The following is a 56,738-nucleotide window of genomic DNA, read 5'->3' on the forward strand; positions in this document are numbered from 1 at the left end:
AAAATGGAAGGAACGAATAACAAGATCAAGCTGATCAAACGTCGGGGATATGGATACAGAAATATCCAGCGTTTTGCATTACGGGTTCGGTTAGAAACGACTAACATACTTTAATGGCAGGTGCAAGTACATCTTTTGGTGATGAACCAAAAAAAAACGGTCAATACATTTCGTAATTTTTTCACTTTAAAGAAAAAACAGGCGCATAAAAGCACCTGTTTACTTTCCTGGCAATGTGCCGATTTCGTATAAAAAAATTGCTAAACATAACACGCCGATCAGACTTGGGATCCATATTTTCATTTTTATCTTTTTCTTAGAAAAGCCGTAGCGTTTTTCTATTTTATGCAAAAAAACAAATCCAAAGACAACGATAAAAATTTTAATGGCACTTTGTACAATTGTTATATCCACATACGTTTCGATAAAGTAATCTATCATTCTTCCAAAGATGAGAGCGAAAATAAGAAAAATGAAAAAGCTAAAGCTCATTGACAATTCACCTTTGATTTACTCATTCGTTTCTTGCAGTTGTTCGTTGAGGCGTTCGAAAAATAAGTCGGCTTCGCGTTCTTCTTCTTGTTCATCCCATTGCGGCAAAGGCGGAAGTTCGTCTAACGTCTTTAAGCCAAAGTAGTCTAAAAACTCTTTTGTTGTCCCATATAAAATCGGGCGACCTGTTCCTTCCGCTCGACCTACTTCTTTAATTAACGCTTTTCCTAATAGTGTTTGAAGCGGTTTATCGCTTTTGACGCCGCGAATTTGTTCAATTTCTGCCCGCGTGATCGGTTGGCGATAGGCGATGATCGCTAACGTTTCAAGCGCTGCTTGTGACAACGATGACGTTGTTGGCGACTCAACGAGCTTTTGTAAATATGGCGCGCATTGTTTTTTCGTCACAAGCTGAAGCGTTCCTGCCATTTCAACAACAGTAATACCGCGCTCTGTTGTTTCGTACATACGTTTCAACTGTTGCACGAGTTCATAGACACGCTCTTCTTGTATATCAAGCACATCCGCCATTTGTTTATACGTCAATCCTTCTTCACCCGCCGCAAACAGTAACGCTTCCATAATGGCCAATTCATTCATATGCATCACCTTTTTCGTCGAATGTATAAATCAGCAAAATTGTTTTCTTGCTCGACAATAATTTCGTCTCGTTTCATTAGTTCAAGCAAAGCTAAAAACGTCACGACAATTTGCTCGCGATCGTCATACGGAAATAAATCATAAAAGTTCGTTCGCTCTCCGTTTTTTAATATTTGTAAAATTTCTTCCATTCGTCTTCCGATTGGAATTTCTTGACGCGCCACTTTCGTATGAAGCGGCTTTTGTAATTTTTTGCGCCGCAACAATTTGGCAAGCGCTCCAAGCATATCATACAAATCTACATCAAGCGCAAGTGGAGCACCATTCGCCGCATAAGCGGTTAAATCGCTCGGCGGTTTCGTAAATAAAAGCGCTCGCTCTTCTTCCCGCTCGCGCAACTGCTTCGCTGCTTCTTTAAACTTTTTATACTCGATTAACTGTTGCATTAATTGTTCGCGCGGATCTTCTTCGATAAATAATTCTTGATCCTCTAGCGTTTCTTCGTGTTTTGGCAACAACATTTTACTTTTCATTTCAATGAGCGTTGCTGCCATCACTAAATATTCACTCGCTACATCGAGCTGCAATTGTTTCATCGCATGAATGTAAGCCATATATTGCTCCGTAATTTGCGCAACAGGAATATCATAAATATCAATTTCATATCGATGAATTAAATGCAACAATAAATCAAGTGGCCCTTCAAATTGATCTAATTTTACATGATAATGCACATTGATCCCACCTTTTTTCACAACTAATAGTATAATACACGTAAGCATATGAAAAAAGGGGGCTTTCACTTGTATCCAAAGGCATATATCGAATATTTACTTCACTTCCATGCCACGCGCGACTATTTCGAATGTCATGAAGTGCTAGAAGAGCATTGGAAACAAACAAAGGAACATATATGGATCGGTCTCATTCAGCTTGCCGTTGGCATGTACCATTATCGCCGAGGAAATATCGCTGGTGCAAAACGAATGTTCACGAAAGCCATGCGTGCATGTCAAAAAGAAAAACAAGCATACGAAGCACTTGGCATACATGTCGAGCAACTTGTATCTCTGCTTCATACGTACGTGAAGCGAATAGATGATGGACAACCGTATGAAAGTATTTGTCTTCCAATTCACGATATTTCTTTGTTGCACATATGTCAACAACAATGCGATGTAAAAGGGGTTGTATGGGGAGAAAAAAGCGATATGTCAAACGAATATATTATTCATAAACATAAGTTGCGCGACCGAAGCGATGTCGTTGCTGAGCGTGAACGGCAAAAGCAAAAAAGACAGGGACGTTGATCCCTGTCATTGTTCACATTTATCCAAAAATGGAGCGGTCATGTCATTGGCGCATAACGACTTATTTGGATACAATTCTTTTAACGCTTTCACCATTTGCTTTCCAATACCTTGATGGCGATGGGATGGATTGACGCTAATATGTTGCACTTCAACCGCATGTTCGCGCACAATTACGCCGATAATGCCAATAAAATCTTCTTCTTGCTTCCATAAAAACAGCTGCCAATCGTCGTTTGTTTCATAGTTTTTCATCGTTTGTTGAAGCTGTTTTAAGTCTTTTTCATTTGGCATAAACGACAAAAGACCCATCGCAATTTTCTCATAGTTTTTTCGATAGCGAACTAGCATATGAATCCCTCATTATCGACAAGACTTATTGTTTACTCGCTATTGCTATTATAAACGGTCTTGCCGCTTTTTTAAACATTTTTTAAGAAAATGTGCGCATGACATTCGCCATTTCAATGGCGCTGAGCGCTGCCTCCCAACCTTTATTTCCTGCTTTCGTCCCAGCGCGCTCAATCGCTTGTTCAATCGTATCTGTCGTCAACACTCCAAAAATGACCGGAACGCCTGAAGAAAGAGCGGCGTGCGATGTTCCTTTCGCTACTTCATTACATACGTAATCGTAATGGCTCGTCGCTCCGCGAATGACGGCACCAAGTGTAATGACAGCGTCGTATTTTTTCGACTCCGCCATTTTTTTCGCGACAAGCGGAATTTCAAATGCCCCTGGTACCCATGCGACATCAATATGTTGTTCCTCTACTCCGTGACGTTTTAATCCGTCCAGTGCCCCGCTAAGCAATTTACTTGTAATAAATTCATTAAATCTCGCAACAACAATGCCAATCTTTAATCCTGTGCCAACTAAATTTCCTTCATATACGTTCATGTTTTTCTCCTCCTTTAAAAGTGCAACATATGTCCTAGTTTTTCGTATTTTGTGCGCAAATAGCGCTCATTATGGCGCTTCGCTGGCATTTGCAACGGCACGCGCTCAATGACTTCTAATCCGTACCCTTTCAATCCGGTAATTTTACGCGGATTGTTCGTCAATAAGCGCATTTTTGTCACACCTAAATCTTTTAAAATTTGCGCACCGATTCCATAATCGCGCAAGTCTGGCGCAAAACCTAATTTTTCGTTCGCTTCAACCGTATCGTATCCTTGTTCCTGCAACTTATAAGCGCGCAATTTGTTTAACAAGCCGATGCCGCGTCCTTCTTGACGCATATATAGCAATACTCCCCGCCCTTCTTCTTCAATTTGCGCTAAAGCAGCATGAAGTTGCGGACCGCAATCGCAACGGTGAGAGCCGAATACATCACCTGTCAAACATTCGGAATGAACGCGCACGAGCACAGGTTCATCTGGAATGATTTCACCTTTAACGATGGCGATATGTTCTTTTCCGTCTAACGTATTGGAATATCCGATCACTTTAAATTCGCCAAAATCGGTTGGTAACGTAATTTCCACTTCGCGTTTGACAAGCTTTTCTTTTCGATTGCGATAGGCGATTAAATCTTTAATCGTAATCATTTTCATATCGAATTGTTCCGCAATTTTCTTTAAATCCGGCACGCGCGCCATCGTTCCATCATCCTTTATAATTTCACAAATGACACCTGCTGGCTTTGCTCCACAAAGACGGGCTAAATCGACAGCTGCTTCCGTATGCCCCGCGCGGCGCAATACCCCGCCTTTTTTCGCAACAAGCGGAAAAATATGACCTGGTCGTTTAAAATCGCTTGCTTTTGCTTCTGGATTCAGCATCTCTTGAATGGTCAGCGAGCGTTCAAATGCGCTAATGCCTGTCGTCGTTGCTTTATGGTCAATGCTGACAGTAAAAGCTGTTCCGTGCGCATCTGTATTATGGTTAACCATTGGCGCTAAATCGAGCCGATCAGCTAATTCTTCGGTAATCGGCACGCAAACGAGACCGCGCCCGTGCGTAATCATGAAGTTAATGACTTCCGGCGTTGCTTTTTCTGCAAGCGCTACAAAATCCCCTTCATTTTCACGATCTTCGTCATCGCAAACGATAATAATTTTCCCTTGCATTAAATCGTAAATCGCTTCTTCAATTGTATGGAACATCAGCGCTCACTCCTTATATCCGTGCTCTTGCAAAAATTGCATCGTCAATCCTTCACGTTTCCCGCTAACGAACTGTTCAACATATTTACTAATCAAGTCACATTCAATATTGACAATATCGCCAACTTTTTTGGCACCTAAAATCGTCGCTTCACGCGTATGCGGAATGAGCGAAATCGTAAACGTTCGATCTGTTAAACCGAAAATCGTTAAACTTGTGCCGTCAACAGCTACAGAACCTTTTAAAATCATATATTTGCGCAAATGGCTCGGCACTTCGATGTCATAGTACACAGCGTTTGCGACAGGCTGTTTACGAACGATGCGTCCAACACCATCTACGTGTCCCGAAACGAAATGTCCGCCAAAGCGACCGTTCGCAGCCATCGCCCGCTCTAAATTGACTTTCGCTCCTACCACAAGCGTTCGAAGCGACGTCGCTCGCACTGTTTCAGGCATCACATCGACAGTAAAAAAGCGATTAGTAAACGATGTGACTGTTAAACAAACGCCGTTGACGGCAATGCTGTCACCGAGCTGTACGTCTTGTAGCACTTTTTTTGCCTCGATCGTCAAAACGATCGCTTCCCCTGTTTGTTTCATTTGTTGAATCGTTCCGATTTCTTCAATAATCCCTGTAAACATCGCGATCATCCTTTAGCAACGATTTTTATGTCTGGTCCGATCCTTTCGACATGTTTCACTTGTAAACGGAGCGCATCTATCATTCGTCCAAATCCTTCTCCACCGATGGCAGAAGAAGCTTCATTCCCCCCAATCAACATCGGTGCGATATACGCAATCACTTGTTGAACGGAACGAGAACGTAAAAAACTACCGTGCACTTGCGCTCCACCTTCAACAAATATGGACATGACGTTTCGCTTGCCGAGCTCAAGTAAAAGAGACGGAACATCAATTTTATTTTCATTCATGCGAATCATTTGTACATCAGCCTGTTCATACGGCTTCATTTGTTCTTCAGTGACGTGATGTCCGACGACGATCCATGTCGGAGCCATCTTGTCTGTCACAACGTTCGCATGAAGCGGTGTGCGCAAATGTGTATCAAGCACAACACGAATCGGTTGTTTTCCTTCATGACCGAAACGAACAGTTAAGCTCGGATCGTCGGCTAAAATCGTGCCGACACCGACAACGATCGCATCATGCATTCGTCGCTCGCGATGCACATCACGCCGCGCTTCTTCCGACGTAATCCACTTGCTTTCCCCTGTTCTTGTTGCAATTTTCCCATCTAAACTCATCGCATACTTTAACGTGACATAAGGCATTTTCGTTGAAATATAATGAAAAAACATTTCGTTTAACGCATCCGCTTCTTCTTTCAATACGCCGACGGTAACATCGATGCCCGCTCTCTTCAATTTTTCAATGCCTTTTCCCGCAACAAGCGGATTCGGGTCCGTCGTCGCAACGACGACGCGCTTTACCTTTTTTTCAATTAATAAATCGGCACAAGGAGGGGTTCTACCGTAATGACTACACGGCTCAAGCGTCACATAAACCGTCGCTCCTTCCGCTTTCTCCCCTGCCATGCGCAACGCATGTACTTCCGCATGCGGTTCCCCTGCTTTCAAGTGCGCCCCAAAGCCGACAATTTCACCATGTTTTACAACAACTGCACCAACAAGCGGGTTTGGCGACGTTTGTCCACGTGCTGATTCCGCCAATTGCAACGCCAAGCGCATATATCGTTCGTCCATATCGCACCACCTTTCCAGTATGAATAAAAAAACCCTAGGAACGACGTCCTAGGGCAAGATGTATGTAAAGATCGCCTTTTTTGCATAGCAAAAATAACCCATCGCCAAGCTTATTTTTTCCAATAAGTGACGTGAGTTTTTGGCAATCCTTCTCCCATCCAGACTATACTGTCGGCTCCGGAATTGCACCGGATCATGCCTTAACGGCTCGCGGGCTAAGAAACATCCGTTTCATTACCGCCGGTCGGGAATTTCACCCTGCCCCGAAGGATGCGCGTATTCCATTTTTATTCATTATATCACAATAAAACGAAATGTCTATGACTTTGCAATAAACAACCAATACATTGCTCCCCAAACGAAACTAACGAGTAAAAGGATGAAAAATAACGCCCAGTTTTTTTTCATCTCTTCATCCTTCCTTTAACTTTATTGTTCGTCCCACACCTTCACTTCTTTCATGACATCTCCATTTTTCATCGCCTTTACAACGTCCATGCCATCGGTGACTTGACCGAATACGGTATGCACACCATCTAAATGCGGCTGTGGTTCATGGCAAATAAAAAATTGGCAACTTCCTGTATCACGACCTCGATGGGCCATCGATATCGCACCTTCGATATGTTTATGTGGATTGTTGTCTGTTTCGCACGGAATGGTATAACCTGCATCGCCTGTTCCATTTCCAATCGGACAGCCACCTTGGCTTACAAATCGCTTAATGACACGATGAAACGTCAACCCGTTATAAAATCCTTCATTCGCTAGTTTTTCAAAATTGGCGACTGTTGTTGGCGCTTCATTCGGGAATAGTTCAAATTGCACCTTTCCACCATTCTCCATTAAAATATATCCTTTTTTCTTCATGAAACTTTTCCACCTTTCTATCGTAAAAACAAGTGTAGCTTCATTTTACTACATTTCGCTTCTATGTTCACGCAAATGTTTGTACAATAGTACAGAAAGAGATTGAAGGAGGTTGTCAAATGAAAAAGTGGTTTACGATATTTATTTTACTGTTGTTTATGATTCCGTCAGTTAGTTTTGCTGATGCGATTGAAGGAGACGTCATTATTACGCTCGGAGAAAATTTAACAGAGCAGCAAAAGCAACAAATATTAAAAGAAATGAATGTACCGGAAAACGCTGAAATCATTACGGTCACAAATGCAGAAGAACATAAATATCTCGGCGACATTATTCCGAAAGGACAAATCGGAACGAAAGCCATTTCGTCATCAAAAATTACGATTGGAGCACCAGGTTCAGGTCTGCAAGTCGAAACAAATAACATTAACTGGGTAACAAAAGAAATGTATATGAACGCGCTCATTACTGCAGGAGTGAAAGATGCAGTCATTTACATTACCGCACCGTTTCCTGTATCCGGAACAGCTGCGCTAACAGGGTTAATGAAAGCGTACGAACTTTCATCGAATGAAACGATCCCTGATGAAGTGAAAAAAGTAGCGAACGAAGAAATGGTGAAAACGGCACAGCTTGGCGAATCAATCGGAAACGATCAAGCGGTCGCGCTGCTCGCAAAAATTAAAGAAGAAATAGCGAAAAATCCGCCAAAAACAGATGCGGATATGCGTGCACTCATTGAGCGGATCGCTCAAGAACTTGGCATTACGCTAACAGAAGACGAAATAAACAGCTTGCTTTCTTTGTTTAATAAAATGAAAAACGTGAACATCGACTGGAATCAAGTAAACGAACAGCTTGCTCAAGCGAAAGACAAGCTATCTGCTTTTTTACAAACGGAAGAAGGGCGCACGTTTATTCAACGCATCGTCGATCTTTTGCGTGAAATATGGAATGCCCTTCGCGGAGCGTTTGGAGCGTAACGCCTACTTATGTGTGAACGAGCAATAACCGAGGTAACGACCTCGGTTATTTTTTTACTTTCGTTTTCAGCGGCAAGTCGAGTCGAATTAAATCTTCATACGTTTCGCGTTTCACGACAAGCTCTGCTTCACCATCTTCAACAAATACGACCGCTGGACGCGGAATGCGATTGTAATTATTTGCCATTGCATAACCGTAAGCACCGGTACAAAAAACAGCTAAATAATCGCCCGGTTGCGCTTTCGGAAGCGGCAAGTCCCAGATAAGCATGTCCCCTGACTCACAACATTTCCCAGCGATCGCTACCACTTCTTCACAATGTTCATGCATGCGGTTAGCCAACACCGCTTCGTATTTTGCCTCATATAGCGCAGGACGAATATTGTCGCTCATTCCACCATCTACGGCAACATATTGACGAACGTTTGGCACTTCTTTACGAGAACCGATCGTATAAATCGTTGTCCCTGCATCTCCAACAAGCGAGCGACCTGGTTCAATCCAAATTTCAGGAAACGGTAGATCAAATGCTACGACATTTCGTTTCACTTCTTCAATAATTTGCTCCACATATTGTTCCGGTGCAAGCGGATCATCTTCTTTCGTGTAACGAATGCCAAAACCGCCGCCAAGATTGACGACTTGTGCAGTAAAACGGTACGTATCACGCCATGTAGCAAGTTTCTCAAATAGCTTTTTCGCTGCGAGGACAAAACCTGTCGCATCAAAAATTTGTGAACCGATATGACAATGAATGCCCAGCACATGAAGATGGGAAGAAGCGAGCGCACGCTGTAATGCTTCATCCGCTTGTCCATTATGCAAATCAAATCCAAATTTCGAATCTTCTTGACCTGTTAAGATGTAGTCGTGTGTATGTGCCTCAATGCCTGGTGTGACACGTAATAAAATAGGCATCGTATATTCATGCGCACAGCAAAGCTGTTGCAGTAGCTGTAGCTCATAAAAATTATCGACGACGACACAACCGATTTTCGCTTCAATGGCCATTTGTAATTCTTCTTCACTTTTATTGTTGCCGTGAAAATGAATACGTTCGACCGGAAATCCAGCAGCTAATGCGGTGTACAGCTCCCCACCGGAAACGACATCGAGAGATAATCCTTCTTGTTCCATCAATTGCACGATTGCAATTGTCGAAAACGCTTTGCTTGCATACGCGACTTGCGCACGTACACGATGTTTATCAAACATTCGCTTAAACGCTCGCGCACGCTCACGAATGAGAGCAACATCATAAACGTAAAGCGGGGTTCCGTATAGGCGAGCTAAGTCAATAGTATCGACACCGCCAATTTCTAAATGTCCCCGATCATTTATTCGCATCGTTCCGTGCATAATTATACATCCTCCTGATGATTCCGAAATAATTAAAGAAAACGTACCATAAATTTTGGTACGTTTCAACCTTTTTATGTCGGTTGTTTTTGTTTATTTTGCGGATGTACGATGCTTGGGCGAATCGATGAACCAGCTACAGATCGCCGCACGATAATTTGCATAAACGCCCCCGGATCAAATGGAATAAACGGCCATAAATATGGGGTATTTAATGAACGAATGTTGGCAAGGAAAAGTAAAAAGACCGTGACGCCAATCATAAATCCAGGGACACCAAACAACGCAATGACAACTAAAAATAAAAGACGAAAAATTTTATTGGCAATGCTTAATTCATAGCTCGGGGTCGCAAAAGAACCGATCGCAGCGATAGATACATATAAAATCACTTCTGGCACAAATAGCCCAACGTCAATGGCAATTTGTCCAATTAATGCAGCTGCAATTAAGCCCATTGCCGTAGACAGCGGTGTTGGAGTATGGATGGCAGCCATCCGTAAAAACTCAATACCAATATCAGCAATAAGAAGCTGCACAAAAATAGGGATATTTGTTTTTTCATTTGGCCCGATATACGCCAACTTTTCCGGTAGTAACGATGGGTCAAGCACAAACAAAAACCAAAGCGGGAGTAAAAAAAGCGAGGCAAAAATGCCTAAAAATCGCACCCAGCGGACGAACGTTCCTACTGCTGGAGATTGTCGATATTCTTCTGCATGTTGAACGTGATGGAAATACGTTGTTGGCGTAATAATGACGCTTGGTGACGTATCGACCATAATGATCACGTGCCCTTCTAATAAATGTGTGGCAGCGACATCTGGTCGCTCTGTATACCGAACGAGCGGATACGGATTGTATCCTTGTTTCACTAAAAATTCTTCAATCGTTTTATCCGCCATCGTTAACCCATCAATTTGAATTTCGTTTAATTCTTTTTTAATAAGCTCGACAAGTCCTGGGTCGGCTACGTCTTGAATATATGCAATACAAATGTCTGTTTTTGAACGTTCGCCCACTTGCATCATTTCAAAGCGAAGCCGTTCATCTCGAATGCGTCTACGCGTGAGCGCCGTATTGACGACAATATTTTCAACATAGCCATCACGCGCCCCTCGCACCACTTTTTCGGTATCTGGTTCTTCGGGTGAACGCCCTGGATAACTGCGCACATCGACAGCGAACGCTTTCGTTTCTCCGTCAATAAACAATAAAATTAAACCGGTTAACAAAAAATCAACCGCTTCATCTAAACTTTTCACTGGATTCACTTGTTGGTGAACGAGACGGTTTTCGATAATTTCAGGCAGCTTAGCTGATTGCCGCTCGCGATCATTGACTTGGACAAGCATTTCGAGCAGTTCAATAATATATTGTGTATCACAAAGACCGTTACAATAATATAAGTGAACATCTGTTTTTAAAATGTTCAATTTACGGACGCCTAAATCGAAGCTCGTTCCGACTCCGATCGCATCTTTGAAAAACTGTTCGTTTTCATTCAACTTCGGAGAAATCGGTGTGTAACTTTCTGTTTTCATCGCGTTTGCTCCTTTCGAGAATATATTCAATCGCTTTGCGCGTAATCGGGCAACCGTTGCGAATATCATCACGACGTCTCATTTTTCCGATATCGCCAATTCCAACAACAATTGGGATATTTAATTCATCTAAACAATATACCGTATCTCCATTTACTCGACCGAATTCCCACTCAGCAATTCCTTCTTTATCGACACCGTATGATGTGAAGCTTCCATCATAATCAATGCAAATATTTACTTTTGTCCATTCTTGATTGTTCGTATCAGACGCAACCGCTATCGCTCCAAGCACATCGATTTGCTCATGCGTCGCGACATAACGAAGCGCTTGTTCACCTGCCCCTTCGCCGATAATGCCACTATCATCAAACATGACAAAAACAGGATCATACGGCGTCTGCAAAATAAGTTCAACAAGCTGCTTCCCTGTTAGCCACGATGGGTTGCCTTGCGATTGGCTAATACAGCGCGCACCAAATTGTTTCGCTAACCATTCAAGCGCACGTCGCACATGCTCATCTCCATCTGTCACTAAAATAACTTTCCTTTTTTTCATTCGATCCTTCCTCTCGGCTTACAAACAATAGCGGTCATCCAGGCGACGAAGATTGGAAAAGAAAGAAAAAAAACGACATTTGTAAAGTCCCCCGTTTTTACCGCTTGTATACAAGAAGCTCCAAGATGAACAAGTGTCGTTTCTACCCCTGCATGCGCAAATGACTGAATGGGACGGTATACACCGATCGATTCGGTCACCATACCGATAAATACAAATATCGTCATAACGCGAATAAACGACCACTTCCTTAGCAACAACTGTCCGATTAGCGCCAATGTGCCACCGATGACAAATGCATACACGTACGTTTCCATCTTTACGTCACCGCTTCAATGGCAATCGCATGAGCGATCGCTGGAATCGTTTGATTTTGTTTCACCATCGTACTATTAAATAAAGCTCCCGTCGCAACAACGAGCATTGTCTTTATTTTTTTCTCCCTCATCTGTTCAAGAAAATAACTGTACATGACAACAGCACAACACGCACACCCGCTTCCCCCCGCAAACGCTTGCTGTTCTGCATCGTAAATGAGCACGCCGCAATCGTTATATCGCTCGCTTATATTCATGTTGGCATCATGACATAACGACTTGAGTTCGCTGCTTCCGACTTTTCCTAAATCTCCTGTAACGATCACATCATACGCTTCCGGTGAAAGTCCGCAGTCTGCAAAATGTTGCCTTATTGTTGCAAATGCGGCCGGTGCCATTGCTCGTCCCATGTCGAGCGGATCCGTTATACCGCTATCGATTACTCTTCCAATTGTTGCTGTGCGCATGCGAAAGGGGGAACGGATCGTACTTAATAGTGCGGCCGCTCCGCCAGTCACAGTCCACGATGCACTTTCTCCTTTTTGGACGCCAATTGTCGTCGGAAAGCGAAACTGACGTTCAGCTGCTCCGTAGTGGCTGCTCGTTGCCACTAATACACGACGGGCAAACGCCCCGTCAATAAACGTAGCGGCAACAAGCATCGCTTCCGTAATCGTTGAACAAGCACTAAATACCCCTAAAAAGGGCACATCTAGTTCTCTTGCAACATAATTGGCGGTGACTGTTTGATTGAGTAAATCCCCCGCAATAAACAAATCAACGTCTTCTGTTTGTACGTCTCCGTTTGTTAAACAAATCGTAATCGCTTCTTTCATCAACCGCCGTTCTGCGAGCTCCCAACTTTGTTCATCGCAATATAAATCGTCATAAGCTCGATGAAATGATGAGCCGAGTGGACCTTCACGCTCTTTCGGACCGACAACCGTGCCGACCGATTCGATATAAATGTCAGTATCAAATACAATCGTTTGTTCCCCTACTTTTTTCATGTAATCCCCCCTTTATAAAAACAATGATGCAACATATGATGCTACAACTAACGTCACAATGATGCTCCCGCCAACAGAAAGCATATGTTCTGCCGCTCCTTCATTGCGATATTCGAGCGCACTTGCGCTCCATATGTTTGCTAAACTCATCATCGGCACAATCATTCCCGCACCTGCAAACTGTGTGAACTGGCGATACAATCGAGTAGGTGTCCATATCGCTGCACATACGATCAACGTCCCGTTCATCCAACGAATGGCTTCCGCCTCATTCATATGAAACCATATGCTGTACATATCGATGAGCGCTTGTCCAACGACCGCAATAAACCCTCCGAACAAAAATGCTTTTCCCATCTGTCTCCCCCTATCGATCAACAAAATATATCCAATGAAAAAGAGAGCCTGCTACTTTGCCAAATACCATCGCCATTAATAACACGACAATTTGTTCATCAATGCCGAGTCGTTTCGCTAAAATCGGAAATACGTTTAATACTTCCGTTAAGGCCGCAGCAAGCATGCCGACAAATACACCGCTAAGCAATCCGATGACGCTTGCCAAAATAGGTGGAAAAGAAAAAAGAGGATCGCGCAAGCTCACCCAACTGCTTACGACCGCACCGAGTACAACGCCCCATTCATACGTCGCGATCCATTTCATCGTTTTTGTGAGCTGCGTCAAGCGCGGAATGACACCAAGAACGGTTAAAAACGCCACAAAACCAGAACCGACAGCTAATCCTCCCGCCAATCCGACAAATGCTACAATTAGCTCACGAATCATCGTCCATTCGCCTCATCGCTTCTTTATTTTCATGCATAATGACATATTGATCGAGCGACTGTTGGTATTGAAACATTTCGACTTCAAGTGGGCTCGGCTCTTCATTAATTCGCTTTTTAAAAAAATGATTGAAAAATAAAATCATCCCGAGACCTAATCCGAGGGAATACGGAATTTGAAACCATAACGGTTTGTCTACTTCTTTTCCTGTGATTACCCGATACAGCCGTTGTTGTACTTGTTGCATGCTCACATCTTCGTGAAAATTCATAATTGCAAGCCCCGATCCGATAAATAAAAGAAGCCAAACGATTGGAACATATAAATAGCCCCATCGTTTTTTTTCATAAACGACTTCAACGATCGTTTGTGACGGTCCGAGCGACTGAATATCATCATGCGGCGCAACGGCCATTAATGCTTTCATCACATGCATGACATCAATAATAACAATGTTTCGATCTTTTTTTTGCACGGTATAAATCGGGGTTTGCACAATATCGTCCATTCGTTTCTTTGCGACGACTTGTGCAACATCTCCTACTCGAACCGTTGCATTTGGCTGCACTTGCACACGATGACGCATTTTCAAAAAAATCGTTTCTTTCATGCTCACACCTTGCTTCCATCATTGTATTTGTAGTATGAGATATGACCTTCCTCCGTATGCATAAAAAGCCCGAACGGACTTATTCATCCATTCGGGCTTTCATTTGTTGCAATATTTTTTTTTCTAAACGAGATACTTGCACTTGAGAGATGCCTAATCTAGCTGCCACTTCTGATTGTGTTTGATCTTTATAATAACGCAAATAAACGATGAGTCGCTCGCGTTCATCTAATTCTTCCATCGCTTTTTTCAACGCAATTTTATCAAACCAAACATCTTGTTCGTCTGCAATTTGATCAAGCAACGTAATCGGGTCGCCATCGTTTTCGTACACCGTTTCATGAATAGATGCGGGCGAACGAATCGCTTCTTGCGCTAATACAACGTCCTCAGGTGAAATTTGCAAAAATTGAGCAATTTCATTTACCGTCGGGACGCGACCGTTTCGCTTCGATAATTCATCTTTTGCCTTGCGAATTTTATTCCCGATTTCTTTTAATGAACGGCTCACTTTCACGGATCCGTCATCGCGAATGAAGCGTTGAATTTCTCCAAGAATCATCGGTACTGCATACGTTGAAAATTTGACGTCATACGATAAATCAAACTTATCGACGGATTTCATTAAACCGATACAACCGATTTGAAACAAATCTTCTGGCTCATATCCTCGGTTTAAAAACCGTTGCACAACCGACCAGACAAGCCGCATATTTTTTTCGATAATCTCATCGCGCGCTTGCTGATCCCCTTGCTGGCTCCTCCGAATCAACTCTTTGATTTCATGGTCTTTGACAGCTTGTACCTCGACATCCATAGGCACGTCTCCCTTAATTGCATAGCGCTTTGCTTTTCGTTAAATGCTTAATCAACTCCACAGTCGTTCCTTCATTCACTTTTGAGTAAATGTTTACTTCATCCATAAAGTTTTCCATAATCGTAAATCCCATACCGGAACGCTCGAGCTCTGGCTTCGTCGTAAATAACGGCTGACGCGCTTCTTCCACGTTTTCAATCCCTTTTCCATGATCGCGAATCGTTAAATGGACCGTATGCCCTTCAATGATGACAGAAATATAGACGACGCCGCTTGGATCATTTTCATAGCCATGAATAATCGCATTCGTTACAGCTTCGGATACGACCGTTTTAATTTCCGTGAGCTCATCGAGCGTTGGATCGAGTTGCGCAACAAACGCAGCAACTGTCACACGGGCGAATGATTCATTTTGGCTGAGGGCGGAAAATTGAAGATGCATTTCATTTCTCATTTACGCCACCCCCAACGTTTGTAATGCATACTGCTCATTGACTTCTAACCGAATAATTTTAAACAGCCCTGACATATCAAACAAACGCTTAATTGACGGAGAAACGGAGCAGACGACCATCTCTCCACCCATGCGTTGAATTTGCTTATATCTTCCTAAAATGACACCTAATCCTGAACTATCCATAAACGTTAGCTCATTTAAGTTTAAAACGATCGCTTTTATTCGCTCTCGCTCTAATACATCCGTCATCTCTGCGCGCAACTGTTCGGCTGTATGATGGTCTAGTTCGCCAGCTAATCGAACAAGTAATACGTGTTGTTTCACTTCCAACTGAATCGATAAACTCACTATCGTTTCCTCCTTATCCGTTTAGGTTAAGGAAGAATTCGATTTGTTTATGTGTCAATCCTTCTTACTGACAAAACTAGTCGTCATTCGTCTCATTTCGTCAAGATGTGCGTGAGAAGGAACGAAACATTCGTTTAAACAATTCCCACATATTTGCTTCTCCTACTTGCTCTTTTGCCACTAAAGGACTTTTCGCGATCACCGCTCCATCTTTTTTTATAACGAGCGTACCGAGCACGTCCCCTTTTTTCACAGGGGCTTTCACTTTCTCATTTAACTTCCATTTCGTTTGTACCGCTTCAGATTTTTCTCCTTTTTTCAATAGGACAGAAATCGGCTCAGATGTCACGGCGGCGACCACCTTTTTCTTTCCTTTGCTAACAGGGAGCATGGCAATTGTCTCGCCTTTTTTATAAAGCGGCTTCGTTTCGTAATGACTAAATGCATAATCTAACATTTTCGTAATTTGTGCATTTCGTGCTTTTGGCGTTGGCGCCCCAAACACGACAGCGATGACGCGCATGTTGCCTTTTTTCGCCGTTGCCGTTAAACAATATTTTGCTTCGTTCGTGTAACCTGTTTTTAATCCATCGACGCCCGGATAAAATTTCACAAGCCGATTTGTATTGACAAGCCAAAATTTTTTGTCCGTATTTTCTCGTAAATAATCTTCGTACATACCTGTGTATTTTGTAATTAAATCATATTTCAATAGCTCCTTTGCCATCATCGCCATATCATATGCAGTACTATAATGATTTTTCGCTGGTAAACCTGTCGTATTTTCAAACGCAGTATGCTTTAAACCAAGCTGTTTCGCTTTTTCGTTCATCATATGAACGAATGCTTCCTCTGATCCCGCAATTCGTTCCGCTAACGCAACGGACGCATCATTGCCCGATCCAATGGCGACACCTTTTAATAAATCGTCAACCGTCATTTCTTCTCCTGGTTCAAGAAAAATTTGCGAACCGCCCATCGATGCAGCATATTCACTCGCACGCACCCGTTCATCTAACTTCAACTTTCCTTGATCAATCGCTTCCATAACGAGAAGCATCGTCATAATTTTTGTCATGCTCGCAGGTGGAAGCGGCTCATGGGCATTTTTTTCATACAAAATAGCCCCAGTATCGCGTTCAATTAAAATAGCAGATCGCGCTTCAGTCGCTAATTCCACTTTCGGTTGTTCCGCATGCACGGATACGATCGGAATAAATAATAACGCGATGGCAAGCACATAAAAAAATCGCTTCATCTCCAACCCTCCATTTCTTTATACTTGCCATCCTTTCCATTTTTTATTTTTTATATACATAAAAAACCTGAAGGAACGAGTCCTTCAGGTTACGAAATTTTATCATAAATTAATGTTGGAGCTTGGACAGGTGTCGTAGAAATGCGAATGTTTTCATATAGTTTTTGTTTCACATCATCAATTTGTTCACGGTTGCTGTAAATCGTAACGAGTGATTCACCTTTTTTCACCGCATCGCCAACTTTTTTACGAAGCACTAAACCGACGGCTAAATCAATTGTTGATTCTTTCGTCGCACGGCCTGCACCGAGCCACATCGCTGCCGTTCCAACCGCATCCGCCACAATTTCTGATACGTATCCATCTTCTTTCGCTTCAAGTTCAATGACATATTTGGCTTGCGGCAATTTGCTTGGGTCATCAACGACAGATGCATCGCCACCTTGTGCAGCTAAAAACGTTTTGAATGTTTGAAGTGCTGAGCCATCTTTCATTGCTTTCTCTAACATATGACGAGCTTCTTCGAGCGAAGATGCTTTTTCCGCTAAATATACCATATGGCTTCCAAGTACTAAGCAAAGCTCTTGTAAGTCTTCTGGACCTTCACCTTTTAACGTATCGATCGCTTCTTTCACTTCAAGCGCATTTCCGATCGCATAGCCGAGCGGTTGACTCATATCAGAAATAATTGCCATTGTTTTACGTCCAACGCGGTTGCCGATATCAACCATCGCTTTTGCTAACGCTTTAGCGTCGTTTAAATCTTTCATAAACGCGCCTGCACCTGTTTTTACGTCAAGTACGATCGCATCTGCACCTGCTGCAATTTTTTTGCTCATAATCGATGAAGCAATTAACGGGATGCTGTTCACCGTTGCTGTTACATCGCGAAGCGCATACAATTTTTTATCGGCTGGCGTTAAATTACCCGACTGACCGACAACAGCAATTTTATTTTTATTGACAAGTTCAATAAATTCGTCGTTGTTAATTTCAACATGAAATCCTGGCACAGATTCTAATTTATCGATCGTTCCGCCTGTGTGACCAAGACCACGGCCAGACATTTTTGCAACCGGAACGCCGACAGATGCAACAAGTGGACCTAAAACGAGCGTCGTCGTATCGCCTACACCACCTGTTGAATGTTTATCGACTTTAATACCTTCGATTTTTGAAAGATCAATCGTATCACCGGAATGCACCATCGCCATCGTTAATTCGGCTGTTTCTTCTTCGTTCATGCCGCGGAAAAAAATCGCCATCGCTAATGCGCTCATTTGATAGTCTGGAATGTCACCTTTTGTATAACCTTCAATGATAAAATGAATTTCTTCTTTCGTTAATGCGTGGCCGTCACGTTTTTTCTCAATTAAATCGACCATTCTCATCGTCATTCACCTTCTCGTTTATTTTTTCGCCATGTTGCGCACGATTGCTTTTACAAATCGTAAAAAGTCCGCTTTTACTTTTTCTGTCGTTTCGATCACTTCATCGTGTGTCAGTGGCTGATCTAAAATACCTGCAGCCATATTGGAAATGCAAGAAATTCCTAATACTTCCATGTTCGCATGGCGAGCGACAATGACTTCTGGTACGGTCGACATGCCGACCGCATCGCCACCCATGACGCGAATCATGCGGATTTCTGCTGGTGTTTCGTATGCTGGACCTGTATTGGCGACATATACCCCTTCGCGCACACGCAATCCAATTTCATTCGCCACATCTTTCGCGAGTTGACGAAGTCTTTTGCTATATGCTTCCGACATGTCTGGGAAGCGCACACCAAGTGCAGCATCATTCGGACCGATAAGCGGATTGCCGCCCATGTTGTTAATATGGTCTGAAATAATCATTAAATCGCCCGGTTCAAACGATTCATTCACACCACCTGCTGCATTTGTGACAATAAGCTGTTCCACACCGAGCGCTTTCATCACGCGTACAGGAAACGTCACTTTATCGAAACTGTATCCTTCATAATAATGGAAACGACCTTGCATAACGACAACTGTCGCTCCTTCTAATTGACCGTATACGAGCTGACCTGCATGTCCTTCGACCGTCGATACAGGGAAATTCGGAATGTCGCTGTATGGAATTTTGATCGCTTGTTCAATTTCATCTGCCAACACACCTAAACCGGAACCGAGGATGAGACCGATTTGTGGCGGGGTTGGAAACTTTTCTTTTAAAAATTGTGCCGCTTGTTCAATTGCTGCTCGATTCATTTTGTCACGCTCCTTATTTCAACTCATGTAAAAAGCTCGTTCCGTATTTCGGCATATTTACACGGAAGTTTTCTGCAATTGTTGCTCCAACATCTGCAAACGTTTCACGCAACGGCAGTTGTTTACCTCCGTTCATGCTCGGACTATAAACGAGAAGGGGAACATATTCGCGCGTATGGTCGGTTCCATGATGAACCGGGTCATTTCCATGGTCTGCCGTAATAATTAATAAATCGTCTTCTTTTAAACGTTCAAACACTTCTGGTAAACGGGCATCAAACTCTTCTAACGCATCTCCGTATCCTTTTGGGTCACGACGATGACCGTATAATGCATCGAAATCAACAAGATTCACAAAGCTGAGCCCTGTAAAGTCCATTTGTAACGTATCGACTAATTTGTCCATTCCGTCCATATTTGATTTTGTGCGCAACGTTTGTGTCACACCTTCGTTATCGTAAATATCAGCAATTTTACCGATGGCGATCACGTCGTAACCTGCATCTTGTAATTCATTCATTACCGTACGACCAAACGGTTTTAACGCATAATCGTGACGATTCGCTGTCCGTTGGAAGCTTCCTGTCTTCCCGATGAATGGACGAGCAATGACGCGACCGACCATATATTTTTCATCAAGCGTCAATTCACGTGCAATTTTACAAATACGATACAATTCTTCTAACGGAATGATTTCTTCATGTGCTGCGATTTGTAACACTGAGTCGGCTGACGTATATACAATAAGCGCACCTGTTTCCATATGTTCAGGGCCGAGCTCATCAATAATTGCTGTGCCACTCGCTGGTTTATTCCCGATCACTTTTCTTCCTGTTCGTTTTTCTAATTCATCAATCAGCTCTTTTGGAAATCCGTCAGGAAATACTTGAAACGGCGTATCAATGCGAAGCCCCATCAACTCCCAATGTCCCGTCATCGTATCTTTTCCCGCGGACGCTTCTTGCATTTTCGTAAAATATGCTAGCGGCTTTTCGGCTTTTGGAATGCCTTGAATTTCACGAATATTGCTTAACCCTAGCTTCGCCATGTTCGGCATGTTCAAGCCGCCGCGATGTTCGGCAATATGTCCAAGCGTATCGGCACCTTTGTCGTTATATTTTTCCGCATCTGGCGCTTCGCCGATGCCAACAGAGTCCATCACAATTAAAAATACACGTTTATATGTAGGCTTCACCGTTTTACCTCCCCAATCGTTTCATTCGCTTCATAGCATGCCCACTATGAAACAAAATCACGCATCGTTCATATTTGTCAGAAGTCTGACAACTAAATTATAAAACGTTTTCATAATGAATTGCAATAAAAAAACTGTGACAAATCATCGTCACAGTCATGCCCGAGGATGAAACTGCTTGTACACATCTTTTAATCGCGTTTTCGTTACGTGCGTATAAATTTGCGTTGTAGAAATATCGGCATGTCCGAGCATTTCTTGTACGGCGCGTAAATCCGCCCCATTTTCTAATAAATGCGTCGCAAACGAATGGCGCAACGTATGTGGCGTTAACGTTTTTTGAATATTTGCTTCTTGAGCAAGCCGTTTTAAAATTTTCCAACATCCTTGTCTTGTTAAGCGCTCGCCGTGATGGTTTAAAAACAGTGCGTCTGTCGTCCCTTTTTTTCTTCGTAACAGCTCTGGTCGACCTTGCTCTATATACCGTTTTAACGCGTCTGTCGCCATTTTTCCAATCGGAACGATCCGTTCTTTCCGTCCCTTTCCGTAACAACGAATGAATCCCATCGTTAAATGAACATCAGATACGTTTAATTGAATGAGCTCGCTTACACGAATACCTGTCGCATATAACAATTCTAACATCGCCTTATCGCGAATGCTAAACGGTGTATTTTCCTTTGGCGCTTCTAATAATGCCTCGACTTCTGCCATCGACAACACGTTTGGCAATGTTCTTGGCAGTTGCGGCGTTTCAATATGAACGGTTGGATCTTGATCAACGGCTTTTTCACGCAGTAAAAATTGATGAAACGATCGAACAGATGCTAGATGACGGGCAATCGTTTTCGCCGAGCTTCCTTTTTCTTTTAAAAACTTTAAAAATTGCATAATATGAAAACGGGTTACATCATTCCAACGACACAGTTGTTCGACTTTCTGTAAATATTGAACATATTTTTTTAAGTCGCGCTCATATGACACGATCGTGTTATGAGCTAAATTTCGTTCAACAATTAAATAGTGAATAAAATCTTTTACTTGATCTTCCACACGCACTCTACTCCCCGTTTTGATAAAAAAACAATAGTCGATCGATCCAATATGTTTCTTGTTGCTCCGTCGTTGATACTTTCACAGCTGATCCCATCGGCTCATCGTAGCGACGATAATAGTTATATTCCTCGCTCATCCATACAATACTATAATAAAATAAAATCGTACATCCCGTAAATAAAAGAAACACTTTTAACACGTCCAACATTCTTCTCATGGCACACCTCCGTCAACTGTCATATAGTAAGAGGATATGCCCATTTGACCGCATTTTATACACAAATAAAAAACCTTTTCATAGACGAAAAGGTTTTACTACTCCTCATGCTTATCTTGACAACGATGGCAAATGCCGTGAAATGTTAAACGGTGGTCTTTAATTTTAAAATTCCAATCCCGTTCTACAATCGCTTCAACATCTTCTAATAAATCTTCTTGAATTTCATCGACCGCTCCACATTCAATACACACTAAATGATGATGAAAATGCGCCGCACCTTCTTTGCGAAGATCGTAGCGGGAAACGCCATCCCCGAAGTTAATTTTATCGACAATTTTCAATTCTGTTAATAACTCCAACGTGCGATATACTGTAGCTAACCCAATCTCAGGCGCTTTTTCTTTCACGAGGAGGTACACATCTTCCGCGCTTAAATGATCTTCTTCATGTTCAAGCAACACACGTACTGTTGCTTCACGTTGCGGCGTTAATTTATAACTTGCGGCATGCAATTGTTTTTTAATTCGTTCAAGGCGACCTTCCATTGTTATTCCCTCCCTCGTTACTCATTCTCATTATAACAAAAGAAAGGAACGTGTCAAAATAAAATGATTATAAACTGATAAATAAAATGATTATTAAATAATAATTATTTCTCTATTAATTCAACAACTTCTTTCATAAGTAGTGGGGATACGTATGCTTCAAGTGAAGATGCTAACGCTAAAACGATACTAAACGACAACATAATAAACGTATAACGAAGCATGGCGCGAAAAATCGATTCGGACGTTCGTTTCACAAACTGATGACGAATCATTTTTAATGAAAACGAAATAGATACAGCTGCCATCATAATAAAAATGGGAACGAGAATAATATTTTGTGGGACGACAGATACGAAAGCTAGCAAAAATCCGTTCCACCCCATTTGATTGACTAGAAAGCCAACGGTAAAACCGACCACAAGTCCTTTTAAAAACAATAAAATTAAAATAAGTGGCAATCCAATGAGTGACATTGCTAAAATCCACATCAACCCAATATATTTTAAATTTTGTAAAAAACTTTCTTTCCACACATCATGTGCACTCGCCATATTTCCTGAAGAAACTTGTCCAAAAAAATTCGTTAAATAATAATATAAATCTTCTTTTTGACTAAAGCTTAAACTATTGACAACAATCGCACCAAAAATAATGCCCATCACAAAAAGAACGACGGTAAATACATATGTCGTGTAATGCTCTTGCACGTGTTGCCCCCATGCTGTCATCCATGATCGCTTTCTCATCGCTCCATCCCCCTACACGTTCTGTTACTACATTGTATGGGAAAAGGAGCTCAATATGACAAAAAGCGGTCACACAGACCGCTTTTGCGCATGCAATTGCCAATATAAAAGGGCATAAATCGTTTTTGCATCGTAAATTTGCTTTTCTTCGACCATGTTTAGTGCTTCTTCTAACGTGACTTCGAGCACATCGACAAACTCGTCATCATCAAGCATTTGTTTTTCGCTTTTTTTCGTTAACCCTTTCGCAAGAAATATATGCACTAATTCATCTGCAAACCCGGGTGATGTGTAAAAAGAGTGAAGCGGCTCCATGTTCTCGCATACGTATCCTGTTTCTTCCTCGAGTTCACGTTTCGCTGTTTCAAGCGGTGCTTCCCCTTTTTCGAGCTTTCCTGCTGGAATTTCAACAAGTACTCGCTCTAACGCTTTCCGATATTGACGAACAAGCACGATTTTATTTTCTTCTGTAATCGCAAGTACCGCAACTGCTCCAGGATGTTTTACAATTTCCCGCTTGCTCGTTTCTCCATTTGGCAACAACACATCCTCAACATACACATCAATCACTTTTCCTGAAAAAATGCGTTGCTTACTGATCGTTTTTTCATATAAATGATCCATTGTTCCACCACCATTTTATCGTTTCATATTGATTGTACTACATATAGAAAGACAAAGAGAAAACTTATTCGGTATAATGAGAAAAAAGGAGTGGGAAAATGAAGAAACGAAAGCTCGGACATTCGAACTTATATGTGAGTGAAATTGGGTTTGGTTGCATGTCGCTTGGTACATTGGAAAGTGATGCGATTCGCATCATTCACGAAGCGATAGATCAAGGGGTAAACTACTTCGATACAGCCGATTTGTATGATCGTGGGCTAAATGAAGAAATCGTTGGAAAGGCGCTAAAAGGAAAACGCCACAATGTCATCGTCGCAACGAAAGTAGGCAATCGTTGGACAGAACAAGGAGACGGTTGGACATGGGATCCGTCAAAAGCATACATAAAAGAAGCGGTGAAGCATAGCTTGCGACGGCTACAAACCGATTATATTGATGTATATCAACTACATGGTGGGACAATTGATGATCCGATCGATGAAACAATTGAGGCGTTTGAAGAGTTGCAACAAGAAGGCGTTATTCGTTATTACGGCATCTCCTCTATGCGTCCAAATGTCATTCGCGAATACATCAAACGATCGCGCATCGTTTCTATTATGATGCCGTATAGTTTACTTGATCGCCGTGCTGAAGAATGGTTTCCGCTTTTGAAGCAACATCACGTTAGCGTCATTGCTCGCGGACCGCTAGCGAAAGGATTATTAACTGAACGCCCCATTGAGCGAGCCAGCGACGAAACAAAACAAAACGGCTATGTCGATTATTCATTCGATGAATTAGTTGCACTTATTCCAAAACTAAAAGCCGTTGCACCAAATGAAACGCTAACGACGATTGCTCTTCGCTTTTGTTTAGCTCATGATGCGGTTGCAACGGTCATTCCAGGCGCAAGCCGATTATCGCAACTAATCGAAAACGTCGCTGCTCAATCAGTAACATTGAGCGATGAACAAATTACTATGTTAAAACAACTTACAAAGCAAACGATGTTTACTAATCATCGGTAACCGAGGGTGTTCGCCCTCGGTTATTTAAATTTTCGCCAATCTAAGTCACTTTCTTCTAACCATTCGGCAAACGTTTTATTTTTTTCACGTTTACGAGCTTCTTCCTTGCGCTTTGCTTCCTCTTCTTCTTTTCGTTTTTGTTCTTCTTCTTGCAGTTGCTTTTGTTTTTTCTTTAACTGTTCGATCAGTTGCTCATTTAATCGATCTTTCAGCATAAACATCCCCTTCTTTTTTCAAACTAATAAAGAACAAACGTAAAGGAGTGAACTGTCATGTCAAAAAATAAAAGCCAAAAAGGAAAGCCGACAGCCGATACCGTTCGTCCTGTGATTGCCAAAGAGGAATTAGAAAAAGCGATTCATCCAACAAAGCGTCAAAACTCTCCGCAATAAGAAGGGGGCATTTTGCCCTCCTTACAAAATATCTGTAATACGCGGCATATGTTGTTCAATCCAGGCAAGCGCTTCATCTAACTGAACGAACGATTGTGTTTCAAATGTCATTTCATCTTGCAGTAACCAAACGTCACGTTCATCATTTGAAAATCCTACAACAGACCAATGAAGCAAGCTATACGGATGGTTATTGTACAAAAACGACACCCACGTTTTTTCTTTTGCTATTTTTCGAAGACGGTTTACTTGATCATTCACAACTATCACTCTTTCTATGTCATTTACATATACACCATCATTTTAACTCAATATCGGAAAATAAGAAAAGAGCATTCCAAAACGTAGGTTGCGTCTTTTATAAAAACAAGATAGTATATACGATATAAGGTATACAAGGAGGTGGAATATATGGCGAAAGTGCAAATTAAAGTGATGGATAACGGTTCATTTCGTGTAACCGGAGATGTTGAATTAGTTGATATGGAAGGAAACAAGTTTGAAACGAAAGAAACATTTTCTCTCTGTCGTTGCGGGCTCTCACAAAATATGCCATTTTGTGATGCAGCTCATAAAGGAAAATTTGAATCAGTTGTTCGCGCACCGAAAAACGAATAAGCCCGGCTTTTATTCCGGGCTCGTCTTTTCAACGCTCCATAAGCGACATGCGCGCATTTAAAATTTGATTCGGGCTTTTTAATTGAAAACATCCTGCCCCATCAACAACATCAATCGTCATTTGTTCATCGAAGAAAATGAGCCGATGCTTCTCCATCCAAATCGGCATATCGTTTGTTTCAATCTCCACATCATGTTCGTCTAATTGATCGACAAGCAGTAACGTAGGTACTCCGTTTACGGCACATCCGCAATCATCTGTATCGTATGTCAGCTTGACGTGCTTGTTTCCACGAACACGACGAAGTTGTTCGATCGCTCGTTCCGTTATCGTAATTTTCACCATTTACACCTCGCTTACTTTTTTAAAAATGCCCGTTTTCCCATTTTTTCGACGATCGATGGAAATAATTGATACAATCGACTTCCTATATGCATCCAAAGCGGCAAATTCACTTCGCGCGTCGGAGTAAGCATCACATCAACGATGCGCTTTGCGACAAATTCAGGCCGAAGCATCCATCGCTTTACGTTTTTTACATATTCTCCAGACGTATCAGCAACGGTAAAAAAGTTTGTTTCGATCGGTCCAGGATTGACAGCCGTCACATAAATGCCATACATCGATGCTTCCATCCGCAAACTATTTGTAAAACCGAGTACCGCATGTTTTGTGGCAGCATATACGCTTGACTTTGGTGTCGCAATTTTTCCTGCTTGTGATGCGATGTTAATAATATGACCGGATCGTTTTTTCATCATATGTGTGTACACTTTTTTTGTACATGCGATCAGTCCGAGCACGTTGACATTAAACATTTGTTTCACTTCCGAGAGATCGATATGCTCGACATATCGAAATACACCGAACCCAGCATTATTAACGAGAATATCGATATCGACAGACGCAAGCAAGCGATCGAATACAGCGTCTACTTCTTTTTCGTTACTAACATCTAACTGTTCATATAAGCAAGAGATGCCGTACGTTTGTTCAATATGTTGCGCAATTTGCGCCAACTTTTCTTTTGAGCGAGCGAGCAATATCGGTATTCCTCCACGCTTAGCTACTTCGTATGCAATTTGTTCGCCAATGCCGCTCGACGCTCCTGTAATAACGACGTATTTCCCTTTCAGCTTCATCATCTCACCACTTCGTATATATATATTTGATCGTCTTTTTCTTTTTTCACTGCCCCAATTGCCTCTAAATAATCAAGCTGACCAATCGTTTCCGACATCGTCAATAAAAATTCCCGTTCATATACGGTTGGAAAAAGCGCTCGGCATACGTCAAATGCCGTCATTGGTTTTTCGCTCAACAATTGCCATACGTGTTGGGCACGCTCTTTTTGTTTTTCAAGCCGCTTTGCGATAAGCGGTGCGACATCCGTCACATCTTCTCCGTGTCCTGTAACAATTGTTGTAATGTCGTAATTCAATAATTTTTTCAATGAATCGTTATATTGCAAAAGTGGTTTTGGACGCTCTTGTTCCCCGATCGCAGGCGGTTCTAACAACGGATTCGATGAAATCGTTGCTAGTAAATGATCCCCCCCGATCATCAGACCGTCCGCTTCCCGATATAAAACAATATGACTTTGTGCGTGTCCCGGTGTTTCAATGACCGTCCAACCTTCAATCATATCCCCTTCTTTTACTTCTTGGGTGAGCGAGCGCTCGCACGAAAAACGGAGAGAACGCCGAAAGTTCCCAAGTTTCGCTATGCCTTCTTCACCGATGCCACACTCGATTAAAAATTGCTCGAAATATTGCTGATGCCACGCAAAAAAAGCAGCATCTTTCGCAATCCAAGGTGCAGCTTTGCGATGGCCGATAACGGGAAGCGACGGCGGTAAATAATCGAGTAAACCGACGTGATCTGGATGGTGATGTGTAATGATGACTTGCTCAATATCCTCCGGTTCATAACCGAGTTCGCGTAATTCACGAACGAAGACACGCCATGCTTCTTCCGTTTTCACCCCAGCATCAATAAGCGTTAAACGGTCTCCTTTGACAATATACATATTCACATCGCCAACGGCAAATGGCGTTGGGACGACAATGCGATGCAACTGTTCCATTTTTCCGACTCCTTCATTATATCATCATAACTTTTCGTTTCGTCTGTTTATCAGTTTACACTTATTTTTTTCGTTTGTCATTTGTTTTTATTTATTTATTAAAAAATTCAGAAAATAAAAACGTGTAACCTATTGACAACAAGCTTGTTTTTCATGCATAATTGCAAACAAATCATATATGTGTAAAGCGATGAATAGGGCCAGTACATGATAAACGGTAACAAGAGAGTGAAACCCATCGGCTGAAAGGTTTCATTACCCTCTTTATCATGGAACCTACCCTATGAGCAGTTAGGCAAACCTAACCGTCTTGCCGACGATACCGGCATAAGAGGTGGGCACATTGTGCCAACAAAGGTGGTACCGCGGAAATAAAGACCTTTCCGTCCTTTATCGGACGAAAGGTCTTTTTATTTTGGAGACGAGGAGGAGAATAGATGAGTAAAGAAATAACGGTGACGTTTCTCGGTGCAGGGTCGATGGCAGAAGCGCTTATTTCGGGGGTCACACAAACGTTATATAAGCCAGAGCAAATGATCGTAACGAATCGGGCGCGCATGGAACGGCTGACATATATGAAACAAACATACGGAGTAAGAATCGAAACAAATAAAGAAAAAGCAGTGAAAGAAGCTCATATCGTTATTTTGGCGATGAAACCAAAAGACGTGGCGGAAAGTCTTATGCCAATCGCGCACGCTTTTTGCGAACAACAGCTTATTATTTCATTGCTTGCAGGAGTGACGACGGATACAATTACATCGCTCATCGGGAAAAAAATCCCTGTTATTCGCGCCATGCCAAATACATCGGCAGCAATCGGACAATCCGCCACAGCGCTAGCACAAGGTGCCTATGCAACGGATAAACATATCCACATGGCAAAAGAGCTATTTGAAACGGTCGGGATCGTCACAATTGTTGATGAAAAGCATTTACATGCAGTGACAGGATTATCAGGTAGCGGACCAGCTTACGTTTATTATTTAGTTGAAGCGATGGAAAAAGCAGCCGATGAAATCGGGCTTGATCGCGATATTGCGAAAGAGCTTATTTTACAGACGATTATCGGTGCTGCCCATATGTTAAAAGCAACAAACAAACATCCGTCTGTTTTGCGCAAAGAAGTCACAAGCCCAGGCGGAACGACAGAAGCAGGCATCGGCGTGCTTGAGCGCTATCGCTATCAAGAAGCGATGATTGCTTGCATTAAGCGGGCGACGGAACGATCAAAAGAACTTGGTGAAGCACTACTTTCTTCTGTTCAATAGTGCAAGTTGTTTTTCTTTTCCAAATACCCATGGTATCATTTGTTATGAAACATACTATGGGAGGGAGTAGACATGTTATTTTCACCATATACGATTCGAGATGTTACCTTGAAAAACCGCATTGTGATGTCGCCGATGTGCATGTATGCATGCGATCGTGAAGACGGAACAGTTCACAACTGGCATCTTATTCATTATGCAACGCGCGCTGTCGGGCAAGTCGGACTTATTATTGTTGAAGCGACAGCAGTAACAAAACAAGGAAGAATTTCAGCTCGCGATTTAGGCATTTGGGATGACGACCATATCGATGGATTGCGTACACTTACTTCGCTCGTTCATGAACAAGGCGCCAAAATCGGCATTCAGCTTGCTCATGCGGGACGAAAAGCGACGGTTGCTGGAGAAATCTTCGCTCCATCCCCTATTCCGTTCGATGACACGATGCGTACGCCAAAAGAGATGACGAAAATCGATATTGAAGAAACGATTCATGCGTTTCAACAAGGTGCGCGTCGCGCCAAGGAAGCTAGATTTGATGTCATCGAAATTCACGCCGCGCACGGCTATCTCATTAACGAGTTTTTATCACCGCTCACAAACAAACGAACAGATGAATACGGTGGAGAAAACCGTTACCGCTTTTTAAGTGAAGTGATTGAAGCGGTAAAAGAAGTATGGGACGGACCGTTGTTTGTCCGCATTTCTGCTTCTGACTACCATCCGGACGGCTTAAAGGTAAACGACTACATCGAATATGCAAAACGAATGAAAGCACAAGGTGTTGATTTGATCGATGTGAGCTCTGGCGCTGTCGTTCCAGCAAAAATTCAAGTATATCCAGGCTATCAAGTGCCGTTTGCTGAAACAATTCGCCGTGAAGCAGACGTCGCCACTGGTGCTGTCGGACTCATTACGTCTGGCTTACAAGCGGAAGAAATTTTACGCAACGGCCGCGCCGATTTGATTTTTATCGGTCGCGAGCTTCTTCGCAACCCATATTGGCCAAAAACAGCGGCAAACGAACTTGGTATATCGCTTGAAGCGCCAAAGCCGTATATCAGAGGATGGTAAAACACGACAAAGGATGTCCAATGCAGTGGACATCCTTTTATATGTCAAAATAATAGTGGGCGTGAAGTTGACAACCCGGATTAAACGCAGCATCGCAATGTGGACACCGATAATCACTCATCATATATTGTTCAATTGTCAGTTCCGTTTGACAAACGCCACATAAGACAGCTTTTTCATGAAAACGTTCTTTCGGCCATACCGCATGGTTGCCACAACCATGTTCTTCATGACAGTGCACGCACGGGAAATACGTTTGACAACAAAAAAACTTTATAGCGATAACATCGCGTTCACTATGATAATGGGCACATCTCGTTTGTTTGTCGATGACATTTCCTTTGACTTCGATCATCACTCATCATTCCCTTTTCTTATAATCGGAAATGACGAAAAATCAAAGGCAAGCGCGACATTCGGAAAAATTGTTTTTGCCTCTTCTACAAGCTGATCACACATGTTTCCTTGATAACGAGAGCTAATATGTGTCAAAATGAGTTGCTTCACTTCCGCTCGTTTCGCTACTTCCGCTGCTTGCAACGTCGTTGAATGATAGTAATCGTGCGCTAAATGGGCTTCCTCTGCGCTAAATGTCGCCTCATGGACAAGCACGTCCGCTCGTTTTGCTAGTTCAACACTTGCCTCACAATAACGCGTATCTCCCATAATCGCAACAATGCGTCCTTTTTTCGGTGGGGCTACAAAGTTTCGTCCATCAATGACAGTTCCATCATCTAATGTGACAAGCTCCCCTCGCTTAATTTGTTGATAAATCGGACCAGGCTTCACACCAAGTGCGCGCAACTCGTCAACGAGCAATGTACCCGGTAAATCTTTTTCGACAATTCGAAAACCGTACGAAGGCAAACCGTGATCAAGCAATTTTGCTGTAACAATAAACTGTTCGTCTTGAAATACGACACCTTCTGTAAACTCCTCAATATGTAGCTCATATTTGAGTCGCGTGCCGCTGACCGTTAATGCGGTTTCGATAAACGAACGAATACCTGCTGGACCGTAAACAAAAAGTGGTGTTTCTCCCCCTTGAAACGAACGGCTACCAAGCAGTCCAGGTAAACCAAAAATGTGGTCTCCATGTAAGTGCGTAATAAAAATACGTTCAATGCGTCGCGGGCGAATAGACGTATGTAAAATTTGATGTTGCGTTGCTTCTCCACAATCGAATAACCATGTCGCCCCTCTTTCTTCTAACAACTGGAGGGCAATGGCTGATACGTTTCTACCTTTTGATGGGACACCAGAGCCTGTCCCTAAAAACAATAACTCCACGCTACAAACTCCTCTCTGTTCTTTAATCAGATAAAACATTTGCGTTTACCACAATAAACCTCTAAAATTACATTATCATGAACCTTTCAAAAAATGAATAAAAGTGAGGTATATGGTCCGTGAATGACGTACAACCAAAAGCGACGATTGTAATTTTTGGCGCGACTGGCGACTTAGCAAAACGTAAACTATTCCCGTCTATTTATAAACTTTATCAAAAAGGAAAGCTTGATGAACAGTTTGCGGTTGTTGGTGTCGCCCGTCGCCCCCATACAGATGAATCGTTTCGTCATTACGTAAAAGAAACGATTGAAGAGGCAACAAAACAAGAATTAATGGATGATCCATTTATTTCTCATTTTTACTACCACTCATTAGACGCAACAAATACGCAATCATACGAACAATTAAATGAATTATTAACGCGTGTGGAAGAGCAATTTCATATTCCGGGCAACCGCATTTTTTACTTAGCGATGGCTCCTGAGTTTTTCGGAACGATTACATCGCATTTAAAATCAGAAGGACTGACAGCAACAAACGGCTGGACGCGATTAGTCATTGAAAAACCGTTCGGACATGATTTGCAAAGCGCACAAAAATTAAATGAAGAAATTCGACAATCGTTTTCCGAGGAACAAATTTTCCGAATTGACCATTATCTCGGCAAAGAAATGGTGCAAAACATTGAAGTTATTCGCTTTGCAAACGCCATTTTTGAACCGCTTTGGAACAACCGTTTCATTGCTAATATTCAAATTACATCAAGCGAAACACTCGGTGTAGAAGACCGTGGGCGCTACTACGACCACTCTGGTGCGCTTCGCGATATGGTGCAAAACCATATGCTGCAAATGGTCGCGCTTTTGGCGATGGAACCACCAATTAAGTTGACGACAGACGATATTCGCAGCGAAAAAGTGAAAGTGTTACGGGCGCTTCGTCCGATGACGCACGATGACGTCGAGACATATTTCGTGCGTGGGCAATACGGACGCGGCATCGTGCGCGGGCAACAAGTCGTCGGATATCGTGAAGAACATAACGTCGATCCAAACTCCAATACAGAAACATTTGTTGCAGGGAAATTAATGATCGACAACTTCCGCTGGGCAGGTGTGCCATTTTACATACGAACAGGAAAACGAATGACGGAAAAATCGACGAAAATCGTTGTACAATTTAAAGATGTGCCGATGAACTTATATTATCGCACAAGCGAACACGTTCATCCGAACTTGCTCGTCATCCATATTCAGCCCGATGAAGGCATTACCCTTCATTTAAACGCGAAAAAAAGCGGCGAAAGCATGAAAACGACGCCGATTAAGCTCGATTACTGCAACAATTGCATCGACGGCATTAATACGCCAGAAGCGTATGAGAAATTGTTATATGACTGCATGCGCGGCGATGCGACAAACTTTACGCATTGGGATGAAGTCGCTGCCTCATGGAGCTTCATCGACCCGATTTCTGAAGTATGGGAAAATACGAAAGCAGTTGACTTTCCGAACTACGAAGCTGGCTCGATGGGACCGAAAAAGGCAGATGAACTATTGCAAAAAGACGGCTTTCACTGGTGGTCGCTAAACGGAACAATGTAAAGGAGGAAATAAACATGAAAATGTACGATGTCACCGCTCCAATTTTTGAGGGAATGCCTGTGTATAAAAATAAGCCGGAAAAACAACCGAAACTAATGACCATCACGAACGATTACGTCACTGAATCGCGCATCGATATGGATGTGCATACAGGCACGCACATTGATGCGCCGCTCCATATGGTAAAAAACGGAGAAACGTTCGAAACGATTCCGCTTGAAAAACTTGTCGGCTACTGCAAAGTATTGGACGTCACACATGTAAACGATCGCATTACAAAAGAAGATCTCATTCATTTTGATATTCAAGAAAACGATTTTATTTTATTTAAAACAAAAAACTCATTTGACGACGCTTTTAACTTTGAATTTATTTACGTTGCTGAAGATGCGGCAACATATTTAGCCGAAAAACGCATTCGCGGCGTCGGCATTGATGCGCTCGGCGTCGAACGCAACCAAGCGGGACACCCAACACATAAAACGTTGTTCGGTCACGGCATTATCGTCATCGAAGGACTTCGGCTAAAAGACGTTCCAGCAGGAGAATATTGGATGGTCGCTGCTCCCCTCAAACTCGTCGGTACCGACGCCGCTCCAGCGCGTGTATTGTTGTTTGAACAATAAACAATCCCCCTCGTGGTGAGGGGGATTGTTTATTGTTCAAAGTGTTGAAAAAGTGAGGCGTCAAGAAAATAGACACGTAAAATCGAGAAAAACTTTAACACCCTACTACCGCACTTCGTTTGGTGGCCTCTTGAGAAGGAGAACGGTTTGGTAAACCCTTCCCCTCCTCAAGAGGAAAGATGTCCCTTATATCGTGACTTTGTGGAGAGAAGAGTTCACTGCTTTTTGCCTTGCTGATACATCTTCTCATATGCCATCGGAGACATGTACTCGTTAGCGGAATGAATTCGCTCGGCATGATAAAAACACTCAATATATTCAAAAATCCGATGTTTGGTCTCTTCCCTTGTTGCAAAGGTCTCGTGAAAAATCAGTTCCTTTTTGATGATGCTGTGAAACGATTCCGCACATGCGTTATCATAGCAGTTTCCTTTTCGACTCATGCTGGTTTGCATTCCGTACTGTCGTAAGATGATTTGATACTCGTTCGATGCATATTGGCTCCCTTGATCCGAATGGTGAATCAGACCTGATTGAGGCTTTCTCTCGTCGATGGCTCGGTTTAAGCTTTGATCACTAACTCTTTTGTCATTCGCTCGGAAAGACACCAGCCAACGATTTTACGAGAAAACAAATCCATGACCGAAGCTAAATACAGCCAGCCTTCTTTCGTCCAAATATACGTGATATCCGCCACCCATACTTGATTCGGCTCATCTGCTTCAAACTGCTGATTCAATAAGTTAGGATACACAGGCAAATGATGCTTCGAGTTTGTGGTTGCCTTATATTTTTTCTTACCCGTGGTGCTAGTTGAGCGCTAGCGCTCAACTAGCTCGAGTGTTACAAGCGAATACACCAACAATATGCCATCTAGTGCCACTTCAAACCCTGAAATCGAATTCGCACGAATTTCTGTCATACGATACTGGTCAACGAGGACGGAGAACACCGTTTCGATCACTTTACGTTTTTGTTTGAGCCATTTCTCCCATGATTCAGATGGGCGGTGTTTCTGATTTTTGCGAGATGGAGTCCAAAAAGCGATTTGGTACTCTTCATACAACTTTTTTTGCCATTCGCTACTGATGAATCCTTTGTCACCCAAGTTATAGGGATGAGGAATTTGAGTCATGACGGTTTCAGCTGCGGTTCGATCGTGACAGGACGCCCCCGTTACCACGTATCCCATAGGTAGTCCTTGGTCTGTCACTTGAAGATGAAACTTAAACCCATAGTACCACTGCTTTTTCGACGCACAAAGCCCGATGTCGGCGATCCCTTGGAATCGTTTGACACGGTACATTCTTGCGGCATGGCACAAATCGATTGGCATGCTATCTACTACCGCATAGGCATGGTGTTGACCACGTTTCGCTCGTTCATGACGAATCCATTTGACTGCAAAGCGCAGCGCTCGGCAACGGCGATTGTATCGAGAACGTTAGAGAAAATGTCCATCCGTGAACAAGTTCCCAGTAACAAAGCGATGCCACGCACGTTCGGAAGAGAAGCCAAGCAACTTTCCTAAAAGATGAATGGCCATGATCACCGCGTCTTCTTGTTTCACTAAATGACGATTGCGACGTTGAAGATAGCATTGAATTTGTGACAGCTGGGCAGAAACAAAAAAGAAAATGGCTACGTATTGTTTTTGAATTTTCGCTTTGTCTGTTGTAAAGTGAAAGTGCTCTTGCATGAGGATTCTCCTTTCGAATGTTTGGTCGCACTTTCATTCTACAGGAGATCCACAAGCAAGGGTTATTTTTTTGCTTACTCGATTTTATCTAGCACCACAGGTTTTTTCTTTGTTTTTGAACGAATATCACCATCTTTCATGATTCTGGCGACCGTTTTTTGAGATACCTTAACCCCTTGTTTCTGAAGGATTTTTGTGATTTTTGGACTGCCATACGTTTCTCTTGACTCGATATGAATCTTTTTGATTTGCTTTTTCAATGCTTCCTGTCTTTTCTTTTGTTGACTTTCTGGTCGTTTGACCCATGCATAGTATCCACTTCTTGAAACGCCTAAGACTTCACACATCTTCGCCACGCGAAACTCCTTTCTATGCGTATGAATAAATGCATAAATGACTTCTGGTTTTTGGCGAAGATGCTCATGGCCTTTTTTAAGATCGCGTTTTCCTCCTCCAGATCCCGAATACGTTTTTGAAGTTCACGCTTTTCACGATCTTCTGGCTTGAGGTTCCCACTCCCGACAAAGCTATGCTCAGCATCTTTTTTATAATCTGCTACCCATTTATGAAGCGTTTTTGGCGAAATATCGAGTTGTCTTGCGGTTTGAGCGACCGCTTTTCTTTCCTCAACCACTAATTTTACTGCATGTATTTTGAATTCTTTATCAAAACGTCTTGTCATTATAGACACTCCCTATGATTGATGGATTTACTATACATTTCTCTATTCGTTGTGTCTATAATCTAGACTAACATCACTTCTCCAAACATCGTCTACATCCGTATCCCTCGTTTATCTTTGAGCGCGTATCGTTTTTTATCTCGTTTTTCCGCCAATGTGCGGTCGATATCCTCCAACACCTGTTGAAGCAGTTGACCATATTCTTTTTGCATATGCCGAAACAATAACTGTTCAATGTCTTTCCATGTGACTCCATCTGTGATATAATCCTGCATGGGCTCCACTCCTTTCTTTGGTTATTTTTTCGCACTTACTACCTTACAGGAGGAGAGCCCATTTTTCATCTATTTTGCTTACATATCGGACAGGTTCCTGATTATACCAAATCAGGAACCTGTCTTTTTTTCTCCCACAAACATTTTACTCATACCTGAAATGTGCTGGATTGACGGGTAAGCTTTTTAAGCATCGGGCATAGGAATAAACTAGGTGCCACGACCAATGCCATTCCGAGAAATGGGAATCCAGGTGAATACAAGTACAAGTATCCACTGACAAGTGTTAAAACCCCAGTGGTTAAACTCATGGCAAGTGATGCGTAGAGTCCATGAGCTGAAGGAATTTTGTCCTTACTAATATATTGATTAACAAAAGTCATGAATGCAAAGTGCGTGAGACCAAATGTTAAAGCGTGCAACGGTTGAGAAAACACAAAAACCAGTAGATTCTCAAAAAAATAGACACTTGACCAACGGATAATTGATGCAATCCCGGCCAATAGAAACATAGTCGCTACATCGAACTTAGTGAATACTCGATTTGAAATGTAAAAGAACCCGATTTCAGCTAAGACAGCCAAAACAAAGATTCCACCAATATAAACACTATTGATTCCTATGTGTTTAAGATAAATAACTCCGTAATTATAGTAGGTAGCATGGGAACCTTGTAAAACCATACTCAGGAGTAAACATATTAAAAATGATTTTGATTTCAGTAATTCAAAGGAACCTCCTGACCGTTGAGAAAGCTTAACTCTTAAGCTTGATGGAGATCGAATTAATGATAGGATTAAAATGAATAGATTACCGAGTAAAAACAAATAGATAATATTGTTCGCATTTTTTGAGGCTACCCATCCTGTTAACACTGATGAGAGAATAAAACCGAACGATCCCCATAATCTGCATTTTCCATAGTCAATCCCATTTTCTTCTTTTGATAGAATGGAGGCCTTTGTCTCGTTGATAGGTAACAACATGGGATAGATGAGGCTGAAAAAGACCATTACTAACATAAGCCCTGCCAAATTATTAAAAGGCAAAAAACATACTAGGATGATTAGAGATAAAAAAGCGACTATAAGCGAAACGTGTGATAACCAATACCTTTTGCACAAGGCAGGAAAAATGTACGAAGTTGAAAAAGCTCTTACTAGTAATCCGATGGATATCACGATCCCTGCTTGTTGAGCAGTTAACCCTTTTGTAATCAGCCAAACGGTCCAGTACGGTAAGAAAATCCCCCAGGTGAAGAAAAATACAAAAAAGTTTGTGGATAACCATGTTTGTTTCATAACACTTCCCCTTATGTCAATACATTTTTTTTCGTTTTCTGAATGGTTTCAATAAGTTGTAGGGACAGTTCAAAAGCCTTTCTTTCTGAATCCGGATGATAGTTATCGGAGAAGGGATTAGCGAACCCGTGCTGTCCTTTAAACAACTCGACTTTTATCCCTGATTTACAGGATAATTGCTCGACGAGCCAGTTAACATTAAATGACTTTTCGTGCTCAGAAAACAGTAATAGTACGGGTAGTTTTGGGAATAAATTGAGATAGTCTCTAATCCGTGATCCATAGTAACCTATGGCCGCATCTCCTATGCCATAATGTTCGCAACATAACCAAGCTACGGTTGCACCGACGCTATACCCCCAGAACACAATGGTTTTGTATCGAGACTTTAAGGAATCTACTAAATTTAAAACTTGTTTTTTCGCTTTTCCAAATCCAATTTCATTTTTGAAATATTGGTAAGCATCTGCCTCATCATCATAATGAAAATGATCTCGATTTAATAAATTGGGGCAGTATACGTCATACCCTTTAGCGGCAACCATTTGAGCTACGTGTTTCATATGATCGTTAATCCCATAGATTTCATGTATCAGGATGACAGCAACATCAGAATAATTACAGTGTTTTAACATGATATGACAAACTCCTTATCCTTATAATTAAAGATAGAGGGGGTGTCGCGCTCCCCCTCAGTATAGGAAGTTAGTATTTGATCGGCATTGTAACAATACCATGAAAGGTAGGGTTAGGCGTCCATTCAGGTCTTTCAAGATTATATAAAGGTGTAATGTGAGAAAAACGTTGAATAACTTCTTTTAAAATTTCGGCGATTTCTACGCGAGCAAATGCTGCAGCAATGCATGCATGATAACCACCACCAAAACCAATATGCTGTTTACCTGTCCGATTGATATCAAATTTTTCTGGATTTTCAAAAACGCGTTCATCACGACCAGCGGAACCGAGGAAGAAATAGACCGAATCTCCTTCACGAATAAGTTGGTTATGAATAGTAATATCTTGGGCAGCGTGTCTTGTTATGTATTGAATTGGTCCTTCAAGTCGCATAGTCTCATCCAAGACCTTAGGAATTAGAGACAGATCTTTTTTGAGTTCATCAAATACTTTTGGATGTTTGAACAATAGATGCAACGTATTACTTAACATGAACTGCGGAATTTTATGTCCACCAAAAATTAGATGAATGGTTTGTGCGATAAGTTCATCGTCACATAATTCTCCTTCCTCACTCGGATTATCTGAGATTAAACGGCTTAACAAATCGTTGCGTTTTTTGATGCGTCTTTCAGCAATTGCTTCTGAAAGAAACATGTACATTTCTTTCATACTTTTTTTGGTTTGATCGCTGATATCTTTGTCAGGGACGTGGGAAACAACAAAGTTTTGCATAAATTGAGCAATGTCATCTGACCAACGGATAAAACGTTCAACCTCTTCACCTGGAATACCAAGCATTTTACAAAGTACCAACGCCGGAATTGGATGAGCAACTTCAGAAACGAAGTCAAACTCGTTCGAATGTTTTTCAACCACTTGATCTAAAACTGATGTTACAATTTTCTTGATTTCAGGAGTGATAGCCTCAATCTCTTCTTTCCAAAAGGCACGGTTCATGTATTTTCTTAAACGTGTATGGATTGGACGGTCGTTATAAATCATCCATGTGGATATAATGTCGATGATCTCCTTAAAGTGCTTGTCTTCGCCTTCAGGGAGATTTTTCATTTTGTGCCAAATTAGTGGGCTAGTGATAAAGGTGTCTCCCTGCAAATATTTTGTGATGTCATCATATCTTGTTATAAACCACGAACGCATTTCTTCATTCCAATAAACTGGAGCATTATCTCTTAATCTCTTGTAATAGTTGTAACGATTATGCAAATAATCATCACTGTAAACACTAAATTGTTCTATATACATCCAAATTGACATTTTAACCTCTGATTTACGCAGTACACCCGATGCGACGCAACACCTCATCCGGGTGTTGTAGAACGTACTGTTCAAAACGAGTAATGGAGTGGGCAATGTCGTTTTGATCCTTGTGAAAAACGTTGGCAATCACTTCATCTTTCAACCACTTCCACAGCCGTTCAATCGGGTTCAACTGTGGGGAATACGGTGGCAAAAAGATGAAATGAAAAGCATCGCCTTCCTCGCCATCAAGAAAGGCTTTCACCATCTTGGCATGATGAATGCGTGCGTTGTCCAACACAAGCACGAGGAATCGGTCCGTATATTTCTCTTTCAATCGGCGCAAAAAGTCGAGGAACGTTTCGGCATTGGCGGATGATGCACGATGAAATACAACATCGCCTTGTTGAACATCGACGGCGCCAAAAATAGAAACGTGGGCGTGGTGACCGTAGCTTGGCACTTGTTTTTGATTTCCTACTTCTGCCCATGTCGTACGAAGCGCTTGATACGCACGAACATGTGTTTCGTCCACATAAAACATAGTGACGTTCTCGGTGATTAGTTTTTTTTTATAAATTCGAGTTCCTTTTGAAAAGCAGCTTGATGTTCTGGATTCCCTTTCACAAGCTTATACGTCGGACGTGTCCATGACAAGCGAAGACGATGCAATAACTTACGAATGCCTTCACGTGACATCGAAACGCCATAGGTATGTTGGATGTAAGATTGTAAAATACGCGTGTTCCATGATGAAGCAATGCCCCAGCCAGCATCCACAGGTGTAGTAGTTAACACGAGTTGTCTGATTTCTTGTTGTTGTTCTTCCGTCAGAAATGGCACACGACCAGGCGGCAACCGACGATCGAGTAAATGATCGAGCCCTCCTTCATTAAACCGTGCAACGTAGAGGGCAACAGATTGACGGCACAGATTGACCATTTTGGCCACATCTTTGCCAAGATGACCTTCCATGACGAGACGAACAGCGGTCACCCGAACGCGAAGCGAAGCATCTTTGATTTTCCGTTCTTGTTTCCGAAGTGTTCGAGGCGTCCAACCGTGATCATTTGTGATTTTCAGACGTTTCATGTCCTTTCCGCTCCTTTTACACATGAGTATTTAGGAGCAGTATAGCCATGAAAAAAGGTGTTCATACAGAAGTCATGGTTTTAAGGTGCATGTATATAGCTGTCTCATGTTAGTGTCTGAACCTCTGTTTTTGTGGTTATCAAAAAATAGAAAATTAAATATTCTTTTAATATAATCATCTATTCTGATTTCAAATTTGAGGTTTATATCATTTTTCAGAAAACATATCTTTGTAATTTGGATTAATATTGCTAGTTTCAAGCTGCTATGTAATGGTAATTGTATTTTGCTGTAGTAAGGCTTTGCTGGATTTATATAAAATTCTAAGGAATCAATAAATTCAATAACAATTTTATTTAATGCATATCTTTCCCTAGATATTTGGCCAGATAAAAAATCTTCCAAGAAATTATCTTTGATTTCATTGAAAAGACAATTGATTATTCTCTCTAAATTATCAATATTCTTATGATTAGGGTTAGATGTTATACCTTCTAATATTAACGAAAGTATAGTATTTGAGTTTAAAATATTAGCAAATTGATTTCTACTAAAGAAACCCACCATGTCTTTTATATCGTAGATGGCATTAGAGATATCATCTGCGAGTTCAATTATATATTCTTCAATAACAGGTTGATTGTAAGTCTGGAGAATTTTATTTACAAAAATAGATGACTCCTGATAATATCCCTTAATTAAATTCGCTTCTTCTTCCCTTTTAAGAGGTATTACATTTTTATGTTTAAGAAGCGCGGCTACAGTTCTTAATGTAACATTATGAGATTCTTCAGTTACAATTCTTATTGTTTGAGCATTGGATTCAAATCCCCCAAAGCATTTCATTATATTATCAAGACTTCTTTCGGCACTATGACCAAAAGGAAGATGTCCTATATCATGCGCAAAGGTTGCCGCATGAATAAGATTTAAATCAATAGTTGGTAAATCATTTTTTAACAAATGATTGTTTACTCTTTCAGTAATTATTTCTGCGATTTCGTTGACTTCCAAAGAATGAATCAATCTATTCCGTAAATTATGGTTATGAGGAAATGGAATAAGTTGTGTTTTAGTATGTAAAATACGAAAGTATAGTGATCTTATATACATCCAAATTGACATTTTAACCTCTGATTTACGCAGTACACCCGATGCGACGCAACACCTCATCCGGGTGTTGTAGAACGTACTGTTCAAAGCGAGTAATGGATTGGGCAATATCGTTTTGATCCTTGTGAAAAACGTTGGCAATCACTTCATCTTTCAACCACTTCCACAGCCGTTCAATCGGGTTCAACTGTGGGGAATACGGTGGCAAAAAGATGAAATGAAAAGCATCGCCTTCCTCACCATCAAGAAAGGCTTGCACCATCTTGGCATGATGAATGCGTGCGTTGTCCAACACAAGCACGAGGAATCGGTCCGTATATTTCTCTTTCAATCGGCGCAAAAATTCGAGGAACGTTTCGGCATTGGCGGATGATGCGCGATGAAATACAACATCGCCTTGTTGAACATCGACGGCGCCAAAAATGGAAACGTGGGCGTGGTGACCATAGCTTGGCACTTGTTTTTGATTCCCTACTTCTGCCCATGTCGTACGAAGCGCTTGATACGCACGAACATGCGTTTCGTCCACATAAAACATAGTGACGTTCTCGGTGATTAGTTTTTTTTTATAAATTCGAGTTCTTTTTGAAAAGCAGCTTGATGTTCTGGATTCCCTTTCACAAGCTTATAAGTCGGACGTGTCCATGACAAGCGAAGACGATGCAATAACTTACGAATGCCTTCACGTGACATCGAAACGCCATAGGTATGTTGGATGTAAGATTGTAAAATACGCGTGTTCCATGATGAAGCAATGCCCCAGCCAGCATCCACAGGTGTAGTAGTTAACACGAGTTGTCTGATTTCTTGTTGTTGTTCTTCCGTCAGAAATGGCACGCGACCAGGCGGCAACCGACGATCGAGTAGATGATCGAGCCCTCCTTCATTAAAACGTGCAACGTAGAGGGCAACAGATTGACGGCACAGATTGACCATTTTGGCCACATCTTTGCCAAGATGACCTTCCATGACGAGACGAACAGCGGTCACCCGAACGCGAAGCGAAGCATCTTTGATTTTCCGTTCTTGTTTCCGAAGTGTTCGAGGCGTCCAACCGTGATCATTTGTGATTTTCAGACGTTTCATGTCCTTTCCGCTCCTTTTACACATGAGTATTTAGGAGCAGTATAGCCATGAAAAAAGGTGTTCATACAGAAGTCATGGTTTTAAGGTGCATGTATATAGTATTCGTTGGTAATCGCATCTAAACTCTGAAATCGAAATCTTTTCTTGTTCTGGTGAAAATCTGCTTTTGTCATATTTTTTATACATTAACCTCTCCCACTCTACAAAAATAGTTTTCTGAATAAATAGTAAAAACCCAAGAGGATAGGTTTCTATTAATGTTTCACGAGTGAAAACCTATCCTCTTGGGTTGATGTCTTCGATACTATATGTACAACTTATAAATAGGTATATGAATCCCGTCCATATCCCTTCATCTTTCTTAATTACTGAATAAAATGGACTTAGATTCACTTTCACTCGTAGTCCAGCAATTTAAGGTTGCCGGGTAGAAACTCTCAGACCATATTTCTGAGGATATACGAGCAAGTTTTTATTAAAATATTCATTTTTATTAATAATTATATAGATTGTAAAAATTTATGTCAACAAAAAATGGAATTATAACCCGTGGTACTATACACATCCAAATTGACACCTTAACCTCTGGTTCATGTAGTACACTCGGAGGCTTGTCACCTCTTCGTTTTGTTTGAGGCGTTGTGAATGTTATTACCTCAATCATGCTTCAAATAATAAGGGTTGCAAGCTTTTTTATCATTCATTGAGTAAAATCAACAAAAAATCGAGGGACGTCTTTAAAATTTTGGTTCATCACCAAATTTTGTGATTTAGTGACAAAAAAGAGAAAGCACTGACGAGATCCTGGCAATAATGTTAGTGGTGAAATCAACATTAAGGAGGTCTCGTAAGTGCTTTCGATATCACTAGGATTGCCAGAATTGAAAGTGATTAAACAAGAACTTCATTCCTATGGTTATGCGATTCATGTAGAGAAAACAGCGACACGGGAACACTGCCCTCATTGTGGGTTTGCCCCTTCCTCTGTCCACGACAGACGGACAAGAAAAGCACAGGATTTGGCGATTTTCCATCAACCCGTGTACTTATTCGTAAAGGTAAAGCGCTATCGGTGCTCGAATTGTTCCCAAGTGTTTTCCGCCTCTTTGGAATCGATTCAACCCAATCAACACTACACTAATCGATTTGGTGAGTACTTGTATGAACTTTGTGAAGGCTCCGCCATTCAAGAGGTTAGCCGAAAGCACCGCATCCCATATACGACATTGGAGCGCATCTATTACTCCATCGCATCAAAAAAAGCAAAAGAGCGTCAAACAGCGATAGAAGCATCTTCTCAAGAAGAGATGGTGCTTAGCTTAGATGAGATCGCGGTAAAAAAGGGACATCAGTATGAAACCGTATGGATGGATGCCAAAGCTGGATCAGTCATGGGAATGCATGCCGATCGCCAATGTGACTCCGCCATCCACTTGTTGAGCCAAAATGTCCTGTCGAAAGAAAGGGTTCAAACGGTGATTCTGGACATGTGGGAACCTTATCATAAGGCGGTTCGCGCCCTGTTTCCATCTGCTTCGGTTGTCATCGATAAGTACCATGTGGTTCAAAAAGTGACACAAGCCTTGGATCAAGCAAGAAAGGAATTTCCTCCATTGAAAAAGGCTCGATATCTTCTCTTAAAAGGCTGTGAAAAGCTTCATAAGGACCAGCGGCTTCGATTAGACGACATCTTGGAGGAGTATCCGGTACTTTCCATTGCCTATTATCTGAAAGAGTTGTTTAGAGATTTTTACCGAACCGATGGATATCACGAAGCAAAGGAACGCTTGGAAGAATGGATTCAGTTAGCCAAACAGAGCCCTTTTGCTTCTTTTCAGGAAGCAGCCAACACGCTTGAAAGGTGGAAGGAGCCGATTCTTTCCTACTTTTTGTGCCCATATACCAATGCCCGAATCGAGGGGACGAATCACAAGATCAAAAACATCAAACGCCGAGCATATGGCTATCGAAATCGAGAACGGTTTCGTTTGCGTGTATTTCTGGAGTGTACAGGGAACACTACAGGTAGTTAGGCTTCTTAAGCGCTCCCTTCTTCCGCTATCGGTATGATAGTTGGTAGAATGGAACCCGTCAAGGAAAGCACTTGACTGTTTCCATTCTACCAATTTTATGGTCTGTATGCGGAAGAAGGATCTTGACTGATGAACCCATTTCATCCAGCTAACATGTTTCTGGGATTAAGTGAAAATCACAGAAAATGGTGAAGACCCAAAAAAACTAATCACGGACGAAATCGTTCTTCTTCATGTCGATGAGACGCATGTTCGCACATATCAAGCGCTTCGTACGACATGGGCAGAAGTAGGCAATCAAAAACAAGTGCCAAGCTACGGTCATCACGCCCACGTGTCCATTTTTGGCGCAGTCGACGTGCAACAAGGGGACGTCGTATTTCATCGTGCTTCATGACGTTTCTAGACTTTTTACATTTGTTGAAAGAAAAATATGCGAATCGATTCATCGTGCTTGTGTTGGACAATGCACGTATTCACCATGCCAAGATGGTGCGAGCGTTCCTTGATAGTGAAGAAGGTACTACTTTTCACTTTATCTTTTTGCCACCGTATTCCCCACAGTTAAACCCGATTGAACGGCTATGGAAGTGACTAAAAGATGAAGTCATTGCCAACGTCTTGCATAAAGATCAGAACGATATTGCCCAATCGATCACTCGTTTTGAACAGCACGTCTTACAGCACCCAGATGAGGCGTTACGCCGCATCGGGTGTGCTGCGTGAATCAGAAGTTAAAATGTCAATTTGGATGTATATAGCAGCTCGTTCGGCATTATGTCACTAGTAGAAAACCCTCAAAAGAGAATTTATATTCCCCTTTTGAGGGTTAATTCAATGATATTTTACTTCAATCCTATTCTTACTTCACCGTCATGAAATATCTCAATGACATATCCTGAAGATGGTGAAAATATCCATGTATCAAAACTTACAGCAGTAACATCATCTATAACTTCAAATACTTTATTTAACTCAGATTGAATTATAGGTAATGTCCCTTCATCCCAAATTACATATATAACGTTGCTGTATTCATCAATGTTTTGGTTCAAAAAGGAGATGATCTCATCAACTGTATTCACTTTAGCATGATAAGTCACTTTCTCCCATTCAATACGCCCCCACTCAGTAAATGGAAAAGAATTCTCAAAATCTCTTAGTACTTGCTCTCTCTCACTATCAGATAAGACGTGTACATTCTCACCTAGTGCCTCAATACACTCATCAAATAAACTCATTCAAATTCCCCCTTACCTATTCAAATGTTTTAATAAAGATTTAAAGGTGCTTTCGTTACCCTCAAATGGAATAACGATTTTTCGAGCATTAGCCCCTTTACCATTGCGAAAATCTTCAATGTTTATATGTATACCCTTATTTGGGTCATAATCTAATCTCCATCTTACTTTTCCGTCAGCAGACTGCCTACCAATTACTTTACCATATCCAGCACTTGACTTAAGAGTTCCTATATATGGCTTTGAATTTGGTCCTAAATCTCCAACTAGGTCTAGTGCTTTATTTCTAGCCTGTTCATATGTCTTGACTTTATCTAATACTTGTTCCCCTTTACCAATACCCTTAATAATACTCACAGCCTGATCTAATTTTTTCGGATCAATATCAAATGCTTTCTTAATGGCATTTGTTACTTTTGCAATGCTCTTTAGATCACCTAGTCCCGGAATAAAACCAACTAACGCTTCGGCCACATCTTTTGCATCGGATTTCGGATTGCTTAACACTTGATACAAGCAATAAGCATCTTTGATCGTACCTACCATCGGAACGAAGTCGGTGACCACTTCGATTAGTTCCTTTGTTGCGGACCATCCTTTGTCACTTTTGTTTTTTGAAGCCGTGTATACGTCCTGTGACAGACTATGGACGACGACAGTACGAACGTCTTTGTCCATATTATACAAAGATAGTCGAATTTGTCGAGTGAGCGCTTCTTCTTTTGCTTTCTTTACATCATTTGATTTTTGTGATTGCTGAGACGCTTCTTGAACTTCTTTACTCATTTGCACCGTGTCTGTTTCGAATGATTTGACCGCAGACTGGAGCGCATTTTTAATGCTCTTTACAGGGTTATAGAGCGCGGTTTCTGTTTGATTTCCTAAATTTCTTGAAGCTTCCCTTTTGATAAAATCAATAGGTTTATAAACTGTATTTCCAATCGTGTTTCTTACTGGATTGATCGCTAATTCGTATGCCTTCCGTGCTTCTTGACTAATATGTACGGTGTCTTTTGGAATGGATGGTTTGCTCGATTTAGCTGAGCTATTTTGTGGATGGTTGACTTTTTCTGTCTTTGTCGCCGTACTTGTCACATGAGTATTCACTGTCCTTGAATAACTACTGCGTGTCATCGCAGCACTGGCTGATTTTGAAAACGGCATGACTCTCCCCTCTTTTTACATATTTGCTCGTTTCTTTCGCATTCATTGTAAATAATCAAACATTTTTTTCGATATTTTTCATTCGACATTTTTCTTTTTCAATCGACATTCCAAAATTATGAACAAGAGGAGAAAATCGTATGTCGAGCGTTTTGTACGCTCCGATATGAGTCTTTGTGAGGAGCTGGCCTGCATCATCGGCCAGCTCTTTTTTACTCCGCGCTTCGTTTCGGAATCGGAAACGAGGCAAAATCAAATGCAATAGCCACGTTCGGGAAAATCGCTTTTGCTTCTTCTAGCAGTTGGTCACACATCTCCCCTTGATAACGGGAACTCATATGTGTCAAAATGAGTTGCTTCACTTCCGCTCGTTTCGCTACTTCCGCTGCTTGGGTCGTCGTCGAATGATAGTAATCATGCGCTAAATGTGCTTCTTTGGCACGAAATGTTGCCTCATGGACAAGGACGTCAGCTTGTCTATGATGTGAATATTGATAGACAAGGAGGTGAATCGCATGTTGACGGTACAACAAGCTGTATTTACAGTTGAGAGCTTAATCAGCAAAGTCCAACAACAAAAACAGCTCATTCATCAACTCGTTCAAGAAAATGAACATTTGCGTCACGAAATCAAACAGCTGCGCAAAGAAAATGAACAACTGAAGTATCGCGTTCAAGAGCTGGAAGCACGCACGAAAAAAACAGCTCCAATAGCCATTTGCCCCCATCTTCTGACCGTTTTCACACCCATTCTTCTCGCAAGCCATCTGGCAACAAGCCAGGCGGACAAGAAGGACATCAAGGAACGACGCTCCGTCAAGTGGAACGTCCACATCATCGCATCGTTCATCGTGTGCATACGTGTCAAGGATGTGGGGCTTCTTTGCGCGAAGTCAAACCGTTCAAAGTCGATGTCCGTCAAGTGTTCGATCTCCCTCCCGTGACGATCGAGGTGACACAACATGAACGTGAAGTGAAATCCTGTCCACATTGCCGATGTGTTCAACAAGCGGAGTTTCCACCACATGTCACGAATCATGTGCAATACGGTCCACGTCTCACGGCGCTCGTTGTTTATTTGCATCATATCCAATTGATCCCTTACAAACGTTTGAGTGATACGATCGAAGCATTATATCAACACTCAATCAGTACGGGAACTCTTGCCAATATGGTGAAACGAGGACGCGAAGCGCTAGAATCGAATATGGACATCATCGAAGACGCCTTACTTGAATCCAACATCCTGCATGTCGATGAAACGAGTTTGCGCATCAAAGGGAAACTCGCATGGGTGCATGTCGCGTGTACATCAAAATACACGTACTTGGCTCCTCACGTTTCTCGTGGAAAGAAAGCGACCGATGACATCGGGATTCTTCCGCGATATCAAGGGACGATGATGCACAATGGGTTTGGTACGTATCCAAAATACACGCAAGCCACCCATGCCCTTTGTCACGCCCATCATTTGCGTGAATTGAAGGGCTTCATCTAACAAGGGCATACATGGGCATCGCGCATGACGACGTTTCTGTTAGCCGCCAAACAGGCAGTCGAAGCCTATCACGGTGCACTTTCCAAAAAAGAAGCGAAACGATGGGAACGAGTGTATGATCGCATCCTTATGAAAACACAGCACCGATTGGAAACGATGACGCCTCAAAGCACTCGCTTTTGTTCGGCGGCTTCAGAAACGAAAGGAAGAAGCGCTGCGTTTCTTACGTGAAGTGCATGTTCCCTTTGACAACAACCAAGCCGAACGCGATCTTCGCATGGTCAAAGTGAAAGAGAACATTTCGGGTACATTTCGCGAAGAAACATTCGCCCAGTCTTTTTGTATCACAAGAAGCATCGTTTCCACACTGACGAAGCACGAAAAAAATGTGTGGGATTCGTTATGTCTTCTGTTGATGGGCGAAACGCTCGATCGTGTTCTTTCTACCACTTAGGGCATTTTCCATCACGAGGATGCCCGATTTGTGTTGCGCTTTTTTACATACTACTATCGGGGTGAATAGTTACCCTGGATTTAGCCAGTTCGTAGAAGCTACAATGCTATCAGGCCACCAATCAATAGACTTATAAGCATATCCTCTAGTTTGCGTATTTGCTCCATTATTTATCGCATAAATTGTTCCTGTACCATTTGTAGTTGCTTTAATAATGGATGTGTCTTTATAAGTACTTGAACCATCTAAAGAGGCAGTTGCAGATTCTGCAACTGCCGCACTAGCAGTTGCAATTACTGCTGCTGCAAGCGATAAAGAAATCCATTTTGATTTCCACTTGTTTTTTCGATTTACTAACATGCATTTTTCCTCCTTTAGTTTTAAATTTTGTCATTCGATCTTTTTCTTCAGCAAGACATTTAAACTCATCAAATCCCTACAGAATGCATAATGTCATCGACCAGCATTCTTATCCCCCCTTTCAAAGCAAATGATTTTATGCGATCGATCGATTTGATAAATAGGATTAGAAAACTTTAAAAATACGTTTTCGATTCGATTCGTAAAAATGAGATAATGTACATCCGAAAAATCCTCTTTTAGAAAGTGATAAAAATGGTTTAAATCCTCAAAATCGAAATATTTCGTCGGCTGATCAAAAATAAATATGATACGTTTTAATGCTTGTCCAAGAGAAATGAGATAAATTAGCCGTTGAAATGCTGTTAACGAATCCATTGTCGCATCGGGTGGTATACAATACTTTTCGCACAATTCAGATTTCCGAAATGAGCGATTCAACAGCTTATGCATTTCACGTAAACGATAATTCCTCCACAACTGATTGTAGTTTTCCGGTATGACAAAAAATACGTTTTTACTCGATTTTTCCTTTCTCGTTACAACATTTTCATCTAAATGTATTTCGCCTTCATCTAAAGGATGAAAGCCAGCAAACGTTCTCGCCATAATATCCGTATGAATATGATTCCTTGCCACAATAATTGATTGAGACGGAAGCTTACAATGGCAACTATGCAAAATGATTTGGCGGTTATATGTGATAGTAACGTTTTTTAATTCTAGCATCAGTCTGTTCTCTCCATTTCTTTTGCCATTTGAATAAGCACCTTTTCTTTCTCTTCCATCGCCAGTTTCATATAGTGATTCCATGATTCCAAACTGATAGAAGATTTCCCCACTATCGTTTTTAAAGATCCACTTGATGGAATACGTAGTTTTTCCATTAAATACTGACCGACAAAGATGCTTATCTGTTCATTTTCAAACAGTCTGTATGGGATCAAAAAGGCGGCTAATTCCTGGACATATGCTGTTACCGATTTGTCATTAACGTCAAGAAAAGGATCGACGTAGAACGTATAGCTTCCGTTAGTAACTGTGCTGTCATATAGCGAGAGATTTGTTGTACTTAAGCTTTTGGGAATAATAACAACAGTTTTAATTTCATTCATACAATAATCTGTATTTTTAAGATTAGTAAATAACTCACAAAGCTCACTACGAATCGAAACAAGTTGATTCTTCAATTCTCTATAATTCTTCGTTTTCGTCAAAAATGGTTCATAAACGATTAACTTCGTATTTTCAATTTCCATTTGTTTGTAGGGACCTCTTATAATGGATAGACAATCTAAATGATCTCCATGCCAACTATACTTTTCTTTTCCCTCAATTACCTTTATGTGTTTACATTTTTTCGTTTCGACATTAGTATGAAAAGTTCCAGATGAGTCTATCGTATAAATATTCGAATGAGTTGACTGTGGATACCAATTTGCCTCGAACGGCAGTAAAACAATGTTCGATGTTAGCGGATAAAAGCTAGAACCGAAAGTATGTTTATAATAGATGATCATGGAATGAACACCACTCGTTTCGACTTCAACAATGCTTCCTTGTTGATTAAAAGATAAATTTTTTCCTCCGCTTTTTATGTGGTCGATTTCGAATTGCTCGTTCATCGAAAAACGCACAAAAGGAGCTTTTTTGTCTAAAGTGAGCTCAACTTTAATTGGATATCGAGATTCAGGTTCGACCTCGATTCCCGTTATTCTCCAATTGCTTGTCATACTTTTATTGTGATGAGTTTTATATTTTATATGTTGATAAAGTTTGTAGTCATTTGCGAGTAAAATATCATCTAGCTGAAATTTCGTTTGAGTATGATAGATTGTAAATGTGACAGAAATAATCAACATTACACTTATAGCTAATCCAAATGCTGTACGTTTCATTTTCATAAATACAATGCAAATCATGATCGAACAAACAACATATACCAACTGAATCCATACATTTTCTTTTAGAAAGGTCAGACTAAATAAAGGATCAATATAAGGAAAGCGATTTTCAATAAACACTTGAAACGGGCTATATTCAAGGGAAAATAGTGTCATAATCCATAGAAGAAATACACTGAGGAGCAACATTGATTTTTTGTGAGAATAGTATGCATCAATCATGCTGATAAATAATCCGATGATCCATGCCCATATGAATGGGAGAACAAAACAAATCCAGTACAACCGAAAAAGAAACTTAAAAAGATCCCAACCTGCCGAATAGTTTACAACAATCGCACTTGCTACAACTCCTGCAATCAGTATTTGTAATATGAAAAAACATGTGAATAGAATAGTTATTTGATTAGCGATGATCTTTTTCGGTTTTTGTATGATATTATTCATCAAAATCCAATCAACCGGAGTTGAGGTCATAATCAAAAAATGTAGGCGAAAACTTGCCAACAGCCAGACAACAACTCCAATAGGAAGCAAATATTTCTTGTACAAAATAAACTCAGCTGGATTTATTGTATACGGGTTTATACAATAAAAAACGAGAATACCCAAATAAATAGAAATCAAGGCAACATCTAATTTCATATTTGCTATCATTCGGAATAGTACAGAACACCATTTCATCCATACATAATCCTTTCTCATATTGTACTTATCATTCAAAATAAGCCGCTTCTATACTACAAACTACAAAGACTAACTTCGCAAAATATATACATTCAAACTGTAATAGGCAATTAATATACATCCACGTACATTATAAAAAAAAAGGTTCATCACCAAAAGATGTACTTGCATCTGCCATTAAAGTATGTTAGCTGTTTCTAGACGAACCCGCAAGGCAAAACGTTGGATATTTCTGTATCCATATCCCCGGCGTTTGATTAGCTTGATCTTGTTATTCGTTCCCTCCATTTTTCCATTCGAATAAGGTGACAATATGCACGATATGATTTCATCTATTCGTTTGACAAGCGATTTTGCGATGGCGCGTACAGCCGAACAAGGACAACATACATATCGGTGAATCCAAGCCGACAAACGTCGTTTCGCCTGTTGCTCGTCTTTGCTGTTGGACACATAGCGAAAATGTTGGAGCGATTGGTAGACAGACTTTAAGTCATCGCTTTCATTGCACCATTTCCGTACGATTTGGCGTTCTTCCTCCGTCAATTTCTCTGGGCATTGGCTCAATAAACGGCAAACGTAACGAACATGTCCGTGTTTCTTGCCTCCTTTGTCCAAATATTTGCGACAACGCTCTAAAGCATCTGTAAACAGCTGAATGACATGGAAATAATCCACGACATGTGTCACCTCTGGGCAAACCCTTTGAATCGCTTTTTTCATCGCTGGAGCCAAATCACTCACAACATACTGAACAGAACCAGACACATGAGCCAACACACGTCCAATGGCTTCCTCGTTCTTTCCTGCTTCAACGGCATACACTTCTCCCGTTTCGGCATCCATGATCGCCACTCCGTAGTCATGCCCTTTTCGAAACGCAAACTCATCGACACAAACTGCCTTTGGTTGGATATCATTCGATAAGAAGGAAGGGGCATGGGTATAAAACCAACGTTCAACGGTCGTGTACGGAAGCTTGAGCATACGAGCCACCGCCTGAATGGATGTTCCGATACAAGATTGCGCTACCCATTGTTGAAAAGCATCCGTTGCCACACTTCGAGGGGAGATTCCTGGATAAGACGTGCTGAATGTCATGCCACACGTACCACAACGTCTTCGCTCGACAGGAAGTTCGATCCAAAAAATCCCGATTCGCTGAGCATAGCCATGCATCCATTGTTTCTTTTTTCCTGTCATTTTGATCGTGCGTTTCAAGCAAACAGGACATAACGGGCATTGTTCAGGAAGGGAAAGTTCAAAAATCCAACGTTCTTCTTCTTTTCGTACCTTTTGAATCAAAACATCTGGTAAATCGATGAGTTCTTTGATAAACTGAGAGTACATGCGAATTTTCCTCCCATGGTTCGGTTTGGTTACCTTTACCATACAGGAAAATTCGCATTTTTTGTACCCTCTATTTTCCCTATGCATACCTATCTTAAAATCTCAAGTACAACTTTTGGTGAAGAGCCAAAAAAAAAAGATATGTCAATTATTTACTTAGAAATTTTATAATATTTTAACAAAATTACCATAGTATAACCCCCTAGAGCCATTTCTAGGGGGTGTTCGTTTATTTCAACCATTCGGTATGGAAGATGCCTTCTTTGTCGATGCGTTCGTACGTATGCGCACCGAAGTAGTCGCGCTGGGCTTGAATAAGGTTTGCTGGCAATGTTTCCATTCGGTAGCTGTCATAGTAGGCTAAGGCGCTTGCAAACGCTGGTGTTGGAATGCCGCGCATCGCTGCCGTTGCGACGATTTCGCGGAGCGATTGTTGATAGTTTTCGACGATTTCTTTAAAGTATGGATCGAGCAATAAGTTTGGTAGCGCTGGATCGCGATCGTACGCTTCTTTAATTTTTTGTAAAAATTGCGCACGAATAATGCAGCCACCGCGGAAAATCATCGCGATATTGCCGTATTGTAAATTCCAATTGTATTCTTCCGATGCTGCTTTCATTTGCGCAAAGCCTTGGGCGTACGAGCAAATTTTGCTCATGTAAAGCGCACGGCGAACAGCTTCAATAAAGTGCGCACGATCGCCTTCATACGGCTTCACTGCTGGACCAGCTAATAGCTTGCTTGCTTTCACGCGCTCTTCTTTCATTGCAGAAATAAAGCGAGCAAATACCGATTCCGTAATAATTGGAAGCGGAACACCTAAATCGAGCGCGTTTTGGCTCGTCCATTTTCCTGTTCCTTTTTGCCCTGCTTTGTCTAAAATGACATCGACAAGCGGCTTGCCTGTTTCTTCATCGATTTTTGTAAAAATGTCTGCTGTAATTTCGATTAAATAGCTATCTAATTCCCCTTTATTCCACTCGGCAAATACTTCATGAAGCTCTTGGGCGTTTAAGCCGAGCACATGTTTTAATAAAAAGTATGCTTCGGCAATTAATTGCATATCGCCATATTCAATGCCGTTATGCACCATTTTTACGTAATGGCCCGCACCGTCTGGACCGATATACGTCGTGCACGGCTCGCCGTCCACTTTTGCCGCAATCGCTTCAAAAATCGGGCGAACGAGTTCATGTGCTTCTTTTTGTCCACCTGGCATAATCGAAGGCCCTTTTAACGCTCCTTCTTCTCCACCAGAGACGCCTGTGCCGATGAAATGAATGCCAAGTTCCGCAAGTTCTTTATTGCGGCGTTGTGTATCTTTAAAATACGTATTGCCGCCGTCGATGACGATATCGCCTTTTTCTAAATACGGCTTTAATTGTTCAATCGTTGCATCTGTTGCGGCGCCTGCTTTCACCATTAATAAAATTTTGCGCGGCTTCTCAAGCGCGTTAACAAACTCTTCGATGCTGTATGTACCGACAACATTTTTCCCTTCCGCTTCTTGTAAAAACTCGTCTGTTTTTTCACGCGAACGGTTATATACGGCGACGGAATAACCACGGCTTTCAATGTTGAGCGCCAAGTTTTTTCCCATGACCGCTAAACCGATTACACCAATTTGTTGTTTCGCCATAGCAAATGTTCCTTTCTATTTTTGTTTGTTCAAAAAAGAACATACCATAATCGTCTTTTCTCGTTCAAGTGTTCTGTTTCTCATTCCTCATATGTTCTTTAATCGTGCTTGCTCCTTCTAAATTGTCAAACAATATTGTCGGATCAATGACAGTAATGAGCCGATCAGGTAAATTCGCAATGCCAATAAAGTATGGCGTCTGTTGATAGGCAAGCATATTCACTTGCTTCATCATATGTGATGGAATATCAATAATTTCCTTTGCATCGTCTACGATAAATGCTACGTGTAAATCGCCCGTATGCACAACGACAAGCCGCGTTTTCTCTGCTTCCGTATACGGACGGCGATATAAAATTTGTGACGTATCAAGCACGGGAACAAGCTCACCGCGAATGCGAACAACACCAAGCATATACGAAGGCATGCTTGGAATGAGCGTCGGACGGCTCATCTTTTCGATGGAAACAACATGTTCAACCGGAATGGCGTATTGTTCGTTCGCAAGTTGAAAAACGACGACTTTATTCATCGTTTCACCCCCTCGCAGCCACTTCCTCAATAATCGCGATGACCATTTCAGTTGCTTTGACAAGTTCTTCAATTGGCATTCGTTCATTTGTTGTATGAATGTCTTCATAGCCGATCGCTAAGTTTACAGTTGGAATACCAAATCCTGCAATAACATTCGCATCGCTACCGCCACCGCTACGCAACAGCTCGTGCGGACGACCAATTTTTTCGGCTGCTCGTTTTGCGATTTCAACAACATGATCGCCGTCGCCAAATTTAAATCCTGGATACATCACTTCCACGTGAACATCTGCACGACCACCCATTTCTTCCGCTACTCGTTCAAACGCTTCTTTCATTTTCGCGACTTGCGCTTCCATTTTTTCTGGAACGAGCGAACGCGCCTCTGCTAAAATGTCCACGCGATCGCAAACGATATTTGTTTGTGTTCCACCTTCAAAACGGCCGATGTTTGCGGTCGTTTCTTCATCGATGCGCCCAAGCGGCATTTGCGCAATCGCTTTGGCGGCGATTGTAATTGCCGATACGCCACGCTCTGGTGCAACACCCGCATGAGCCGTCTTTCCGTGAACGGTCACTTTCAACTTTGCTTGTGTCGGAGCAGCAACGATAATTTGTCCAACTTTTCCATCGCTATCTAGTGCATATCCAAATTTCGCTTGAATGAGCGACGGATCAAGCGCCTTCGCCCCAACGAGCCCGGACTCTTCTCCAACAGTAATAATAAATTGAATTGTGCCGTGCGCAACTTGTTTTTCTTTTAATACTCGGATCGCTTCAAACATCGCAGCAAGTCCTGCTTTATCGTCCGCTCCTAAAATCGTCGTACCATCTGTTACAATATATCCATCTTGAATGGACGGTTTTACCCCTTTTCCTGGCACAACGGTATCCATATGAGATGTAAAGTAAATCGGATCAACTCCTTCTTT

At 41.6% G+C, this 56,738-nt stretch carries 67 protein-coding genes, 5 pseudogenes and 2 riboswitches (1 of these 74 running past the window's edge); of the genes and pseudogenes, 14 read left to right on the forward strand and 58 right to left on the reverse strand.

The window, feature by feature from the left end; translation table 11 throughout:
• On the forward strand, positions 1–114 hold a 114-nt coding region (locus ES017_RS12355; protein ID WP_171334972.1), incomplete at its 5' end, for a transposase.
• Between the two features lie 105 nt (positions 115–219).
• On the opposite strand, the gene ES017_RS12360 is transcribed toward ES017_RS12355, so the two are convergent.
• From ES017_RS12360 to ES017_RS12370, 3 genes are read right to left on the reverse strand one after another with little or no spacing between them, the layout of a single operon-like run.
• Positions 220–492, reverse strand: a complete 273-nt coding sequence (locus ES017_RS12360) for a hypothetical protein (RefSeq protein ID WP_021095912.1) — start codon at positions 490–492, stop codon at positions 220–222.
• An 18-nt stretch (positions 493–510) separates the two neighbouring features.
• Entirely contained in the window at positions 511–1,092 is a 582-nt protein-coding gene (gene scpB, locus ES017_RS12365; RefSeq protein WP_021095911.1) for an SMC-Scp complex subunit ScpB, read from the reverse strand.
• A 5-nt stretch (positions 1,093–1,097) separates the two neighbouring features.
• Entirely contained in the window at positions 1,098–1,826 is a 729-nt protein-coding gene (locus ES017_RS12370; RefSeq protein WP_021095910.1) for a segregation/condensation protein A, read from the reverse strand.
• 69 nt (positions 1,827–1,895) lie between these two features.
• Between ES017_RS12370 and ES017_RS12375 the strand changes: the two genes are divergently transcribed.
• Positions 1,896–2,402, forward strand: coding sequence for a DUF309 domain-containing protein (locus ES017_RS12375; RefSeq protein WP_021095909.1), 507 nt, complete (start codon positions 1,896–1,898; stop codon positions 2,400–2,402).
• Between the two features lie 6 nt (positions 2,403–2,408).
• Here the strand turns inward: ES017_RS12375 and ES017_RS12380 are convergent, their stop codons facing one another.
• The 6 genes from ES017_RS12380 to ES017_RS12405 form a co-directional block, all read right to left on the reverse strand.
• Complete coding sequence (locus ES017_RS12380) at positions 2,409–2,753, reverse strand: GNAT family N-acetyltransferase (protein WP_021095908.1); 345 nt, start codon at positions 2,751–2,753, stop codon at positions 2,409–2,411.
• Positions 2,754–2,835: 82 nt separating this feature from the next.
• A complete protein-coding gene (ribH, locus tag ES017_RS12385; protein ID WP_006318211.1) occupies positions 2,836–3,300 on the reverse strand; it encodes a 6,7-dimethyl-8-ribityllumazine synthase in 465 nt (154 codons plus the stop codon).
• 14 nt (positions 3,301–3,314) lie between these two features.
• Positions 3,315–4,508, reverse strand: coding sequence for a bifunctional 3,4-dihydroxy-2-butanone-4-phosphate synthase/GTP cyclohydrolase II (locus tag ES017_RS12390; RefSeq protein ID WP_021095907.1), 1,194 nt, complete (start codon positions 4,506–4,508; stop codon positions 3,315–3,317).
• A gap of 6 nt (positions 4,509–4,514) precedes the next feature.
• Positions 4,515–5,153 carry a riboflavin synthase gene (gene ribE / locus ES017_RS12395; protein ID WP_021095906.1) on the reverse strand — a complete coding sequence of 213 codons (639 nt, stop codon included), beginning with the start codon at positions 5,151–5,153 and terminating at the stop codon, positions 4,515–4,517.
• 5 nt (positions 5,154–5,158) lie between these two features.
• Entirely contained in the window at positions 5,159–6,235 is a 1,077-nt protein-coding gene (gene ribD / locus ES017_RS12400) for a bifunctional diaminohydroxyphosphoribosylaminopyrimidine deaminase/5-amino-6-(5-phosphoribosylamino)uracil reductase RibD (protein ID WP_042534380.1), read from the reverse strand.
• Between the two features lie 142 nt (positions 6,236–6,377).
• Positions 6,378–6,510, reverse strand: a riboswitch (FMN riboswitch).
• A gap of 154 nt (positions 6,511–6,664) precedes the next feature.
• On the reverse strand, positions 6,665–7,105 hold the full coding sequence (locus ES017_RS12405) for a peptidylprolyl isomerase (protein WP_021095904.1): 441 nt from the start codon (positions 7,103–7,105) through the stop codon (positions 6,665–6,667).
• A 119-nt stretch (positions 7,106–7,224) separates the two neighbouring features.
• On the opposite strand from ES017_RS12405, the gene ES017_RS12410 reads away from it, so the two are divergent.
• Complete coding sequence (locus ES017_RS12410; RefSeq protein WP_021095903.1) at positions 7,225–8,088, forward strand: DUF1002 domain-containing protein; 864 nt, start codon at positions 7,225–7,227, stop codon at positions 8,086–8,088.
• Positions 8,089–8,134: 46 nt separating this feature from the next.
• Here the strand turns inward: ES017_RS12410 and lysA are convergent, their stop codons facing one another.
• The 20 genes from lysA to ES017_RS12510 all read right to left on the reverse strand — a co-directional run bounded on the left by lysA (position 8,135) and on the right by ES017_RS12510 (position 23,778).
• Positions 8,135–9,454 (reverse strand): diaminopimelate decarboxylase, encoded by a 1,320-nt coding sequence (gene lysA, locus ES017_RS12415; RefSeq protein ID WP_143249234.1) that lies wholly within the window; start codon positions 9,452–9,454, stop codon positions 8,135–8,137.
• Positions 9,455–9,522: 68 nt separating this feature from the next.
• Complete coding sequence (locus ES017_RS12420; protein WP_021095901.1) at positions 9,523–10,992, reverse strand: spore germination protein; 1,470 nt, start codon at positions 10,990–10,992, stop codon at positions 9,523–9,525.
• Entirely contained in the window at positions 10,949–11,551 is a 603-nt protein-coding gene (gene spoVAEA / locus ES017_RS12425; RefSeq protein WP_021095900.1) for a stage V sporulation protein SpoVABEA, read from the reverse strand. The genes ES017_RS12420 and spoVAEA overlap by 44 nt, the downstream gene beginning before the upstream one ends.
• The gene (locus ES017_RS12430) at positions 11,548–11,868 is read right to left on the reverse strand and encodes a SpoVA/SpoVAEb family sporulation membrane protein (RefSeq protein WP_012574655.1); all 321 of its coding nucleotides are present in this window, start codon (positions 11,866–11,868) and stop codon (positions 11,548–11,550) included. Before ES017_RS12430 ends, spoVAEA begins: the two co-directional genes overlap by 4 nt.
• A 2-nt stretch (positions 11,869–11,870) precedes the next feature.
• Positions 11,871–12,878 carry a stage V sporulation protein AD gene (gene spoVAD, locus ES017_RS12435; protein WP_021095898.1) on the reverse strand — a complete coding sequence of 336 codons (1,008 nt, stop codon included), beginning with the start codon at positions 12,876–12,878 and terminating at the stop codon, positions 11,871–11,873.
• Positions 12,879–12,890: 12 nt separating this feature from the next.
• The gene (locus tag ES017_RS12440) at positions 12,891–13,235 is read right to left on the reverse strand and encodes a SpoVA/SpoVAEb family sporulation membrane protein (protein ID WP_021095897.1); all 345 of its coding nucleotides are present in this window, start codon (positions 13,233–13,235) and stop codon (positions 12,891–12,893) included.
• 10 nt (positions 13,236–13,245) lie between these two features.
• Positions 13,246–13,665 carry a stage V sporulation protein AB gene (locus tag ES017_RS12445; RefSeq protein WP_021095896.1) on the reverse strand — a complete coding sequence of 140 codons (420 nt, stop codon included), beginning with the start codon at positions 13,663–13,665 and terminating at the stop codon, positions 13,246–13,248.
• Positions 13,655–14,275, reverse strand: coding sequence for a stage V sporulation protein AA (locus ES017_RS12450; protein ID WP_009373802.1), 621 nt, complete (start codon positions 14,273–14,275; stop codon positions 13,655–13,657). Before ES017_RS12450 ends, ES017_RS12445 begins: the two co-directional genes overlap by 11 nt.
• 79 nt (positions 14,276–14,354) lie before the next feature.
• The gene (sigF, locus tag ES017_RS12455; protein ID WP_021095895.1) at positions 14,355–15,092 is read right to left on the reverse strand and encodes an RNA polymerase sporulation sigma factor SigF; all 738 of its coding nucleotides are present in this window, start codon (positions 15,090–15,092) and stop codon (positions 14,355–14,357) included.
• A gap of 13 nt (positions 15,093–15,105) precedes the next feature.
• Positions 15,106–15,546, reverse strand: coding sequence for an anti-sigma F factor (spoIIAB, locus tag ES017_RS12460; RefSeq protein ID WP_004889709.1), 441 nt, complete (start codon positions 15,544–15,546; stop codon positions 15,106–15,108).
• Positions 15,547–15,897, reverse strand: coding sequence for an anti-sigma F factor antagonist (gene spoIIAA / locus ES017_RS12465; protein WP_021095893.1), 351 nt, complete (start codon positions 15,895–15,897; stop codon positions 15,547–15,549). It lies immediately after the preceding gene.
• A gap of 100 nt (positions 15,898–15,997) precedes the next feature.
• Positions 15,998–17,155, reverse strand: coding sequence for a D-alanyl-D-alanine carboxypeptidase family protein (locus ES017_RS12470; protein ID WP_171335145.1), 1,158 nt, complete (start codon positions 17,153–17,155; stop codon positions 15,998–16,000).
• An 89-nt stretch (positions 17,156–17,244) separates the two neighbouring features.
• Positions 17,245–18,546 carry a pyrimidine-nucleoside phosphorylase gene (locus ES017_RS12475; protein ID WP_171335146.1) on the reverse strand — a complete coding sequence of 434 codons (1,302 nt, stop codon included), beginning with the start codon at positions 18,544–18,546 and terminating at the stop codon, positions 17,245–17,247.
• Between the two features lie 18 nt (positions 18,547–18,564).
• Entirely contained in the window at positions 18,565–19,389 is an 825-nt protein-coding gene (locus tag ES017_RS12480) for a purine-nucleoside phosphorylase (RefSeq protein ID WP_171335147.1), read from the reverse strand.
• Between the two features lie 13 nt (positions 19,390–19,402).
• Positions 19,403–20,584 (reverse strand): phosphopentomutase, encoded by a 1,182-nt coding sequence (deoB, locus tag ES017_RS12485; RefSeq protein WP_171335148.1) that lies wholly within the window; start codon positions 20,582–20,584, stop codon positions 19,403–19,405.
• Between the two features lie 156 nt (positions 20,585–20,740).
• A complete protein-coding gene (gene xerD, locus ES017_RS12490; protein ID WP_171335149.1) occupies positions 20,741–21,637 on the reverse strand; it encodes a site-specific tyrosine recombinase XerD in 897 nt (298 codons plus the stop codon).
• A 7-nt stretch (positions 21,638–21,644) separates the two neighbouring features.
• Entirely contained in the window at positions 21,645–21,857 is a 213-nt protein-coding gene (locus ES017_RS12495) for a YqzK family protein (RefSeq protein WP_171335150.1), read from the reverse strand.
• Positions 21,858–21,955: 98 nt separating this feature from the next.
• Positions 21,956–22,405: a ferric iron uptake transcriptional regulator gene (gene fur / locus ES017_RS12500; RefSeq protein ID WP_171335151.1), complete on the reverse strand. Its 450-nt coding sequence runs from the start codon at positions 22,403–22,405 to the stop codon at positions 21,956–21,958.
• 104 nt (positions 22,406–22,509) lie between these two features.
• A complete protein-coding gene (gene spoIIM / locus ES017_RS12505) occupies positions 22,510–23,154 on the reverse strand; it encodes a stage II sporulation protein M (protein ID WP_171335152.1) in 645 nt (214 codons plus the stop codon).
• A 69-nt stretch (positions 23,155–23,223) separates the two neighbouring features.
• Complete coding sequence (locus ES017_RS12510; RefSeq protein WP_171335153.1) at positions 23,224–23,778, reverse strand: NUDIX hydrolase; 555 nt, start codon at positions 23,776–23,778, stop codon at positions 23,224–23,226.
• Positions 23,779–23,876: 98 nt separating this feature from the next.
• Here ES017_RS12510 and ES017_RS12515 point away from each other — a divergent pair, with 98 nt between their 5' ends.
• The gene (locus ES017_RS12515; protein ID WP_171335154.1) at positions 23,877–24,791 is read left to right on the forward strand and encodes an aldo/keto reductase; all 915 of its coding nucleotides are present in this window, start codon (positions 23,877–23,879) and stop codon (positions 24,789–24,791) included.
• Between the two features lie 20 nt (positions 24,792–24,811).
• Here the strand turns inward: ES017_RS12515 and ES017_RS12520 are convergent, their stop codons facing one another.
• Positions 24,812–25,012: a DUF3886 domain-containing protein gene (locus ES017_RS12520; protein WP_171335155.1), complete on the reverse strand. Its 201-nt coding sequence runs from the start codon at positions 25,010–25,012 to the stop codon at positions 24,812–24,814.
• 192 nt (positions 25,013–25,204) lie between these two features.
• Positions 25,205–25,444 carry a DUF2552 family protein gene (locus ES017_RS12525; RefSeq protein WP_171335156.1) on the reverse strand — a complete coding sequence of 80 codons (240 nt, stop codon included), beginning with the start codon at positions 25,442–25,444 and terminating at the stop codon, positions 25,205–25,207.
• Positions 25,445–25,594: 150 nt separating this feature from the next.
• Here ES017_RS12525 and ES017_RS12530 point away from each other — a divergent pair, with 150 nt between their 5' ends.
• Positions 25,595–25,801, forward strand: coding sequence for a CDGSH iron-sulfur domain-containing protein (locus tag ES017_RS12530; protein ID WP_171335157.1), 207 nt, complete (start codon positions 25,595–25,597; stop codon positions 25,799–25,801).
• 28 nt (positions 25,802–25,829) lie between these two features.
• Here the strand turns inward: ES017_RS12530 and ES017_RS12535 are convergent, their stop codons facing one another.
• From ES017_RS12535 to ES017_RS12545, 3 genes are read right to left on the reverse strand one after another with little or no spacing between them, the layout of a single operon-like run.
• On the reverse strand, positions 25,830–26,147 hold the full coding sequence (locus ES017_RS12535) for an iron-sulfur cluster biosynthesis family protein (protein ID WP_171335158.1): 318 nt from the start codon (positions 26,145–26,147) through the stop codon (positions 25,830–25,832).
• Positions 26,148–26,158: 11 nt separating this feature from the next.
• A complete protein-coding gene (locus ES017_RS12540) occupies positions 26,159–26,944 on the reverse strand; it encodes an SDR family NAD(P)-dependent oxidoreductase (protein WP_171335189.1) in 786 nt (261 codons plus the stop codon).
• Positions 26,944–27,888 (reverse strand): MBL fold metallo-hydrolase, encoded by a 945-nt coding sequence (locus ES017_RS12545; RefSeq protein WP_171335159.1) that lies wholly within the window; start codon positions 27,886–27,888, stop codon positions 26,944–26,946. Before ES017_RS12545 ends, ES017_RS12540 begins: the two co-directional genes overlap by 1 nt.
• 437 nt (positions 27,889–28,325) lie before the next feature.
• On the opposite strand from ES017_RS12545, the gene proI reads away from it, so the two are divergent.
• Both proI and namA read left to right on the forward strand, forming a co-directional pair.
• Entirely contained in the window at positions 28,326–29,159 is an 834-nt protein-coding gene (gene proI / locus ES017_RS12550; RefSeq protein ID WP_171335160.1) for a pyrroline-5-carboxylate reductase ProI, read from the forward strand.
• Positions 29,160–29,231: 72 nt separating this feature from the next.
• Positions 29,232–30,233, forward strand: coding sequence for an NADPH dehydrogenase NamA (namA, locus tag ES017_RS12555; RefSeq protein WP_171335161.1), 1,002 nt, complete (start codon positions 29,232–29,234; stop codon positions 30,231–30,233).
• 37 nt (positions 30,234–30,270) lie between these two features.
• On the opposite strand, the gene ES017_RS12560 is transcribed toward namA, so the two are convergent.
• Both ES017_RS12560 and rnz read right to left on the reverse strand, forming a co-directional pair.
• The gene (locus tag ES017_RS12560) at positions 30,271–30,588 is read right to left on the reverse strand and encodes a CHY zinc finger protein (RefSeq protein WP_171335190.1); all 318 of its coding nucleotides are present in this window, start codon (positions 30,586–30,588) and stop codon (positions 30,271–30,273) included.
• Entirely contained in the window at positions 30,588–31,523 is a 936-nt protein-coding gene (gene rnz / locus ES017_RS12565; protein WP_171335162.1) for a ribonuclease Z, read from the reverse strand. The genes ES017_RS12560 and rnz overlap by 1 nt, the downstream gene beginning before the upstream one ends.
• Positions 31,524–31,642: 119 nt before the next feature.
• Between rnz and zwf the strand changes: the two genes are divergently transcribed.
• Together zwf and ES017_RS12575 are read left to right on the forward strand one after the other, a co-directional pair.
• Positions 31,643–33,130 (forward strand): glucose-6-phosphate dehydrogenase, encoded by a 1,488-nt coding sequence (gene zwf / locus ES017_RS12570; RefSeq protein ID WP_171335163.1) that lies wholly within the window; start codon positions 31,643–31,645, stop codon positions 33,128–33,130.
• 14 nt (positions 33,131–33,144) lie between these two features.
• Positions 33,145–33,756, forward strand: coding sequence for a cyclase family protein (locus tag ES017_RS12575; RefSeq protein ID WP_171335164.1), 612 nt, complete (start codon positions 33,145–33,147; stop codon positions 33,754–33,756).
• Positions 33,757–33,971: 215 nt separating this feature from the next.
• Here ES017_RS12575 and ES017_RS16270 read toward each other — a convergent pair.
• From ES017_RS16270 to ES017_RS12645, 12 genes and pseudogenes are all read right to left on the reverse strand, one after another.
• A pseudogene (locus tag ES017_RS16270) lies at positions 33,972–34,552 on the reverse strand (IS3 family transposase); the annotation flags it as partial.
• A 24-nt stretch (positions 34,553–34,576) separates the two neighbouring features.
• A pseudogene (locus tag ES017_RS12590) lies at positions 34,577–35,455 on the reverse strand (IS982 family transposase).
• Positions 35,456–35,556: 101 nt separating this feature from the next.
• Positions 35,557–36,137: pseudogene (locus tag ES017_RS16275) on the reverse strand (IS3 family transposase); the annotation flags it as partial.
• Between the two features lie 92 nt (positions 36,138–36,229).
• Positions 36,230–36,412, reverse strand: a complete 183-nt coding sequence (locus tag ES017_RS12605; protein ID WP_246346339.1) for a UPF0236 family transposase-like protein — start codon at positions 36,410–36,412, stop codon at positions 36,230–36,232.
• Positions 36,413–36,561: 149 nt separating this feature from the next.
• Positions 36,562–37,713: a 3-phenylpropionate MFS transporter gene (locus tag ES017_RS12610; RefSeq protein WP_216367550.1), complete on the reverse strand. Its 1,152-nt coding sequence runs from the start codon at positions 37,711–37,713 to the stop codon at positions 36,562–36,564.
• Positions 37,714–37,724: 11 nt separating this feature from the next.
• A complete protein-coding gene (locus ES017_RS12615) occupies positions 37,725–38,348 on the reverse strand; it encodes a dienelactone hydrolase family protein (protein ID WP_171335169.1) in 624 nt (207 codons plus the stop codon).
• A 70-nt stretch (positions 38,349–38,418) separates the two neighbouring features.
• On the reverse strand, positions 38,419–39,669 hold the full coding sequence (locus ES017_RS12620; RefSeq protein ID WP_246346338.1) for a cytochrome P450: 1,251 nt from the start codon (positions 39,667–39,669) through the stop codon (positions 38,419–38,421).
• Between the two features lie 13 nt (positions 39,670–39,682).
• Complete coding sequence (locus ES017_RS12625) at positions 39,683–40,186, reverse strand: IS630 family transposase (RefSeq protein ID WP_368737193.1); 504 nt, start codon at positions 40,184–40,186, stop codon at positions 39,683–39,685.
• A gap of 26 nt (positions 40,187–40,212) precedes the next feature.
• Positions 40,213–40,743, reverse strand: a complete 531-nt coding sequence (locus tag ES017_RS12630; protein ID WP_171335171.1) for a helix-turn-helix domain-containing protein — start codon at positions 40,741–40,743, stop codon at positions 40,213–40,215.
• A 72-nt stretch (positions 40,744–40,815) separates the two neighbouring features.
• Positions 40,816–41,916 (reverse strand): HD domain-containing protein, encoded by a 1,101-nt coding sequence (locus ES017_RS12635; RefSeq protein ID WP_306464377.1) that lies wholly within the window; start codon positions 41,914–41,916, stop codon positions 40,816–40,818.
• Positions 41,882–42,385 carry an IS630 family transposase gene (locus tag ES017_RS12640; RefSeq protein WP_368737194.1) on the reverse strand — a complete coding sequence of 168 codons (504 nt, stop codon included), beginning with the start codon at positions 42,383–42,385 and terminating at the stop codon, positions 41,882–41,884. The genes ES017_RS12635 and ES017_RS12640 overlap by 35 nt, the downstream gene beginning before the upstream one ends.
• A gap of 26 nt (positions 42,386–42,411) precedes the next feature.
• Positions 42,412–42,942: a helix-turn-helix domain-containing protein gene (locus ES017_RS12645; protein ID WP_171335171.1), complete on the reverse strand. Its 531-nt coding sequence runs from the start codon at positions 42,940–42,942 to the stop codon at positions 42,412–42,414.
• A gap of 382 nt (positions 42,943–43,324) precedes the next feature.
• Positions 43,325–43,426: riboswitch (purine riboswitch) on the reverse strand.
• A 367-nt stretch (positions 43,427–43,793) separates the two neighbouring features.
• Between ES017_RS12645 and ES017_RS12650 the strand changes: the two genes are divergently transcribed.
• The 4 genes from ES017_RS12650 (at position 43,794) to ES017_RS15785 (ending at position 45,701) form a co-directional block, all read left to right on the forward strand.
• On the forward strand, positions 43,794–44,975 hold the full coding sequence (locus tag ES017_RS12650; protein WP_171335174.1) for an ISL3 family transposase: 1,182 nt from the start codon (positions 43,794–43,796) through the stop codon (positions 44,973–44,975).
• A 169-nt stretch (positions 44,976–45,144) separates the two neighbouring features.
• On the forward strand, positions 45,145–45,372 hold the full coding sequence (locus ES017_RS16245; RefSeq protein ID WP_368737195.1) for a transposase: 228 nt from the start codon (positions 45,145–45,147) through the stop codon (positions 45,370–45,372).
• 20 nt (positions 45,373–45,392) lie between these two features.
• Complete coding sequence (locus ES017_RS15780; protein ID WP_216367551.1) at positions 45,393–45,569, forward strand: transposase; 177 nt, start codon at positions 45,393–45,395, stop codon at positions 45,567–45,569.
• 27 nt (positions 45,570–45,596) lie between these two features.
• Complete coding sequence (locus ES017_RS15785; protein WP_216367552.1) at positions 45,597–45,701, forward strand: integrase; 105 nt, start codon at positions 45,597–45,599, stop codon at positions 45,699–45,701.
• 119 nt (positions 45,702–45,820) lie between these two features.
• Here the strand turns inward: ES017_RS15785 and ES017_RS12665 are convergent, their stop codons facing one another.
• The 3 genes and pseudogenes from ES017_RS12665 to ES017_RS12675 form a co-directional block, all read right to left on the reverse strand.
• The gene (locus ES017_RS12665) at positions 45,821–46,216 is read right to left on the reverse strand and encodes a CDI toxin immunity protein (protein WP_153127507.1); all 396 of its coding nucleotides are present in this window, start codon (positions 46,214–46,216) and stop codon (positions 45,821–45,823) included.
• Positions 46,217–46,228: 12 nt separating this feature from the next.
• Positions 46,229–47,380, reverse strand: a complete 1,152-nt coding sequence (locus ES017_RS16280; protein WP_425486539.1) for a hypothetical protein — start codon at positions 47,378–47,380, stop codon at positions 46,229–46,231.
• Between the two features lie 212 nt (positions 47,381–47,592).
• Positions 47,593–47,859, reverse strand: a pseudogene (locus ES017_RS12675) (ribonuclease Z); the annotation flags it as partial.
• A gap of 36 nt (positions 47,860–47,895) precedes the next feature.
• Between ES017_RS12675 and tnpC the strand changes: the two are divergent.
• A pseudogene (tnpC, locus tag ES017_RS12680) lies at positions 47,896–49,332 on the forward strand (IS66 family transposase).
• A gap of 69 nt (positions 49,333–49,401) precedes the next feature.
• Here the strand turns inward: tnpC and ES017_RS12685 are convergent.
• From ES017_RS12685 to ES017_RS12715, 7 genes are all read right to left on the reverse strand, one after another.
• Positions 49,402–49,692 carry a hypothetical protein gene (locus tag ES017_RS12685; RefSeq protein WP_253263397.1) on the reverse strand — a complete coding sequence of 97 codons (291 nt, stop codon included), beginning with the start codon at positions 49,690–49,692 and terminating at the stop codon, positions 49,402–49,404.
• 93 nt (positions 49,693–49,785) lie between these two features.
• Positions 49,786–50,421 (reverse strand): P-loop NTPase family protein, encoded by a 636-nt coding sequence (locus ES017_RS12690; protein ID WP_171335175.1) that lies wholly within the window; start codon positions 50,419–50,421, stop codon positions 49,786–49,788.
• The gene (locus tag ES017_RS12695; protein WP_306464376.1) at positions 50,421–52,319 is read right to left on the reverse strand and encodes an SLC5/6 family protein; all 1,899 of its coding nucleotides are present in this window, start codon (positions 52,317–52,319) and stop codon (positions 50,421–50,423) included. The genes ES017_RS12690 and ES017_RS12695 overlap by 1 nt, the downstream gene beginning before the upstream one ends.
• Positions 52,320–52,460: 141 nt before the next feature.
• Positions 52,461–53,633, reverse strand: coding sequence for an ISL3 family transposase (locus ES017_RS12700; protein ID WP_171335176.1), 1,173 nt, complete (start codon positions 53,631–53,633; stop codon positions 52,461–52,463).
• A 229-nt stretch (positions 53,634–53,862) separates the two neighbouring features.
• Positions 53,863–55,272, reverse strand: a complete 1,410-nt coding sequence (gndA, locus tag ES017_RS12705; protein ID WP_171335177.1) for an NADP-dependent phosphogluconate dehydrogenase — start codon at positions 55,270–55,272, stop codon at positions 53,863–53,865.
• Positions 55,273–55,336: 64 nt separating this feature from the next.
• Positions 55,337–55,804, reverse strand: a complete 468-nt coding sequence (locus tag ES017_RS12710) for a chemotaxis protein CheW (RefSeq protein WP_171335178.1) — start codon at positions 55,802–55,804, stop codon at positions 55,337–55,339.
• Between the two features lie 4 nt (positions 55,805–55,808).
• On the reverse strand, positions 55,809–56,738 hold the 3' portion of the coding sequence (locus ES017_RS12715; protein ID WP_171335179.1) for a M20/M25/M40 family metallo-hydrolase. 195 nt of this gene lie beyond the right edge of the window; only the last 930 of its 1,125 coding nucleotides appear in the window; its start codon lies beyond the right edge, outside the window — the gene reads right to left on this strand; the stop codon is at positions 55,809–55,811.

Origin of the sequence: Anoxybacillus sp. EFIL, from assembly GCF_013096955.1 — a bacterium.
Classification (GTDB): domain Bacteria; phylum Bacillota; class Bacilli; order Bacillales; family Anoxybacillaceae; genus Anoxybacillus; species Anoxybacillus ayderensis.

Excerpts from the sequence above, each read along its gene's own strand:
- ES017_RS12635 (WP_306464377.1), bottom strand. The coding sequence starts at position 41,916 with ATGAGGTGTTGCGTCGCATCGGGTGTACTGCGTAAATCAGAGGTTAAA.
- ES017_RS12545 (WP_171335159.1), bottom strand. The coding sequence starts at position 27,888 with ATGGAACAGTTGCATCGCATTGTCGTCCCAACGCCATTTGCCGTTGGC.
- ES017_RS12685 (WP_253263397.1), bottom strand. The coding sequence starts at position 49,692 with ATGTTAGTAAATCGAAAAAACAAGTGGAAATCAAAATGGATTTCTTTA.
- ES017_RS12495 (WP_171335150.1), bottom strand. The coding sequence starts at position 21,857 with ATGAGAAGAATGTTGGACGTGTTAAAAGTGTTTCTTTTATTTACGGGA.
- ES017_RS12475 (WP_171335146.1), bottom strand. The coding sequence starts at position 18,546 with ATGAGAATGGTCGATTTAATTGAGAAAAAACGTGACGGCCACGCATTA.
- ES017_RS12410 (WP_021095903.1), top strand. The coding sequence starts at position 7,225 with ATGAAAAAGTGGTTTACGATATTTATTTTACTGTTGTTTATGATTCCG.
- spoVAD (WP_021095898.1), bottom strand. The coding sequence starts at position 12,878 with ATGAAAAAAGTAGGGGAACAAACGATTGTATTTGATACTGACATTTAT.
- scpB (WP_021095911.1), bottom strand. The coding sequence starts at position 1,092 with ATGAATGAATTGGCCATTATGGAAGCGTTACTGTTTGCGGCGGGTGAA.
- spoIIM (WP_171335152.1), bottom strand. The coding sequence starts at position 23,154 with ATGAGAAAGCGATCATGGATGACAGCATGGGGGCAACACGTGCAAGAG.
- ES017_RS12630 (WP_171335171.1), bottom strand. The coding sequence starts at position 40,743 with ATGAAACGTCTGAAAATCACAAATGATCACGGTTGGACGCCTCGAACA.
- sigF (WP_021095895.1), bottom strand. The coding sequence starts at position 15,092 with ATGGATGTCGAGGTACAAGCTGTCAAAGACCATGAAATCAAAGAGTTG.
- ribD (WP_042534380.1), bottom strand. The coding sequence starts at position 6,235 with ATGGACGAACGATATATGCGCTTGGCGTTGCAATTGGCGGAATCAGCA.
- ES017_RS12470 (WP_171335145.1), bottom strand. The coding sequence starts at position 17,155 with ATGAAGCGATTTTTTTATGTGCTTGCCATCGCGTTATTATTTATTCCG.
- ES017_RS12615 (WP_171335169.1), bottom strand. The coding sequence starts at position 38,348 with ATGTTAAAACACTGTAATTATTCTGATGTTGCTGTCATCCTGATACAT.
- ES017_RS12430 (WP_012574655.1), bottom strand. The coding sequence starts at position 11,868 with ATGGAAACGTACGTGTATGCATTTGTCATCGGTGGCACATTGGCGCTA.
- fur (WP_171335151.1), bottom strand. The coding sequence starts at position 22,405 with ATGGAAGGTCGCCTTGAACGAATTAAAAAACAATTGCATGCCGCAAGT.
- spoVAEA (WP_021095900.1), bottom strand. The coding sequence starts at position 11,551 with ATGAAAAAAAGGAAAGTTATTTTAGTGACAGATGGAGATGAGCATGTG.
- spoIIAB (WP_004889709.1), bottom strand. The coding sequence starts at position 15,546 with ATGAGAAATGAAATGCATCTTCAATTTTCCGCCCTCAGCCAAAATGAA.
- ES017_RS12575 (WP_171335164.1), top strand. The coding sequence starts at position 33,145 with ATGAAAATGTACGATGTCACCGCTCCAATTTTTGAGGGAATGCCTGTG.
- ES017_RS12710 (WP_171335178.1), bottom strand. The coding sequence starts at position 55,804 with ATGAATAAAGTCGTCGTTTTTCAACTTGCGAACGAACAATACGCCATT.
- ES017_RS12540 (WP_171335189.1), bottom strand. The coding sequence starts at position 26,944 with ATGAAGCTGAAAGGGAAATACGTCGTTATTACAGGAGCGTCGAGCGGC.
- proI (WP_171335160.1), top strand. The coding sequence starts at position 28,326 with ATGAGTAAAGAAATAACGGTGACGTTTCTCGGTGCAGGGTCGATGGCA.
- ES017_RS12645 (WP_171335171.1), bottom strand. The coding sequence starts at position 42,942 with ATGAAACGTCTGAAAATCACAAATGATCACGGTTGGACGCCTCGAACA.
- namA (WP_171335161.1), top strand. The coding sequence starts at position 29,232 with ATGTTATTTTCACCATATACGATTCGAGATGTTACCTTGAAAAACCGC.
- ES017_RS12440 (WP_021095897.1), bottom strand. The coding sequence starts at position 13,235 with ATGGGAAAAGCATTTTTGTTCGGAGGGTTTATTGCGGTCGTTGGACAA.
- ES017_RS12510 (WP_171335153.1), bottom strand. The coding sequence starts at position 23,778 with ATGGATCATTTATATGAAAAAACGATCAGTAAGCAACGCATTTTTTCA.
- ES017_RS12535 (WP_171335158.1), bottom strand. The coding sequence starts at position 26,147 with ATGGTGAAAATTACGATAACGGAACGAGCGATCGAACAACTTCGTCGT.
- ES017_RS12390 (WP_021095907.1), bottom strand. The coding sequence starts at position 4,508 with ATGTTCCATACAATTGAAGAAGCGATTTACGATTTAATGCAAGGGAAA.
- ES017_RS12405 (WP_021095904.1), bottom strand. The coding sequence starts at position 7,105 with ATGAAGAAAAAAGGATATATTTTAATGGAGAATGGTGGAAAGGTGCAA.
- ES017_RS12700 (WP_171335176.1), bottom strand. The coding sequence starts at position 53,633 with ATGTACTCTCAGTTTATCAAAGAACTCATCGATTTACCAGATGTTTTG.
- ES017_RS12690 (WP_171335175.1), bottom strand. The coding sequence starts at position 50,421 with ATGCTAGAATTAAAAAACGTTACTATCACATATAACCGCCAAATCATT.
- ribH (WP_006318211.1), bottom strand. The coding sequence starts at position 3,300 with ATGAACGTATATGAAGGAAATTTAGTTGGCACAGGATTAAAGATTGGC.
- ES017_RS12605 (WP_246346339.1), bottom strand. The coding sequence starts at position 36,412 with ATGCAGGATTATATCACAGATGGAGTCACATGGAAAGACATTGAACAG.
- ES017_RS12560 (WP_171335190.1), bottom strand. The coding sequence starts at position 30,588 with ATGATCGAAGTCAAAGGAAATGTCATCGACAAACAAACGAGATGTGCC.
- ES017_RS12450 (WP_009373802.1), bottom strand. The coding sequence starts at position 14,275 with ATGAAAGAAACGATTTTTTTGAAAATGCGTCATCGTGTGCAAGTGCAG.
- ribE (WP_021095906.1), bottom strand. The coding sequence starts at position 5,153 with ATGTTTACAGGGATTATTGAAGAAATCGGAACGATTCAACAAATGAAA.
- ES017_RS12665 (WP_153127507.1), bottom strand. The coding sequence starts at position 46,216 with ATGAGTTTATTTGATGAGTGTATTGAGGCACTAGGTGAGAATGTACAC.
- ES017_RS12610 (WP_216367550.1), bottom strand. The coding sequence starts at position 37,713 with ATGAAACAAACATGGTTATCCACAAACTTTTTTGTATTTTTCTTCACC.
- ES017_RS12515 (WP_171335154.1), top strand. The coding sequence starts at position 23,877 with ATGAAGAAACGAAAGCTCGGACATTCGAACTTATATGTGAGTGAAATT.
- ES017_RS12360 (WP_021095912.1), bottom strand. The coding sequence starts at position 492 with ATGAGCTTTAGCTTTTTCATTTTTCTTATTTTCGCTCTCATCTTTGGA.
- ES017_RS12530 (WP_171335157.1), top strand. The coding sequence starts at position 25,595 with ATGGCGAAAGTGCAAATTAAAGTGATGGATAACGGTTCATTTCGTGTA.
- ES017_RS12620 (WP_246346338.1), bottom strand. The coding sequence starts at position 39,669 with ATGTCAATTTGGATGTATATAGAACAATTTAGTGTTTACAGTGATGAT.
- ES017_RS12520 (WP_171335155.1), bottom strand. The coding sequence starts at position 25,012 with ATGTTTATGCTGAAAGATCGATTAAATGAGCAACTGATCGAACAGTTA.
- ES017_RS16280 (WP_425486539.1), bottom strand. The coding sequence starts at position 47,380 with ATGCCGTTTTCAAAATCAGCCAGTGCTGCGATGACACGCAGTAGTTAT.
- ES017_RS12420 (WP_021095901.1), bottom strand. The coding sequence starts at position 10,992 with ATGAAAACAGAAAGTTACACACCGATTTCTCCGAAGTTGAATGAAAAC.
- ES017_RS12380 (WP_021095908.1), bottom strand. The coding sequence starts at position 2,753 with ATGCTAGTTCGCTATCGAAAAAACTATGAGAAAATTGCGATGGGTCTT.
- gndA (WP_171335177.1), bottom strand. The coding sequence starts at position 55,272 with ATGGCGAAACAACAAATTGGTGTAATCGGTTTAGCGGTCATGGGAAAA.
- ES017_RS12480 (WP_171335147.1), bottom strand. The coding sequence starts at position 19,389 with ATGAATCGAGCAGCAATTGAACAAGCGGCACAATTTTTAAAAGAAAAG.
- ES017_RS12445 (WP_021095896.1), bottom strand. The coding sequence starts at position 13,665 with ATGATTCGTGAGCTAATTGTAGCATTTGTCGGATTGGCGGGAGGATTA.